Annotated in this window: 65 protein-coding genes, 1 tRNA gene and 2 pseudogenes (2 of these 68 only partly in view); 57 read left to right on the forward strand and 11 right to left on the reverse strand. The window is 41.0% G+C overall.

Translation table 11 applies throughout. The features are described from left to right. The 5 genes from JEU79_RS09770 to JEU79_RS09790 form a co-directional block, all read right to left on the reverse strand. On the reverse strand, positions 1-553 hold the 5' portion of the coding sequence (locus JEU79_RS09770) for an SDR family oxidoreductase (RefSeq protein WP_198263964.1). Its footprint begins 752 nt before the window's first position; the window shows 553 of its 1,305 coding nt (coding positions 1-553); its start codon is at positions 551-553; the stop codon falls past the left edge of the window. Positions 554-563: 10 nt separating this feature from the next. Further along, entirely contained in the window at positions 564-1,022 is a 459-nt protein-coding gene (locus tag JEU79_RS09775; protein ID WP_198263965.1) for a DUF2269 family protein, read from the reverse strand. A gap of 146 nt (positions 1,023-1,168) precedes the next feature. Beyond that, a complete protein-coding gene (locus JEU79_RS09780) occupies positions 1,169-2,182 on the reverse strand; it encodes an AraC family transcriptional regulator (protein ID WP_198263966.1) in 1,014 nt (337 codons plus the stop codon). 37 nt (positions 2,183-2,219) lie between these two features. Continuing rightward, positions 2,220-5,204: an RNA polymerase-associated protein RapA gene (gene rapA, locus JEU79_RS09785; protein WP_198263967.1), complete on the reverse strand. Its 2,985-nt coding sequence runs from the start codon at positions 5,202-5,204 to the stop codon at positions 2,220-2,222. A gap of 139 nt (positions 5,205-5,343) precedes the next feature. Then, positions 5,344-6,117 carry a hypothetical protein gene (locus tag JEU79_RS09790; protein ID WP_214660542.1) on the reverse strand — a complete coding sequence of 258 codons (774 nt, stop codon included), beginning with the start codon at positions 6,115-6,117 and terminating at the stop codon, positions 5,344-5,346. A gap of 232 nt (positions 6,118-6,349) precedes the next feature. On the opposite strand from JEU79_RS09790, the gene JEU79_RS09795 reads away from it, so the two are divergent. The 11 genes from JEU79_RS09795 (at position 6,350) to JEU79_RS09845 (ending at position 17,100) form a co-directional block, all read left to right on the forward strand. Next, on the forward strand, positions 6,350-7,150 hold the full coding sequence (locus JEU79_RS09795) for a hypothetical protein (RefSeq protein ID WP_198263969.1): 801 nt from the start codon (positions 6,350-6,352) through the stop codon (positions 7,148-7,150). Positions 7,151-7,229: 79 nt separating this feature from the next. Further along, a complete protein-coding gene (locus JEU79_RS09800) occupies positions 7,230-8,285 on the forward strand; it encodes a 6-phosphofructokinase (RefSeq protein ID WP_198263970.1) in 1,056 nt (351 codons plus the stop codon). Between the two features lie 494 nt (positions 8,286-8,779). After that, entirely contained in the window at positions 8,780-10,699 is a 1,920-nt protein-coding gene (thrS, locus tag JEU79_RS09805; protein WP_198263971.1) for a threonine--tRNA ligase, read from the forward strand. 181 nt (positions 10,700-10,880) lie between these two features. Beyond that, positions 10,881-11,429, forward strand: coding sequence for a translation initiation factor IF-3 (infC, locus tag JEU79_RS09810; RefSeq protein ID WP_198265946.1), 549 nt, complete (start codon positions 10,881-10,883; stop codon positions 11,427-11,429). A gap of 130 nt (positions 11,430-11,559) precedes the next feature. After that, complete coding sequence (gene rpmI, locus JEU79_RS09815) at positions 11,560-11,757, forward strand: 50S ribosomal protein L35 (RefSeq protein WP_198263972.1); 198 nt, start codon at positions 11,560-11,562, stop codon at positions 11,755-11,757. Between the two features lie 27 nt (positions 11,758-11,784). Next, on the forward strand, positions 11,785-12,144 hold the full coding sequence (rplT, locus tag JEU79_RS09820; protein WP_198263973.1) for a 50S ribosomal protein L20: 360 nt from the start codon (positions 11,785-11,787) through the stop codon (positions 12,142-12,144). Between the two features lie 134 nt (positions 12,145-12,278). Continuing rightward, a complete protein-coding gene (pheS, locus tag JEU79_RS09825; protein WP_198263974.1) occupies positions 12,279-13,295 on the forward strand; it encodes a phenylalanine--tRNA ligase subunit alpha in 1,017 nt (338 codons plus the stop codon). Between the two features lie 80 nt (positions 13,296-13,375). Continuing rightward, complete coding sequence (pheT, locus tag JEU79_RS09830; RefSeq protein WP_198263975.1) at positions 13,376-15,877, forward strand: phenylalanine--tRNA ligase subunit beta; 2,502 nt, start codon at positions 13,376-13,378, stop codon at positions 15,875-15,877. 61 nt (positions 15,878-15,938) lie between these two features. Beyond that, positions 15,939-16,238, forward strand: a complete 300-nt coding sequence (gene ihfA, locus JEU79_RS09835) for an integration host factor subunit alpha (RefSeq protein ID WP_198263976.1) — start codon at positions 15,939-15,941, stop codon at positions 16,236-16,238. Further along, complete coding sequence (locus tag JEU79_RS09840) at positions 16,219-16,575, forward strand: MerR family transcriptional regulator (protein ID WP_198263977.1); 357 nt, start codon at positions 16,219-16,221, stop codon at positions 16,573-16,575. The genes ihfA and JEU79_RS09840 overlap by 20 nt, the downstream gene beginning before the upstream one ends. A 192-nt stretch (positions 16,576-16,767) precedes the next feature. Then, positions 16,768-17,100, forward strand: coding sequence for a ribonuclease E inhibitor RraB (locus JEU79_RS09845; RefSeq protein WP_198263978.1), 333 nt, complete (start codon positions 16,768-16,770; stop codon positions 17,098-17,100). 45 nt (positions 17,101-17,145) lie between these two features. Here the strand turns inward: JEU79_RS09845 and JEU79_RS09850 are convergent, their stop codons facing one another. Next, the gene (locus tag JEU79_RS09850; protein WP_198263979.1) at positions 17,146-17,700 is read right to left on the reverse strand and encodes an FKBP-type peptidyl-prolyl cis-trans isomerase; all 555 of its coding nucleotides are present in this window, start codon (positions 17,698-17,700) and stop codon (positions 17,146-17,148) included. Positions 17,701-17,986: 286 nt separating this feature from the next. Between JEU79_RS09850 and htpX the strand changes: the two genes are divergently transcribed. Continuing rightward, positions 17,987-18,874, forward strand: a complete 888-nt coding sequence (gene htpX / locus JEU79_RS09855; RefSeq protein WP_198263980.1) for a protease HtpX — start codon at positions 17,987-17,989, stop codon at positions 18,872-18,874. Between the two features lie 53 nt (positions 18,875-18,927). Then, entirely contained in the window at positions 18,928-20,307 is a 1,380-nt protein-coding gene (locus JEU79_RS09860) for an L-serine ammonia-lyase (RefSeq protein ID WP_198263981.1), read from the forward strand. A gap of 73 nt (positions 20,308-20,380) precedes the next feature. Here the strand turns inward: JEU79_RS09860 and JEU79_RS27995 are convergent. Next, a pseudogene (locus tag JEU79_RS27995) lies at positions 20,381-20,647 on the reverse strand (TRAP transporter large permease subunit); the annotation flags it as partial. 274 nt (positions 20,648-20,921) lie between these two features. Between JEU79_RS27995 and JEU79_RS09875 the strand changes: the two are divergent. From JEU79_RS09875 to JEU79_RS09945, 16 genes are all read left to right on the forward strand, one after another. Beyond that, positions 20,922-21,176: a DUF6868 family protein gene (locus JEU79_RS09875; protein ID WP_198263982.1), complete on the forward strand. Its 255-nt coding sequence runs from the start codon at positions 20,922-20,924 to the stop codon at positions 21,174-21,176. A gap of 161 nt (positions 21,177-21,337) precedes the next feature. After that, a tRNA-Pro gene (locus tag JEU79_RS09880) sits at positions 21,338-21,414 on the forward strand. Positions 21,415-21,747: 333 nt separating this feature from the next. Beyond that, entirely contained in the window at positions 21,748-22,743 is a 996-nt protein-coding gene (locus JEU79_RS09885; protein WP_198263983.1) for a pentapeptide repeat-containing protein, read from the forward strand. Positions 22,744-22,822: 79 nt separating this feature from the next. After that, a complete protein-coding gene (locus JEU79_RS09890; RefSeq protein WP_198263984.1) occupies positions 22,823-23,827 on the forward strand; it encodes a C4-dicarboxylate TRAP transporter substrate-binding protein in 1,005 nt (334 codons plus the stop codon). A gap of 172 nt (positions 23,828-23,999) precedes the next feature. Then, positions 24,000-24,641, forward strand: a complete 642-nt coding sequence (locus tag JEU79_RS09895) for a TRAP transporter small permease subunit (RefSeq protein WP_198263985.1) — start codon at positions 24,000-24,002, stop codon at positions 24,639-24,641. Positions 24,642-24,676: 35 nt separating this feature from the next. Continuing rightward, the gene (locus tag JEU79_RS09900; RefSeq protein ID WP_198265947.1) at positions 24,677-26,056 is read left to right on the forward strand and encodes a TRAP transporter large permease; all 1,380 of its coding nucleotides are present in this window, start codon (positions 24,677-24,679) and stop codon (positions 26,054-26,056) included. Between the two features lie 246 nt (positions 26,057-26,302). Beyond that, positions 26,303-27,298, forward strand: a complete 996-nt coding sequence (locus tag JEU79_RS09905; protein ID WP_198263143.1) for an IS30 family transposase — start codon at positions 26,303-26,305, stop codon at positions 27,296-27,298. A gap of 69 nt (positions 27,299-27,367) precedes the next feature. Continuing rightward, positions 27,368-27,568, forward strand: a complete 201-nt coding sequence (locus JEU79_RS09910) for a hypothetical protein (protein WP_198263986.1) — start codon at positions 27,368-27,370, stop codon at positions 27,566-27,568. Positions 27,569-27,815: 247 nt separating this feature from the next. Further along, positions 27,816-28,001 (forward strand): hypothetical protein, encoded by a 186-nt coding sequence (locus tag JEU79_RS09915; RefSeq protein ID WP_198263987.1) that lies wholly within the window; start codon positions 27,816-27,818, stop codon positions 27,999-28,001. A 20-nt stretch (positions 28,002-28,021) separates the two neighbouring features. Next, positions 28,022-28,474, forward strand: a complete 453-nt coding sequence (locus tag JEU79_RS26290) for a hypothetical protein (protein ID WP_246540148.1) — start codon at positions 28,022-28,024, stop codon at positions 28,472-28,474. Beyond that, positions 28,468-29,433 (forward strand): IS66 family transposase, encoded by a 966-nt coding sequence (locus tag JEU79_RS09920; protein WP_198262524.1) that lies wholly within the window; start codon positions 28,468-28,470, stop codon positions 29,431-29,433. Before JEU79_RS26290 ends, JEU79_RS09920 begins: the two co-directional genes overlap by 7 nt. 260 nt (positions 29,434-29,693) lie before the next feature. After that, entirely contained in the window at positions 29,694-30,503 is an 810-nt protein-coding gene (locus tag JEU79_RS09925) for a flagellin N-terminal helical domain-containing protein (RefSeq protein WP_198263988.1), read from the forward strand. Between the two features lie 65 nt (positions 30,504-30,568). After that, a complete protein-coding gene (locus tag JEU79_RS09930; RefSeq protein WP_198263989.1) occupies positions 30,569-31,057 on the forward strand; it encodes a flagellar protein FlaG in 489 nt (162 codons plus the stop codon). 95 nt (positions 31,058-31,152) lie between these two features. Continuing rightward, complete coding sequence (fliD, locus tag JEU79_RS09935; RefSeq protein ID WP_198263990.1) at positions 31,153-32,490, forward strand: flagellar filament capping protein FliD; 1,338 nt, start codon at positions 31,153-31,155, stop codon at positions 32,488-32,490. A gap of 161 nt (positions 32,491-32,651) precedes the next feature. Continuing rightward, positions 32,652-33,110 (forward strand): flagellar export chaperone FliS, encoded by a 459-nt coding sequence (gene fliS, locus JEU79_RS09940; RefSeq protein WP_198263991.1) that lies wholly within the window; start codon positions 32,652-32,654, stop codon positions 33,108-33,110. Between the two features lie 25 nt (positions 33,111-33,135). Continuing rightward, positions 33,136-33,471 carry a flagellar protein FliT gene (locus JEU79_RS09945; protein WP_198263992.1) on the forward strand — a complete coding sequence of 112 codons (336 nt, stop codon included), beginning with the start codon at positions 33,136-33,138 and terminating at the stop codon, positions 33,469-33,471. Positions 33,472-33,507: 36 nt separating this feature from the next. Here the strand turns inward: JEU79_RS09945 and fliW are convergent, their stop codons facing one another. Next, complete coding sequence (fliW, locus tag JEU79_RS09950) at positions 33,508-33,990, reverse strand: flagellar assembly protein FliW (RefSeq protein WP_198263993.1); 483 nt, start codon at positions 33,988-33,990, stop codon at positions 33,508-33,510. A gap of 336 nt (positions 33,991-34,326) precedes the next feature. Between fliW and JEU79_RS09955 the strand changes: the two genes are divergently transcribed. Then, the gene (locus JEU79_RS09955) at positions 34,327-35,460 is read left to right on the forward strand and encodes a sigma-54 interaction domain-containing protein (RefSeq protein WP_343074959.1); all 1,134 of its coding nucleotides are present in this window, start codon (positions 34,327-34,329) and stop codon (positions 35,458-35,460) included. Between the two features lie 150 nt (positions 35,461-35,610). On the opposite strand, the gene JEU79_RS09960 is transcribed toward JEU79_RS09955, so the two are convergent. After that, positions 35,611-36,330 carry a PEP-CTERM sorting domain-containing protein gene (locus JEU79_RS09960; RefSeq protein ID WP_246540554.1) on the reverse strand — a complete coding sequence of 240 codons (720 nt, stop codon included), beginning with the start codon at positions 36,328-36,330 and terminating at the stop codon, positions 35,611-35,613. Positions 36,331-37,037: 707 nt separating this feature from the next. Here JEU79_RS09960 and JEU79_RS09965 point away from each other — a divergent pair. The 5 genes from JEU79_RS09965 to JEU79_RS26295 all read left to right on the forward strand — a co-directional run bounded on the left by JEU79_RS09965 (position 37,038) and on the right by JEU79_RS26295 (position 39,521). Next, positions 37,038-37,394: a PAS domain-containing protein gene (locus JEU79_RS09965; protein ID WP_198263995.1), complete on the forward strand. Its 357-nt coding sequence runs from the start codon at positions 37,038-37,040 to the stop codon at positions 37,392-37,394. 38 nt (positions 37,395-37,432) lie between these two features. Then, a complete protein-coding gene (locus JEU79_RS09970; RefSeq protein WP_198263996.1) occupies positions 37,433-38,182 on the forward strand; it encodes a sensor histidine kinase in 750 nt (249 codons plus the stop codon). Positions 38,183-38,469: 287 nt separating this feature from the next. Then, entirely contained in the window at positions 38,470-38,799 is a 330-nt protein-coding gene (gene tnpA / locus JEU79_RS09975) for an IS66 family insertion sequence element accessory protein TnpA (protein ID WP_198263342.1), read from the forward strand. Beyond that, on the forward strand, positions 38,796-39,161 hold the full coding sequence (gene tnpB, locus JEU79_RS09980) for an IS66 family insertion sequence element accessory protein TnpB (RefSeq protein ID WP_198263997.1): 366 nt from the start codon (positions 38,796-38,798) through the stop codon (positions 39,159-39,161). Before tnpA ends, tnpB begins: the two co-directional genes overlap by 4 nt. A gap of 105 nt (positions 39,162-39,266) precedes the next feature. Further along, positions 39,267-39,521: a transposase gene (locus JEU79_RS26295; RefSeq protein WP_246540149.1), complete on the forward strand. Its 255-nt coding sequence runs from the start codon at positions 39,267-39,269 to the stop codon at positions 39,519-39,521. A gap of 34 nt (positions 39,522-39,555) precedes the next feature. Here the strand turns inward: JEU79_RS26295 and JEU79_RS27410 are convergent, their stop codons facing one another. Beyond that, positions 39,556-39,684 (reverse strand): hypothetical protein, encoded by a 129-nt coding sequence (locus JEU79_RS27410; protein WP_281400858.1) that lies wholly within the window; start codon positions 39,682-39,684, stop codon positions 39,556-39,558. Here JEU79_RS27410 and JEU79_RS26300 point away from each other — a divergent pair. The 12 genes and pseudogenes from JEU79_RS26300 (at position 39,683) to JEU79_RS10025 (ending at position 48,097) form a co-directional block, all read left to right on the forward strand. Further along, entirely contained in the window at positions 39,683-40,027 is a 345-nt protein-coding gene (locus JEU79_RS26300) for an IS66 family transposase (RefSeq protein ID WP_246540150.1), read from the forward strand. The genes JEU79_RS27410 and JEU79_RS26300 overlap by 2 nt on opposite strands. Beyond that, positions 40,017-40,265, forward strand: a complete 249-nt coding sequence (locus tag JEU79_RS27415) for an IS66 family transposase (RefSeq protein ID WP_281400859.1) — start codon at positions 40,017-40,019, stop codon at positions 40,263-40,265. Before JEU79_RS26300 ends, JEU79_RS27415 begins: the two co-directional genes overlap by 11 nt. A gap of 50 nt (positions 40,266-40,315) precedes the next feature. Next, positions 40,316-40,561: pseudogene (locus JEU79_RS28475) on the forward strand (IS66 family transposase); the annotation flags it as partial. A 36-nt stretch (positions 40,562-40,597) separates the two neighbouring features. After that, entirely contained in the window at positions 40,598-40,756 is a 159-nt protein-coding gene (locus JEU79_RS28480) for a transposase domain-containing protein (RefSeq protein WP_425511170.1), read from the forward strand. An 11-nt stretch (positions 40,757-40,767) separates the two neighbouring features. Further along, positions 40,768-42,081 carry a sigma-54-dependent transcriptional regulator gene (locus JEU79_RS09990; protein ID WP_425511171.1) on the forward strand — a complete coding sequence of 438 codons (1,314 nt, stop codon included), beginning with the start codon at positions 40,768-40,770 and terminating at the stop codon, positions 42,079-42,081. A gap of 78 nt (positions 42,082-42,159) precedes the next feature. Continuing rightward, positions 42,160-42,528 (forward strand): flagellar hook-basal body complex protein FliE, encoded by a 369-nt coding sequence (gene fliE, locus JEU79_RS09995; protein WP_198263999.1) that lies wholly within the window; start codon positions 42,160-42,162, stop codon positions 42,526-42,528. A gap of 40 nt (positions 42,529-42,568) precedes the next feature. After that, positions 42,569-44,203 (forward strand): flagellar basal-body MS-ring/collar protein FliF, encoded by a 1,635-nt coding sequence (gene fliF, locus JEU79_RS10000; RefSeq protein ID WP_198264000.1) that lies wholly within the window; start codon positions 42,569-42,571, stop codon positions 44,201-44,203. Positions 44,204-44,260: 57 nt separating this feature from the next. Next, positions 44,261-45,295 carry a flagellar motor switch protein FliG gene (gene fliG / locus JEU79_RS10005; RefSeq protein ID WP_198264001.1) on the forward strand — a complete coding sequence of 345 codons (1,035 nt, stop codon included), beginning with the start codon at positions 44,261-44,263 and terminating at the stop codon, positions 45,293-45,295. Continuing rightward, positions 45,288-46,094: a flagellar assembly protein FliH gene (locus JEU79_RS10010; protein ID WP_198264002.1), complete on the forward strand. Its 807-nt coding sequence runs from the start codon at positions 45,288-45,290 to the stop codon at positions 46,092-46,094. The genes fliG and JEU79_RS10010 overlap by 8 nt, the downstream gene beginning before the upstream one ends. A gap of 40 nt (positions 46,095-46,134) precedes the next feature. Next, a complete protein-coding gene (gene fliI, locus JEU79_RS10015) occupies positions 46,135-47,616 on the forward strand; it encodes a flagellar protein export ATPase FliI (protein WP_198264003.1) in 1,482 nt (493 codons plus the stop codon). A 6-nt stretch (positions 47,617-47,622) separates the two neighbouring features. Continuing rightward, on the forward strand, positions 47,623-47,913 hold the full coding sequence (locus JEU79_RS10020) for a flagellar export protein FliJ (protein WP_198264004.1): 291 nt from the start codon (positions 47,623-47,625) through the stop codon (positions 47,911-47,913). After that, the gene (locus JEU79_RS10025; protein ID WP_198264005.1) at positions 47,906-48,097 is read left to right on the forward strand and encodes a flagellar export protein FliJ; all 192 of its coding nucleotides are present in this window, start codon (positions 47,906-47,908) and stop codon (positions 48,095-48,097) included. The genes JEU79_RS10020 and JEU79_RS10025 overlap by 8 nt, the downstream gene beginning before the upstream one ends. A 75-nt stretch (positions 48,098-48,172) precedes the next feature. On the opposite strand, the gene JEU79_RS10030 is transcribed toward JEU79_RS10025, so the two are convergent. After that, positions 48,173-48,694: a hypothetical protein gene (locus JEU79_RS10030; RefSeq protein WP_198264006.1), complete on the reverse strand. Its 522-nt coding sequence runs from the start codon at positions 48,692-48,694 to the stop codon at positions 48,173-48,175. 142 nt (positions 48,695-48,836) lie between these two features. On the opposite strand from JEU79_RS10030, the gene JEU79_RS10035 reads away from it, so the two are divergent. The 10 genes from JEU79_RS10035 to hemH form a co-directional block, all read left to right on the forward strand. Then, complete coding sequence (locus JEU79_RS10035) at positions 48,837-49,547, forward strand: response regulator (RefSeq protein ID WP_198264007.1); 711 nt, start codon at positions 48,837-48,839, stop codon at positions 49,545-49,547. Next, entirely contained in the window at positions 49,547-50,857 is a 1,311-nt protein-coding gene (locus JEU79_RS10040) for an ATP-binding protein (protein ID WP_198264008.1), read from the forward strand. Before JEU79_RS10035 ends, JEU79_RS10040 begins: the two co-directional genes overlap by 1 nt. Positions 50,858-51,043: 186 nt before the next feature. Next, entirely contained in the window at positions 51,044-52,618 is a 1,575-nt protein-coding gene (locus JEU79_RS10045; protein WP_198264009.1) for a flagellar hook-length control protein FliK, read from the forward strand. A gap of 12 nt (positions 52,619-52,630) precedes the next feature. Next, positions 52,631-53,494, forward strand: a complete 864-nt coding sequence (locus JEU79_RS10050; protein ID WP_198264010.1) for a flagellin N-terminal helical domain-containing protein — start codon at positions 52,631-52,633, stop codon at positions 53,492-53,494. Positions 53,495-53,519: 25 nt separating this feature from the next. Next, positions 53,520-54,080, forward strand: a complete 561-nt coding sequence (locus JEU79_RS10055) for a hypothetical protein (RefSeq protein WP_198264011.1) — start codon at positions 53,520-53,522, stop codon at positions 54,078-54,080. Positions 54,081-54,286: 206 nt separating this feature from the next. Continuing rightward, positions 54,287-54,913 carry a hypothetical protein gene (locus tag JEU79_RS10060; protein WP_198264012.1) on the forward strand — a complete coding sequence of 209 codons (627 nt, stop codon included), beginning with the start codon at positions 54,287-54,289 and terminating at the stop codon, positions 54,911-54,913. Between the two features lie 46 nt (positions 54,914-54,959). Next, entirely contained in the window at positions 54,960-55,697 is a 738-nt protein-coding gene (locus JEU79_RS10065; protein ID WP_198264013.1) for an oxygen-binding di-iron domain-containing protein, read from the forward strand. Positions 55,698-55,840: 143 nt separating this feature from the next. After that, complete coding sequence (locus JEU79_RS10070; RefSeq protein ID WP_198265949.1) at positions 55,841-56,149, forward strand: BolA/IbaG family iron-sulfur metabolism protein; 309 nt, start codon at positions 55,841-55,843, stop codon at positions 56,147-56,149. Positions 56,150-56,230: 81 nt separating this feature from the next. After that, a complete protein-coding gene (gene trxA / locus JEU79_RS10075; protein WP_198264014.1) occupies positions 56,231-56,611 on the forward strand; it encodes a thioredoxin in 381 nt (126 codons plus the stop codon). Beyond that, positions 56,611-57,476, forward strand: the 5' portion of a protein-coding gene (gene hemH, locus JEU79_RS10080; protein WP_198264015.1) for a ferrochelatase. 235 nt of this gene lie beyond the right edge of the window; the window shows 866 of its 1,101 coding nt (coding positions 1-866); the start codon lies at positions 56,611-56,613; its stop codon lies beyond the right edge, outside the window. Before trxA ends, hemH begins: the two co-directional genes overlap by 1 nt.

Here is a 57,476-nt window from a genome sequence, read left to right on the forward strand (position 1 = left end):
ATTGATAAATACTGATAAGAGGGATTTTTTCTTGTCGATCAAATACCAGTGGAATGATGTATAAGCTGGCAAGTAAGCTGAGTTGCTGTGTGGTTCTTCCTTGTTCGCCAAGCACAATACCGGGATATAAAACAATGTTGGGCAATTCATGTGAGAGTAAATATTGATCCGCATTGCGTTTGCTTTGTAAAAATTCGCTGACAGGGCTCTCTTGCTCTGCACCAATGGCAGAAATTTGAATGACTTTAATTTTACATTCTCTGCAAGCCTCGAAGAGTCGCTTGGGACCAAGATCATGGACTTGGGAAAAGCTATCTTTATTGGCTGGGTTCTGACTCACCTGCTGGTAAATCCCCACGGTGTTGATCACCAGATCGATATTCTGTAATTGCTGCAACCATACTGCTTGGCTTTGTTGGAAGCTAAATTGTTGCCAGTTTATGCCAGAGATTTTATGCCGACTACTGCCAATGAGATGGTGGCCTGATTGACGTAGAGCTTGATAGAGGTGTTGGCCAATAAAGCCACTTACACCAACGATTAATATATTCATTGTATTGCCCTTATAGGTTAAAAAATGGTTTATACACCATGAAGGCATAAAGAATAATGACGCTCGGAAATGCCATAATGCCTAATATCAGCCAAATTTTCATACGCAGTTTATACTGGGTATCGGGAGTTTTCAGTTGCAGGGCTCTATCTCGTAACCAAATTTGCAACCAGACCACAGGGAGCCAGCAAAGACCAACAAAAAGGTACAGTCCTAATACGGATAAACTCCAAGGGGAAGTCCATTCAATGCCTAAGGCATTTAATAAGTACAAGCCCGTGACTAATTGAATAATGACCGTGGGTGTCGTAAAGCAAAAATCTGCCAGTACAACAATACGGTTAGTTTCAGCCATAGCAATCATATTGCCACTTCGATAGGCCATAAACATGTAAAAGGCACTACCAAGGCCGGTGCCAAATAATAATGTTGCACTGATGATGTGAATTAATTTTATACTGAGGTACATGGGTTGACTCCTACACAGCTTCATAATTGAAATAATGTGAGTAGGATTAAAGCAAAATAGATGGGATAAGACTTTCTGATTGCCAAATCAGGAATATAAAAAAATAAGTTACTTTTATTTCAATGGCTTATGGTGTTGCACTATTATCATTTAGTATGTATTTGTCGTCGATACTGGCCTGGAGCAATGTGGTGAATCTCTTTAAAAGCAGAATAAAAGGCTGATTGTGAGCTAAATCCAACGCTCAATCCAATAGCTAGTACGGATACAGCGGGTTCATTTTTCAGTAATACTTCTGAGGCTTTAATGCGTTGTTGACGTAAATAGGCAGAAAAATTCATCGCTAGATGAATGTTGATTAATTCTGATAATTGATGAGGTTTAAGTGATAACATTTCGGCACAAGAGCTTAGTGATAGTTCGCTGTCCTGATAAGCCTGATCAATGGTCATTAGTTTTTCTAACTGAGATTTTTTTGTATCACAATCCACACTTACTAAGGTCGAAGTTTGATATTGTCGGCTGGCAATTTCTTCCAGTGAGCTCAATAGGTGTGGGTAATTAAGTTGAATGTGAATGGCTGCTGCAAGTAAAAATGCTAACATAATCGTTTGTACCGGTAGCAAAATATCAATAATCTGTGAGTTAAAAAGGCCTAATAAGACCACAGCAATTGTCCAAGATAAAAATAGGGCTGTGAACAAAAATTCCATTTTAAATAAGCTTCGTTTTGCTCGAAGTAAATATAAAGACCAGGCTAGACGGCTCATGTAAATGCCACCGAGTAAAAACATTAAGGCATAGAGTTGATTAAAATGTTCGGGAAATAATAGTACGACTAGCGAACCAGCGATGACGGGTAAAAAATGCCGGTATTCCTTTAGTGTCCACTCTTCACTACTTTGAATGATGTGCTGACTATAGAGATAGAATAAGGGACCAACTAAGCCTAAGGATAGTAAATAAACTAAAGCATTGATGCGATCAAAGGACAGATAATCACCGATATACAGCGCTTGCAATAATTGAATAATAATTAAAACACCGAGTAATATTTGGGCAAGTTTTTTTGCAGTTTGAGTTTCGGTGCGTTTTTGAAATAGAAGTAAAATTGAGGCGATAATGGAAAATCCTGCCATAGCAATTGATATCTGGTTCATCTAGTGACTTCCTATTCTTTTCTCAAGTAACATTATTTCAGGTGATGATAATTACCCGTAAAGCATCCAAACGTGGTTTGAGTGTGCTGAAAATGCTTTTTAGAGAGGTTAATTGTTGTTGGTAAAACTCAATTTCTTCCTGGCGGATATTGGGATTCACTTGTGCTAAAGCACTGAGTCGTTTAACTTCATCGAGCAAGGTTTGTTGGCTAGCTGTTTTTGCGCTAGCAATGAGTTCGGGGACTTGTTGCTGGCATTGTGCTTCGGCCTGAGTAATCATTTGTCTTAACTCAGGATCTTTGGCTTTAATGATTTGCTGGGCAATTTGTTTTTTGATTTTATCGGTCATAATGATGTCATCATGCTTGATTAAGTGAGCGATATTTTGACCACGTTCATCCAATAATATCCGTATGCTGCTCGATGGTAAATAGCGATCAGCCTGCAAGCTTTTATGTGCTGTTGTGGCTAAAATAAAGATACATTCTAAGATCATACTGCCCGGTGTTATATTAACCCTAAGCAGTTGACTGTCCAATGTAGTGATTGCCGTGTTACCCATCTCACTGCTATTGATCATATCCATTGCGGTTTTAACCATGGGGTGCTCCCAGGTGAAGAAATGAATGTCTTCGTTGGCGAGTGCTGTCGCGCGATCATAAGTGAGGGTCATGCCATCTTCAGGCAAACCGGGGAAAGGGTGTAACATGTGTTCGCCCGGGGCAATGATATAACAATGTTCACTGTGATCACTATGTTCGATACCTAAGGTGTCAAAGAGTGCTTCCATATAGAGGCGTAAAGCATCATTGTGATCAGCCTGCTCGGCCAAAGTGGTGAGTTGGTTTGCCTGTGGCTGGCGACAGGAGTTGTATTCTAATAGGCGATCACGACCATTATGTAATGACTCATTGAGTGCTTGATGTAAGGATTGGGTTTTTTCAATGATCGAGAGTTGCTCGCTAAAAATGTCTTCATTGAGACTGGCTGCAATCAAATCTGTTTTCAATTGTTGTTGTACTTGCTCAAATACATTATGTCCGGCAGGGCAGGTTTGTTCAAAGGCATTCAAACCTTCGTTAAACCAATGAAAGAGATTCTCCTGGGCGCTGTGTTCAAGATAAGGCACATGAATTTGAATATTTTGGCTTTGCCCAATACGATCCAGCCGTCCGATGCGTTGCTCTAATAAATCAGGATTAAGAGGCAGATCGAATAGTACCATCTTATGAGCAAATTGAAAGTTTCGACCTTCACTGCCGATTTCAGAACAAATAAGTACCGGACTACCATTTTCAGCATCAGCAAAAAATGCCGCAGCCTTATCTCTTTCGATAAGACTCATGCCCTCATGAAAAACGGCGGCATAGAGACCAAAGCGTTGTTTTAAAGTATTGGCAAGCGCAATCGCTGTGGTGGCATTGGCTGCAATGACTAGGGTTTTATTATCATATACTGGTAAATTATTGCTGAAGTTTTCCTGTTTGAGATCCAATAACCAATCACCTAACCATTGAACGCGTGGGTCGATGTGCGTCCAGTCGTCTGGTGTGGCAGATTCTTTGTCTTGTAATTGATAAAGCAATTCGGGAAAAAGTAATAAATTTGAAAAACTTTCCTCTATTGAGTCGGGAGCCTGTGCTACCATTTGTTGGCAAAATATTTGTAAACTTTGTTCATATTTTTTGGGCATCACTTGCGGATGAGCAATGACTTGTCGCTGAGGAAAGCCTTTTACTGTAGCACGGGTGTTACGAAACAAAACGCGTCCGGTGCCGTGTCTATCTAACATCTGTGTAATTGCAGCTTGTCGATGGGCATCGCTTTCTGCTTCATCCTGCGCTTTATTTTTATCTAAAACATCGCTAATGATAGCCTGAGAGTCGGAATCAAGGGTATTAAATAAGCTTGGGTCAATAGGCTCACCGGAGATTAAGGCCGACATGACTTGTGCAACGGGCTGATAACTTTCTTCTTCGGCAATAAATGATTGCAGATCAGGGAAACGATCAGGGTCAAGTAGGCGCAAGCGAGCAAAGTGGCTTGCAACACCGAGTTGTTCGGGCGTTGCAGTGAGCAATAATATGCCGCGAATTTTTTCTGCCAGTTGTTCAATGATCTGGTATTCGTGGCTGGATTTTTCCGGTGTCCATTGTAAATGATGGGCTTCATCGACAACAATTAAATCCCATTCACCTGCTAATGCATCGTTGAGTGAGGTTTCATTATTGGCCAAAAATTCTAAGCTACAAAGCACTAATTGCTCACTGAGAAAAGGATTGCTGACAGACTCATCTTCAGATTCATTTTGCATGGCCTGAATACGTTGTGTATCAAAAATGCTAAACATTAAGTTAAAACGGCGCAACATTTCCACCAGCCATTGATGCACGAGGCTTTCAGGCACGATGATCAACACTCTTTGTGCCCGTTCATTGAGCAATTGATGATGCAGAATCAATCCCGCTTCAATGGTTTTACCCAGGCCCACTTCATCGGCTAATAACACGCGAGGGGCATATCGATTGGCAACCTCATGAGCAATATATAATTGGTGAGCAATTAAACTTGTACGCACACCAGTGAGGCCGGATAATTGTGAATGAGCCAATTGGTTATTATGCTTTAAGGTTTGATAACGTAAATTAAACCAGTTGTTTTTATCTATTTGCCCAGTGAATAAACGCTCGGCAGGGCGGTTCAGTTGAATAAAGTGATCCAAGTCTGCTTCAGGCAAAGCCAATGCCTCACCCTGATCATTAATGCCGACATAGGTGATAAGACCGTTATCATTAGAAATTGACTGAATGTTGAGGCTGTCACCAGCAACTGATTTAACCTGTTCACCCTTATCATAAATAACCCGTGTAAGCGGCGCATTTTGTTTGGCATAAGTGCGGGTTTCATCGCTGGCTTTAAAGACAATGGTAACGGTTCGGTGTTCTGTTGCGACAATGGTACCAAGACCAAGTTGTAATTCTGCGTGGCTGATCCAACGCTGACCTGAGATAAATTCTTCCACAAAAAACCTTTCAAATAGTGACTAAAATAAGTGAGCTATTATAATGGAATTTTGCTGAAATTTCTTGTGAATTTAATGCTGAAAAGGTGGGCAGTGCCCGGCCTACATAAAGAGGTACTATGTAGGCTAGAGGGTGTGTTTAATCGCTATAGACGCGGATTAGACTCGGTACTTCTTTACTGGCTTTTTCTAGTTGGTCTTCAAGATCAACCGGATTTGGCACGCTGATGGAGGGGACATTCCAGCCGCCGGGCATTGTGCCAATATCATCCGGCGCCGCAATTAAATCGTCCCACATGATGGCCATGCCTTCTTTAGGATCGCCGGGTTGGAACCAGTCAGTTGGGTTTTGAGTTTTAAAAGGCATTTCTTTACGGTTCCAGAAGCTATCACGTGCGCCAAAGGGCCAGCTTTCCCAAGGTGCTGAATTGCCACCAAAAGGGCTACCACCGAAGGGGGTATTTTGTGATGGGCCATAAGGTCCACGATTATAGGGATTGCCATAAGGACCCTGTGCATAAGGATTGCCGTTATAGGGTCTGTTATAAGGATTATTGTTGTACGGATTACCACGATATGGGCCTTGGTTCGGCATGCCATAAGGGCGAGGTGCGCCATAATTAGGTGCCATATTAGGGTATCTATTTTGTGGCATTGGTCTTTGTTGTATCGCACCTTGTGCAGGGTAAGGCCTTGGGAATCTGGGCGCTTGATTGTTTGGCCTAGCCATTGGTTGCGCATTGGCAACAGGTCTGGTAACTTGGTTATGAGCTGGTGCTTGTTTTCTTTGTTGCAAAACATCTGCAGGAGGAAAACGGTATTGCTGTTGCTTGTTATTGCTGTCTTGACCGCGAATGATGACATTGCTTTCTTCAGCGCTGACGGATCCCCCAAGGATAGAACTAGCAATCACAAAAGAGGTGATAGCGATTATATTTGTTGTTTTATTTAGAAAGAGCATTAGGTTCTCCTGCGTCTGCTCATTTATAATGATTGACATAGTATAGTCTGATTTTGAAAATTCATCCATCATTAAATGCTAATATAGTAAAGTGTAGGGAAAATACCTAGTAATCTAGGTGGTTATTTTGTCGGGTAAGGGATTACACCGAATAGTTAAATAAATTGAATATAAGAGGTTTTTTGTGTTTTTTGATTTTTTAAAATCGACGCCTGTTCTTGATGAAGAATCAGTGCAATGGCAATTTGAGCTTTATGAATGGGCATTAATAAATTTTGATGCTGAAGTTTTTTTTTCGAAAACAGTTTTAGTTGAGCCATCGAATCAGTTTTTCCCGGGGCATGCTGATAATATTGACGAAATGGCACAATTAATCTTCAATAAAGTTAAACATTATGCCTCACTCTCACATTGGCCTTGTCGCCTGACCACAGAACAAAGTTGTGCCTTACCAAGCAAGCAGGTAAGAATTCCCGGTAGCTTGCGTGATGTGAGTGCTACAGAATCCATAAAGCTGGCTGAAGAAGAACAGCTACCTATATTGTATGATCCACGTCAGGTGCGTAATCCCGAAGCTATTATTGCCTCTTTTGCTCATACTCTCGCACACTATCTTGGCACAATGGCCAAGGATATGCCGCCCGGGGGCGAAGAAAACTGGCCTCAAGTGACAGAAGTGCTGGCCGTCTTTATGGGCTTTGGCTTAATGTTTGCCAATAGTGCTTTTGTCTATCGAAATGTCACCTGTGGCAGCTGTCAGCCAACAACAGTCAATCGCACCGCTTATTTATCTCAATATGATATTACTTATTCCTTAGCTATTTTTTGTGTGCTTAAAGATATTCCGGCTAAAGATGCTCTGAAAAATATCAAAAAAACACTCCGCTCATACTTTAAAAAAGCCTATAAAGATGTCAAAAAAAGGCCGGCAGAACTTGCAAGATTAACGGCTTTAAGACAGGATAAGTCTATAGCTTCTACATAAAAGATGCATAAGCTGGCAAATATATTTTTCTAATCTCAAAATAACTTCTAATCACCAAAAAAGAGTGAAAGATAAAACTATGACGAACGGTTCAAAATCAATTGGTATTTTAACGGCAGGTGGCGATTGTCAGGGCTTGAATGCAGCCATTCGCGGGGTGGCGAAAACGGCAATTAATCAATATGGTATGCAAGTCATTGGTTTTCTTGATGGTTTTAGAGGCTTGGCAGAAAATCGTTATGAACGTCTGGATGGTGAAAAATTATCCGGTATCTTAACGCTGGGTGGGACTATTTTAGGTACCAGTCGTGATAAGCCTCATAAAATAGCCATTGGTGATAAATTCATTGATGCTATTTCTCAGGCGGAAGAAAATTATCATAAGTTGCATTTAGATGCCTTAGTTTGTATCGGTGGTGGTGGCACCCAGAAAAATGCCCTGCGCTTGCTGAAAAAAACTGATATGAACATTATCACCCTGCCAAAAACCATTGATAATGATGTTTGGGGAACGGATCTTTGTTTTGGTTATGATACTGCTGTTGAAATTGCTACAGAAGCCATTGACCGCCTGCATTCAACTGCCTCAAGTCATCACCGTGTCATGGTCGTGGAAATTATGGGGCACAATACAGGCTGGTTAACGGCAGCATCGGGATTAGCCGGTGGAGCTGATGTCGTGGTGATTCCAGAAATCCCCTATGATATTGAGGTCATAAAAAATGCCCTTATTGAGCGCAATCGAAAAGGTAAACGTTTTTCAATTGTTGCCGTGGCAGAGGGCGCTCGCCCCAAAGATGAAAATGAAATCCCCAATGATTTTGAAGACAGTACTGCCGTACATTTAACTCATAGGCTAGCTGAATTGACGGGTTTGGAAACTCGTTTAACCAGTTTAGGTCATGTGATGAGAGGCGGTAGCCCAACGGCGGCGGATAGAATTCTGGCAACCAAATTAGGCACTAAGGCGGCTCAATTGATTGCCGAAGGACAGTCAGGTGTTATGGTTGCAGAGCGGGCAGGTTATGCGGTTCCAGTTCCTTTAGAAGAAATAGCGGGGAATCGCCGCATTATCGAAGACGATCATCCCTTACTAGAGAGTCTAAGGAATTTAGGTATTTGTTTAGGTGTTTAGTGCAACGTCTTCTATCGCTTGAGCTTAAAGCTATAAGATTATTGGGGCATGAGATTCTTATAGCCAAAATTCATTTTTTTCATTTTTTTTCTTTTGGCTAGAATAAACATGCGATATTGGCGCACAGCAAAATCTTCCTGATTTCCGTTGAGCGCCATCATTTTGTCTATTTCGAGTTCTAATTGTATTATTTCATGCAGTAGTCTATCTGACCTCTGCTCCGTGCTATCCATGTCTCACCCGTGAGTCTAATTTGTATCCATCCGATTCAAGATTGTGTGGGCTACCAGTATAATTACTCATTCATCAGATAAATGTAGGAATATTCTTAAATTTGTGTAGGACTTGCAATTTTTTTGCTTGAATCGACTGTTTTGACTGCTAGTGCATTAGAATTGAGTAAATTAACCATTATGGGGACTTTAAGCCAGTAATTTAGTAGGTTATAATAATCGGATTTTTCACTCATTTTAAAACTTATTGGTTCAAATATAATGCCTGTAGTCACTTTACCTGACGGTTCTTCTCGACAATTTGATTCTGCTGTTACTATTTATGATGTGGCAGCTGATATTGGTCCCGGTTTAGCCAAAGCGGCTTTAGCGGGAAAAATCAACGGTGAATTAGTTGATACCTCTTATCTCATTGATGAAGACGTAGAGTTAGCGATTGTGACCGAACGGGATGCCGAAGGCCTAGAAGTTATCCGCCATTCGACTGCTCACTTGCTGGCTCAGGCCGTTAAAACGTTGTTTCCTAAAGCACAAGTGACTATCGGGCCAATCATCGAAGATGGTTTTTACTATGACTTTTCCTATGAAGAAAGCTTTACTCCGGAAGATCTACTGGCAATAGAGAAAAAAATGGCAGAGTTGGTTAAGGCCAATCATCAAATTTCTCGTTCTGTGAAAACCCGTGATGAAGCGGTGAAATTCTTCCGTGATATGGGCGAAGAGTATAAAGCCGAAATCATCGAAAGTATTCCAGCCAATGAAGAACTATCGCTTTACCAACAGGGTGATTTTATTGATTTATGCCGAGGCCCTCATGTACCGTCTACCGGAAAAATCAAAGCCTTCAAACTAATGAAGCTGGCAGGTGCATACTGGCGTGGTGATTCAAACAAAGAAATGCTGCAACGTATTTATGGTACGGCATGGACCAATAAGAAAGATCTGAAGGCCTATCTACATCGTTTAGCAGAAGCAGAAAAACGTGATCACCGTAAATTAGGCAAAAAATTAAATTTATTCCACATGCAAGAAGAAGCGCCGGGTATGGTTTTCTGGCACGAAAAAGGCTGGATCATCTATCAGGAAGTGGAACAATATATTCGCAATGTGTTAGTGAAACACAATTATCAGGAAGTGCGTACCCCTCAAGTGGTGGATCGCAGCCTATGGGAAAAATCCGGCCACTGGGATAAATTCAGTGAGATGATGTTTACCACATCATCAGAAAATCGTGACTATGCAATCAAGCCAATGAACTGCCCCTGTCATATTCAAATTTTTAATACCGGACTAAAGTCCTATCGTGATTTGCCCTTACGTATGGCGGAATTTGGATCGTGCCATCGTAATGAGCCATCGGGTACCTTGCATGGCTTGATGCGGGTGAGAAACTTTGTCCAGGATGATGCACATATTTTCTGTACCGAAGATCAAATTCAGAGTGAGATTTCTGCCTTTATTGATTTATTGTTTGCTGTTTATAAAGACTTTGGTTTTACCGAAGTCATAGTTAAACTGTCAACACGTCCAGAAGAGCGCGTGGGTGCCGATGAAGTCTGGGATAAAGCAGAAGCGGCTTTAGAAGCATCGCTCAATAGCAAAAATCTGGATTGGGAACTACAACCGGGTGAAGGGGCATTTTATGGCCCTAAGATTGAATTCTCATTAAAAGACTGTTTAGGTCGAGTCTGGCAATGTGGCACAGCACAGGTTGATTTCTCCATGCCGGGGCGTTTAGATGCGCACTTTATTGATGAGCAAGGTGAAAAAGTCGTGCCGGTGATGATTCACCGTGCCATATTAGGTTCGCTCGAGCGTTTCATTGGCATTCTGATAGAAGAACATGCGGGCAAAATGCCCTTATGGTTATCGCCGGTTCAGGCTGTAGTGATGGGTATTACCGACAAGCAAGCCGATTATGTCACTGCCTTCGTACAAAAACTCAAAGACGCTGGTCTGAGAGCTAATGCAGACTTACGCAATGAAAAAATTGGCTTTAAGATCCGTGAGCATACATTAGCACGTGCACCGTATATTCTGGTCGCAGGCGACAGAGAAATAGAGCAGGATGCGATTGCCGTACGGACGATGGCGGGTGAAGATCTGGGGACGATGAGCAGTGATGAACTGATTGCCAGAATGAAAGCCGAAATTAAAAACTATGGTATTGAAGACAAATAATTTATCTAACAGTGATAAATAACGCTTTATTAAAAATTAATGTGGCTTTTCACAATAAAGTCTAATAAAATATCGCGTTCAGTGAATTACAGTTATTATTGCTCAAAAAATAAGCAATAAACGATTGAAGTAAAAATTAAGCAGTACAAATTACAGTGGTCAAATTCAGGAGAAATAACCCATCGCAGCCCCAAGAAGACAGTTTGATAAATCCAAATCAAACAAAACCCGTATAAACGACGATATTATAGCTAAAGAACTTCGAGTCATTGGCGCAGACGGGGAGCAAGCAGGGATTATGGGCCTTGCCGATGCCAAGCGATTGGCCGCTGATAGTGAAATGGACCTAGTGGAGATTGCGCCAACGGCCAATCCTCCTGTGTGTCGGGTCATGGATCACGGTAAATTTATTTTTGAGCAAAAGAAGAAAAAGGCTCAGGAAAAGAAAAAACAGAAACAAACCCAGGTCAAAGAGGTTAAGCTCCGACCCGGAACTGAAGAAGGCGATTATCAGGTCAAATTACGCAACCTGACACGCTTTCTTGAAAACGGTGATAAAACCAAAGTCACTATTCGTTTTCGTGGTCGAGAAATGGCTCATCGTGAGCTAGGAATGGACGTACTGAATCGAGTAGCTAAAGATCTTGAAGAACTGGCCAATGTTGAACAACGTGCCAAGCTTGAAGGTCGTCAGATGACGATGGTGTTAGCGCCAAAAAGCAAGAAGTAGCAACCACTCACTAAGAGACCTACCTCAGGCCATCTTTCTGAGTCATTAAGTGTTGTTGTTTTACTAAACATAATAGGCAAAATAATTTTTCTATTATGAATCAATGCGTAGTTGTATATAGAGGTGTATTATGCCAAAAATGAAATCTAAACGTGGCGCTTCAAAGCGTTTTCGCGTAACTGGTTCTGGCCGTATTAAACGCGGCAATGCCAACCGTAGTCACATCCTGACTAAAATGACCACCAAGCGTAAGCGTCATTTACGTGGCCCTGACTCTGTTGATGCGTCAGATGCTCCAGCAATTAAACGTATGTTACGTTTAGTTTAACTCTTTAAATAGGAAGGAGCAGATAAAATGGCAAGAGTAAAACGTGGTGTTCAGGCACATGCTAAACACAAGAAAATTATTAAACTGGCGAAAGGTTATTCCGGTCGTCGTAAAAATGTCTTCCGTGCAGCGGTACAAGCTGTTACTAAGGCCGGTCAATATCAGTATCGTGACCGTCGTCAACGCAAGCGTCAATTCCGTCAGTTATGGATTGCACGTATCAATGCGGGCGCACGTGAAAACGGTTTGAGCTATAGCCGTATGATCAATGGCCTGAAAAAAGCTAATATCGAAATCGACCGTAAAGTCCTTTCTGATATGGCAATTGCTGATAAAGGTGCATTTGCTGCGATTGCTGAACAAGCAAAAGCTGCACTTTCTGCATAGTCTATCGTTCAGAGTTGTAAAACTTTGTACATGACAAAAAAGGGGGAAGGCGAAAGTCTTCCCCCTTTTTATTGATTGGCAATAGAGTAAAAGATTAATCGTAAAGAATCAGCGAAATAAATAGAGGCTACACGGTGGAAAACCTGGACAAACTAGTTGCAGAAGCACAACAAGCGATTGAAGTTGCAGATAAAATTGATGCTTTGGAACAAATTCGAGTTAATTACCTAGGTAAAAAAGGTGAAATAACGTCGCTAATGAAAGGCTTGGGCAAGTTGTCTGCGGAAGAGCGCCCTAAGGCTGGTCAAGTGATTAATAAAGCCAAACAAGCAGTACAGGCCTTAATTTCGGATAAGAAAACAAACTTACAAGAAGCGGCTTTGGCGGAACAATTGCGTTCTGAAACCATTGATGTGACTTTACCCGGACGTGGTGAACAGATTGGTGGCCTGCATCCGATTAGTCGTACTTTGCAGCGCATCGAATCTTTATTTGCTGAAATGGGCTTTGAAGTGAAGACCGGGCCGGAAATTGAAGATGACTATCATAATTTTGAAGCACTCAACATTCCTGAGTCTCACCCAGCACGTGCCATGCATGACACCTTTTATTTTGATCCGCATACGGTGCTAAGAACCCATACTTCGCCGGTGCAAATTCGCACCATGGAAAATCAGGCACCCCCTTTGCGAGTGATCGCGCCCGGTCGTGTTTATCGCTGTGATTCCGATGTCACCCATACGCCAATGTTTCACCAGGTTGAAGGCCTAATGGTAGACGAAGAGGTCAGTTTTACCGATCTTAAAGGTATTTTGGATGATTTTCTTAAACAATTCTTTGAAAAAGACCTCAAAGTGCGTTTCAGACCTTCCTATTTTCCGTTTACTGAACCCTCGGCAGAAGCGGATATCGAATGTGTCATGTGCGGTGGCAAAGGCTGTCGTGTCTGTAGTCATACCGGTTGGTTAGAAGTCTTAGGCTGTGGCATGGTACATCCTGAAGTGTTCCGTCATGCTGGTATTGATAGTGAAAAATACCGTGGCTTTGCCTTTGGCATGGGCGTTGAACGTCTGAGCATGCTCCGCTATGGGGTCAATGACCTGCGTCTTTTCTTTGAAAATGACCTGCGGTTTTTACGCCAGTTTGCGTAGCTTGAAAGCTCCTTACAATAAGAGCGCTTCCCCCCTTAATCAGCATAAGATAAGTACCAGAAGTCCAGGAAATAAAAAATATGAAATTCAGTGAACAATGGCTAAGAGAATGGGTTAATCCAGACCTGAGCACTAGCGTATTGGGACATCAGCTCACCATGGCCGGCCTAGAAGTCGATGCCATTGAACCCGTCGCACCAGAGCATACTGGTGTTGTTATCGGTAAAATCCTCAGTGCAGAAAAGCATCCTGATGCCGATAAACTGCAAGTATGTCTTGTGGATGTCGGTGAACTCTCCGAACAACCCTTGCAAATTGTTTGTGGTGCTAAAAATGCCCGTCCCGGTTTGATTGTTGCCTGTGCAATGATCAAAGCCGTCTTGCCGGGCAATTTTAAAATCAAAAAATCCAAATTACGTGGCGTTGTATCCATGGGGATGCTCTGCTCAGAAAAAGAAATCGGCCTGGCTGATAATGCTGAAGGCATTATGGAATTACCTCTAGATGCACCGATAGGGACGACCATTAATGACTATTTGCAACTCAATGATGTCAGTATCGAATTAGGCTTGACGCCCAATCGCGGTGATTGTTTCTCAATTGCGGGCATTGCCCGGGAAACTGGCGTCATGACACGCAATGATGTGACTCCGGTCAGCATTACAGAACAAACGGTCACTATTGATGACACCATGGACATTAATGTTGATGCTCAGGAAGCTTGTCCACGTTACGTGGGTCGTATCATCAAAAACGTCAACATCAAGGCTGAAACGCCTATGTGGATGCAGGAAAAATTACGTCGTTGTGGCAACCGCTCTATCAGCCCCTTAGTTGATATCACCAATTTTGTGATGATTGAGCTAGGTCAGCCCATGCATGCCTTCGATCTGGATAAGATTCAGGGAAAAATTAATGTCCGTATGGCACAACAGGATGAGAAACTGAGTTTGTTAGATGGTCAGGAGATCAGCTTAAACAGTGATAACCTGGTCATTGCTGATGACAATCAGGCCTTGGCCTTGGCAGGTATTATGGGTGGCGAAAGCTCAGCCGTGGGTGATAACACCCAACATATCTTATTAGAAAGTGCCTTCTTTAATCCAGAAAAGATTATCGGTAAAGCCCGTGCACACGGCCTGCATACTGACTCATCCCATCGTTTTGAACGGGGCGTGTCGCCTGAGTTGCAAGTTCAGGCCATTGAACGTGCCACCGAGTTGATTTTGCAAATTGCCGGTGGCGAAGTTGGGCCGATTGCCGAACAGCGTTTTGCTGCTCATATTCCACAAGCCAAAGCCGTTTTCTTGCGTAAAGAAAAAATTCTTAAGGTGCTTGGCGTTGAGATAGATGATAAAACTGTGAAGGATGTCCTGCAGCGTTTAGAAATGGACGTGGTAGACTGTGATGATGGTTGGCAAGTAACGGCCCCGGCATTTCGTTTTGATATCGAATATGATGTTGATTTAATAGAAGAAATAGGGCGTATTTATGGCTATGATAATTTGCCATTTACCTTGCCTCATGGCTCGATTGAAATGTCTGCCTGCCCTGAAGACACCATTAATGAACTGAAAGTGAAGCAATTGATGGTTGATCTGGGTTATCAGGAAGCCATTTGTTATAGCTTTGTTGAACCCAAGGCACAGAATTTAATTACCCCGGATAATCCCGGTATTAAGCTGACCAATCCAATTTCTGAAGAACTGTCAGTGATGCGCACCAGCTTATGGACAGGTTTAATTGGCGCTTTAGTGTACAATCAAAATCGCCAGCAGAATCGCATTCGGATGTTTGAAGTGGGCTCGCGTTTTGTGCCTGGTGCAGATTCTGCTTCTAATTCTAATGAGGCGAGTACTGATGCTAATAATGCTTCGAGTAAAGATGGCCTTTTACAAGAGGTGATGATTGCTGGTATTATCAACGGTACAGCTTTTCCGGAGCAATGGGGTGAGAAAGCCCGAGCAGTTGATTTCTTTGATCTAAAGGCCGATGTTGAGGCACTTTTGAGTTTGGGCGGTGATTTAGCAAGTTATCACTTTGCAGCGGAACAAAATCCAGCACTGCATCCTGGACAATCAGCAAGAATTTATAAAGATAATCATCCAGTTGGCTGGATGGGTACCTTGCATCCCAATGTTGCCAAGGCAATGGATGTAAAGAGCACAAGTATACTTTTTGAACTGGAATTTGCGGCTATTTCGGGCGCAAAAGTACCTAATTTCAAAATTATGTCGAAATTTCCTGCAATTCGCAGAGATATTGCTATTATTGTAGATGACGAAACGAATTCATCTGCTATAATTAATACTATTCGACAGACAGCAAAGACGACTTTGGCTCAAAATAAGGCTGCTGAACAGGAAACTGGTCAAAATAGCAGTGAAAGTGAGAGCAATGTAAGGGTGGAACTGTTTGACGTCTATGTTGGTGACGGTGTTGATGCGGGTAAAAAGAGCCTGGCGGTTAGCCTGAGCTTGCAAGAACAATCTCGGACATTAAAAGATGACGAAATTGATACTCTGATTCAAGCAGTACTGAGTGACCTTGAGCAACAACACGGAGCTAAACTAAGAGATTAACTCTTAAAATCCAGTGATTCTTTAAGTATCACTGGAAATAGTTAAGAAAAAAGAGAAAAAGATGGCGCTAACCAAAGCCGATATGGCAGAACGATTATTTGATGAATTAGGTCTAAACAAACGCGAAGCAAAAGAGTTTGTTGAAGCTTTTTATGAAGAGTTGCGAATTGCTCTTGAAACAGGTGGACAGATAAAACTATCTGGATTTGGGAATTTTGATATCAGGGATAAAAGCGAGCGCCCTGGTCGCAACCCTAAAACCGGCGAAGAGATCCCTATCTCTGCACGTCGGGTGGTTACATTTAAACCAGGACAAAAACTAAAGGCTCGGGTAGAAGCATATGCTGGAAGCGTCGAATAATAATGAACTTCCCGTTATACCGGGGAAGCGCTATTTTACCATTGGAGAGGTCAGTGAACTCTGTGACGTAAAACCTCACGTACTTCGCTATTGGGAACAGGAATTTCCCAAACTAAAGCCGGTCAAACGCCGTGGTAATCGTCGTTATTACCAGCGCCAAGACGTTATTATGATCCGTCAAATTCGTAGTTTACTCTATGAACACGGTTATACCATTGGTGGTGCGAGACAAAAACTCGAAGGTGAAGAATCCAAAGAAGATGTCACCCGTAGTCATCAGATCATTTCTCAATTAAGAACTGAACTGGAAGAAGTGTTGGATATCTTAAAAGCCTGATATGACATTGCAACAAACATAAAAAGCAACAAACATAAAAAAACCGACTCATGAGTCGGTTTTTTTATGCCTAATAGAACAGTAGGAAGTAGGATGCTGCTGAGGAACGAAGCGCATCACAAATAATACAAACTGAACAATCCCATTAATTATTATCCGGGACTCAGGTTATTTACAGAATTCAGGTTAATTATGATTAACAAAGATGAACTAGAGCAACTCTTCAAAAAAATGCGCAAGGCAGGCTGGAATATGGAGCAAGCACTGTCATGGGGCTATTTTTTTAAACACCAAAGCAAAGAACCCTTGCAACAACTTGCCAATGAGTTTCAGCAACAGGGGTATGACATATTAGAGATCAATCAGTCCTATCCCGATAATATGTATTGGCTACAACTGGAAAAGATCGAGCAACACAGCATTGACAGCCTGCATGCTAGAAATCAACAATTGCATGAACTTGCTCAGCAATACCACATCCATGCCTATGATGGTATGGATGTTTCGCCGATTGATATTGAGTGATGCTTTTTAGAAACAGTATTTAGCAATAGACTTTAGCGACAGGGGTTAGTGACAGCAACCACCATCCTTCTTATCTGATTCACCGCCACCACAGCAACCACTGCCTTCTTCATGATGATGATGATGATGGTGCTGGTTTTCAGCCGCAACACCCATGGTCAGTTCGTCTTCACTGGCATCACGGATATCCTTAATCGTCACAGAGAAGCTGACATCTTTGCCGGCCATAGGGTGATTATGATCCATTATCACCTTGTCGTCAGTGATTTCTTTGACAACCACCATCACTGGTTCGCCACCATCTCCCTGACCTTGTAATACCAGCCCTTCATGTAGATCTAAATGAGCCAGATGCTCTTTAGGCACGGTTTGCACTGCTTCAGGATCATAGGCGCCATAAGCTTCGGCAGAAGGGATGTCTAAATCAGCAGAGTCACCCACATTCATATCAGCGATACGGCTTTCCAAGCCTGGCATCATTTGCCCACGACCATACATGAAAAAAAGTGGCTCTGCTGCATCCATATTATTATCAATGGTTTCATCTTCAACGCTTGCGCTGTATTGAATTGCAACAATTTGATCTTGTTTAATCGCCATGGGGATTTTCTACCTTTGTAATGTGAGACGCTACTGATTAATATAAAAAGATACTTATATCTTATTTTTTTGCTGGGTGCAATTGTCGTGCGGTATTTAATCCACGGTTTTTATTGTATGAAATAGGATGAATGTTCGAAAAATACGAACTAAGTGTTGTAGATATTCGAATTATATTGTTGTTATGTTTACGCTATCATCCCATTGAATTCTTACCGCATTGGCTTCATTAAGTAAGTAAGCAGTTATTATTTTATCATTATTTATTGTTTAAACAGGTAACAAAATGAAACGCATTCTATTATTTATCGCCACGAATATCGCTATTATGTTTGTGTTGAGTATCACCCTGAGGATTTTGGGTGTTGATAGCATACTCGCGGCTAATGGCTCCGATCTTAATATACAAGCACTGGTTATTCTTTCTGGTGTGATTGGCTTTGGTGGCTCGTTCATTTCTTTGCTAATTTCCAAATGGATGGCAAAACGCATGACCGGTGCGGTGGTTATCACTCAACCAGCCAATAATATGGAACAATGGTTAGTCGATATTGTCGAAAAACAGGCCAAAATTGTCGGCATAAAAATGCCTGAAGTGGCTATTTTTCCATCGCCCGCAATGAATGCCTTTGCCACCGGCGCGAGCAAAAACAATGCCCTAATGGCTGTTTCCCAAGGTTTATTGGATTCAATGAGCCAAGGCGAAATTGAAGCCGTTGTCGGGCATGAAATGAGTCATATTGCCAATGGTGATATGGTGACTTTAGCTTTAATACAAGGTGTGGTGAATACCTTTGTGGTATTTTTGTCGCGTATAGTGGGTCATGTGGTTGATCGTGTTATTTTGAAAAATGAGCAGGGACATGGTATCGGTTATTTTATAACCGTCATGATTGCCCAGGTGGTATTATCAATTCTGGCATCCACTATCGTGATGTATTTTTCCAGAAAACGAGAGTTTATTGCTGATACCGGCGGTGCAGATTTAGCCGGTCATCAAAATATGATTAATGCTCTGAAACGTCTGGGACAAGTAGAGCCGGAAGCCTTACCAGAACAAATGGCAGCCTTCGGCATTAATGACAAAGGTGGGTTTATGGCGCTCTTTTCATCCCATCCACCGATTGAAGCAAGAATTGCGGCACTTGAAGCACGTGCCCTACAAGGTGCTTAATGTGCTACTCTCTAATGTATGTTTTGGTTAAAAAAATATTAAAGAGATAGTCTATGTACATTAGTGTTCTTGAGCTTTTTAAAGTGGGTATCGGCCCCTCTAGTTCCCATACGATGGGGCCGATGCTAGCTGCCTATGAATTTACTCGCCTTATTAAACAATACTTATCAACCCACCCCAATGAGCAAAAACTTTCTATTCAATGTGTCCTTAAAGGCTCTTTGTCTTTAACCGGCAAAGGGCATGCGACCGATCGTGCTGTGGCCTTAGGGCTACAGGGATACACGCCCATAGAAGTTGCCGATGAAGACTTGGACTCCATAGTGCAACGTATTTGGCAAGATAAAAATATTAAGATAGATGAGCAGTGTCATGTTAGTTTTTCACCGGCTGAAGATATTATCTTTGATCAAGGCGAGGCACTGCCTGAGCACCCCAATGGACTGATTTTAAATCTGCTTGACGCTGCGGGTGAGGTGCTGCTTTCAGAAACCTATTTCTCTATTGGTGGTGGCTTTATTAATACCCATGCGGAAATTAAGCAATTGGTTGCGCCATTGAAAATGGCAAAGACTGATGCATTACCCTATGGCTTTAACTCAGCACGTTCTATGTTGGAGATGGCAACGCTGAGCGGTCTGACGATTACTGCAATGAAACGCCTCAATGAGCTTGAGTATATGTCAGAAGAGGCGTTGAATCATGGTTTGGACACGATTTGGAATGCCATGCAAGGCTGTATCCACAATGGTTTGAAGACTGAGGGCATTATTCCCGGTGGTCTGGAATTAGCGAGAAGGGCGAAACAATTATACCAACAATATCAACAGCATCCTGATGATGTTGAAATTAATGATTGGCTGTGTGCCTATGCAATGGCAGTGAATGAAGAAAATGCAGCAGGTCACATGGTTGTTACAGCGCCGACCAACGGTGCTGCTGGGGTTATACCCGCTGTACTTTATTACTTTATGCAGCATAAAAAAGGTACTTTAGAACAGGCGAGATCGTTCTTATTAACGGCGAGCGCCATCGGCGGCATTATAAAGCACCGTAGTTCTATCTCGGGTGCTGAAGTGGGATGTCAGGGTGAAGTTGGTGTTGCGGCAGCGATGGCGGCGGCTGGTCTTTGTGCGGTGCGTGGCGGCAGTCATCAACAAGTTGAAAATGCTGCAGAAATTGCCCTTGAGCACCATCTGGGTATGACTTGTGATCCAGTACATGGACTGGTGCAAGTGCCTTGTATTGAACGCAATGGTTTCGGTGCCATCAAGGCCTATACAGCGGCATCACTTGCGCTCAGAGGCGATGGTGAGCATTTTATGCCCTTAGATAATTGCATTGCGGCTATGAAACAAACCGGCGAGGAAATGTCGCATATTTTCAAAGAAACATCATTGGGTGGGCTGGCGGTTAATGTGACGGAATGCTAAAAGGATAATGGTATATATGAGGGGTGGATGCAAGCGCATTCACCCCCCGCCCCAAAAAAAAGCACTTATTCGCTTATCCGTAAACGAGATTAGGCAACCAGGTAACAAGGCCGGGTAGCATAATACATAGCATTAAGGCTATAGCTTGCATGGCAAGAAAAGCCAGTGCGGATTTAAAAATAGTCGCCATCGTAATTTCAGGTGGACAAACCCCCTTGATATAAAAAAGTGCATAGCCAAAGGGTGGGCTTAGGAAAGACATTTGCATATTCACCAGATACAAAACACCAAACCAAAGCACCACATCATCACCGGGTAGACTGACCGTTGAAACGCCGAACTTTTGGAATACTTCTGCCACCATACCCAGAGCATAAAAGAGGGTATCCCACTGGTGTGGTTGATCGGGGTCACCGGGATAAGAGGAGAGAAAGACCGAAGCCGGTATCTTGCCTGACCAGTAGAGTGTAAAGGGATTCATCCCCTGTAGAATACCATTGCGCACCGCATCAAAGAGTGAATTGTTGTCTGCGGCAACGAATTTAGCGGCAAAGGCTTTAAAGGTAAGTTGGTTCCTCTCCGCTTTTAGAATGAAATTAAACAGGTTTTAAAGTATGTTTGAAATAAACGCTTTCGTTAGTTTTTTGGGTTATTGTTCTATTATTAATATCAGTGTATTTGTAGCTTCTATTATTGTTTTGAAACTCTTTAGTCGTCCCATTTTATCCCTTCATAGTCAATTGTTCGGAGTAAAGCAAACGGATTTACCCGTGCTTTATATGCAGTATCTGGGTAATTATAAAATTGCTATATTGATATTTAACCTCGTGCCCTATCTTGCCTTGAAAGCGATGAGCTATTTTTCATAAAAATCGACATGAGGGCTAGACCTCTGATAATTGGAGGCAGTTCTAAGCATTATGGCTATAGTGGCCATGTTTAGGGAGAAAACTGCTTGATATAGGTTTTATCTGTGTTTATAATGTGCGCCACAAAACAGAATATCTGATCCCAGATATTTTTCTTGTTTCGGGGCATAGCGCAGCCTGGTAGCGCACCAGCATGGGGTGCTGGTGGTCGTAGGTTCAAATCCTACTGTCCCGACCAATTAAATCAGTTTCAGTTGTTAGTCTCTCTAATTTCAGCATCATATCCATAATGAAGCATTATCTTTTGCGTCGTATTGAACGCCAGTCTGGATCTGTTAGCACTGGAGAAAGCGGGTGATATTCGAATCCCGGCAAGTTTTTCTATCCAAAAATTAAAGATATTTATACCACTAGTATTGATTTTGAAGCTTTTTAAAGTGTACTGCTGAGGATCGAAGCACATCATCAATGGCATAAACAAAACAACAAAATATACCACCTACATTGAAAAAATACGATTTTTAAACTACAAATTAATAATCAAGCATTTTGCTCGTAAAGGAGAAATACTTTGACCCATGAGCAAGAATCCGATCACCATTGTTACTACACCTCACCTGAAGGTCTGCAATGCCAACAACTGCCATTAAAAAATTCAGATTATTGTTATTGGCACAATCAACAAGCAATAAAAACAGCACCGAATCTGAGCGAAAAATTACAACAGCAAGCCCAGTCGGGTGTGTCTTTATCCGGCTATTCTTTAAAAAGAGCCGATTTAACAGAAATTAATCTGGTCAATTATAATTCTAAACAGGGCTATGATTTCTCCTACGCAGATTTGTATCATGCCAAGCTCAGTGGCGCGCATCTTTTCCACATTGATTTACACGGTGCTTCTTTAATGAAAGCCGATTTACGAAATGCCAATTTACATTGTGCCAACCTGGAAGATTGTAATTTACTCGGGGTAAACCTAACAAATGCCCGGATAGAAAATGTCACTTGGGGCAAGCAAATCTTACAGGAAAAAAATGCCCACAAGGCCGATCGTCAGGGAAATAGAACAGCAATGTTGGATTGTCTGGAGCAAGCTGAAGAGATTTATCGAAACCTGAGAAAAGCGGCTGAAAATCAGGGCTTGTTTGAAACTTCTGGTTACTTTTTCTACAAAGAAATGGTCATGCGTCGCTACCAATTACCTAAGTTTTCCTTTCAGCGCATGGTGTCAAAAACCGTTGACTGGTTTTGTGGTTATGGCGAGCGACCATTGAACGTGGTGTTGTTTTCTTTATTGTTGATTGGTGCTTGCAGCATTTTATATTTTTTTATGGGCATTGAAGGCAATGGTCAGCCTGTTCAAATTGATTTGTCTGCTTCTCTCTATACTAATTTTATTAGTTTTTTAGAGTGCCTCTATTTTAGTGTGGTGACATTTACAACCCTGGGCTATGGTGATTTAGTGCCTGTTGCTGCGGCACGACCGATTGCAGCACTGGAAGCGTTCACCGGCAATTTTACCATTGCACTTTTTGTCGTCGTTTTTGTGAAAAAAATGACCCGCTAAACTATACTGTGCTTCTTTTCATTATGTGATAGTATTCTTGGGATATTTTTTAATTCCCTGATGTTTATTGGAGCATAATATGCCAGTTTGCTTTAAGCCGATAATTTTAGCCACCATGATCAGTAGTTTTTTTGCCGGAGAGGTATTAGCTGCGACTGAATGGAATGTGTCTCTTTGGGGGAAAAGACGTGCCTTTACTGAACATGTAGAAAAAATTGCAGAACTGGTTGAGGCGAAAACCAAGGGGGATTTCAAACTGAAAATTTCTTATGGCGGTTTATCTAAATCGCGTGAGAATTTAGATGGTATTTCATTTGGTGCTTTTGAAATGGCACAGTTTTGTTCCTTTTATCATAAGAAAAAGAACCCGACCATTACCGTCACTGAACTACCATTTTCGCAAAATTTATCTTTAAGCCGTATCGCAAAAATTTACCAAGCGGTTTATGAAAACCCGATTGTCAGTAAAGATCTGGCGCGTTGGAATGCCACCTTGTTAATGCCAACCCCTTTACCTCAGTATAATATTATTAGTAAATCCGATGCTCTGAATAGTTTGGCTGATTTTAAAGGCCTTCGGGTGCGTGGCCCCGGCGGTATTATGGGCGTTTTAGAGCAATTAGGTGCGGTTAAAACCAGTGTGCCTTTTTCTGAAGTCCGTCAGTCTATGGATTCGGGTGTTATTGATGCCGCTTCGTTTGCTCCCCATGCTCCTCTTGCCACTAAAACTTATAAAGTCGGCAAGTGGGCAACCACCAATTTAAATCTTGGCTCGGCGAACTGCCCAGTGGTTGTTAACACCGATGCTTTGAACTCGCTTAAACCAGCACACAAAGAAGCCTTGCTGGGCTCGGTTGATGAAGCGATGGCATATTATGTGAAAAACTATAATGACAAGACCACCGCTAAATATGAAGCGGCAATAAAAGAGCAGGGCTTAACTCAAGTAACTTTTTCAGCGGAACAAACCAAAAAACTCAATGCCTTGTCTGAATCAGTCCGTAAGGATTGGATAAAAAGTAATAGTAAAAACTTTGATGCACAAAGTTTGTATGATTTTACTGAAACATTATTCAGTAAATAAGAGCTTAGTAAGCAAACAATAAGGAGCAGGGTCAAATGGCATTAGATTTTATTTTGTTATAAATATTATAATTTTAAGCCATTTGCTCCGACCCCACTGGTAATGAATACAAAATAGTAGGGTGGGCAGATAAAGCCGTGCCCACCCTACGTTCTCCAAGGAATGACACAGCATGTCAAATCACTCACCAGTATTGAGCGATCAATCAACGTTAAGTTGGCTGGACAGGACTTTTTTTAAACTTGAGTCAGGGTTAAATTTACTCGGTGGAATAGTGATATTTCTCTTGGTATTTTTAGCCACAGCTAATGTCCTAGGTCGCTGGTTGTTCAATATGCCAGTCAGTGGCTATATTGACTGGGTTGAACAAGCAATGGCCTTTATGGCTTTTCTAGGTATTGCCTATACCATGCGTCAGGGTGGTCATATTCGTATGGATATTATCGTCAGTCATCTTCATGGACGCAGACTTTGGCTGGTTGAAATTCTCTCATCTATTCTCATGTTGTTGATGACCTTAGTGCTCATCTATGGTTCTTATTTACACTTTTTACGTGCTTACTCTCTGGGTGATTCATCTCTGGATATTGATCTGCCAACCTGGCCAGCAAAATTAGTGGTACCTGTGGCATTAAGCGTCCTAGCTTTACGTTTATTACTACAAATATGGGGCTATGCCAGAGCCTTACGCAGTAACACAACAACGCCAGTGGTAGTGCCATTAATTGAAGACGCAGCGACAGTAGCGGCTCAGGAAGCGGAGTCATTGAGTGGTTCTGAGACTGGCTCTGTGACAGATAGGGATGGCCGATGAGTGCATTTGAAAGCTTGTTTCAAACCATGGGGGATATGGACTCTATCAGTATCGGCCTATGGGTGACGGCTTCGATGATGCTCTTTGTTATTATCGGTGTGCGTGTCGCCTTTGCTGCTGCGATGGCCGGTTTTATTGGCCTAGTGTGGATTTTCTCAGCTAAGTTAGGCTTTGAAAAAGGCTTTATTGTCGCGGTAAAAATGGCGGGTACGATTCCCCATTCAAAAGTATCAACCCTGGCTTTATCATTGATTCCCACGTTTATTCTGATTGGCTTTTTAGCCTACCATGCTGGACTCACGCGGGCTTTGTTTGAAGCCGCTAAACGCTGGTTAGGCTGGTTGCCAGGTGGCATGGGTGTGGCGACGGTTTTCTCAACGGCGGGTTTTGCCGCAGTATCCGGTGCTTCGGTTGCCACTTCGGCTGTTTTTGCCCGTATTGCAATTCCAGAAATGTTAAAACTGGGCTATGACAAACGCTTTGCTGCCGGGGTAGTCGCCGCCGGTGGCACTTTAGCTTCCTTGATTCCACCCTCGGCTATCCTGGTTATCTATGCCATTATTGTTGAACAGGACGTGGGTGTTTTATTAATGGCGGGTTTTTTACCTGGCGCAGTATCCGCTTTGATTTATGGTGGTTTGGTGGTTTTTCTGGCCTCGGTGCGCAAAGATGTCGGCCCTCCCGTCACCGGTTTTAGTTGGAAACAACGATTTGAAAGCTTACCGGGTGCGTTACCTATTTTTCTGGTGGTTGCGAATATTATGATCTGCATCTATGGTGGCGTTGGTACTCCCACCGAGGCAGGGTCATTAGGTGCATTTATTATTCTTTGCCTGGCCTTATTTAAAGGCATGCGCTGGAAAGAGTTGAAAGATTCCCTGATGGAAACCGCCAAGCTCACTGCGATGATTTTCACCATCATCTGGGGCGTATTGCTCTATGTGCGGTTTTTAGGTTTTGCCGATTTACCCGGTGCTTTTTCAGAATGGATCAGTGCTTTGGATTATAGCCCGATGCTGATTTTAATCATGATCCTATTAGCCTATGCTGTTCTGGGCATGTTTATGGATGCCATTGGCATGTTATTACTGACATTACCCGTTGTTTACCCTGCGGTCATTGCCTTAAATGGTGGTGAAACTGTCAGTGCCGCAGACTCTGCCTTTGGTGTCTCAGGTGTTGGTTGTGCTATTTGGTTTGGTATCATTGTGGTGAAGATGGCCGAAATTTGTTTAATAACACCACCTATTGGCCTCAACTGTTTTGTCGTGGCAGGTGTCAGACCGGAATGCTCAGTACAAGATGTGTTTCGTGGCGTTACCCCATTCTTTATTGCTGATGTGATTACCATAGCCGTACTCATTACCTTTCCTGCCATTGTGCTATGGATACCACAAATGATGGGTTATAATTAGTAGCTTAGATTCAACTCATAAGTGCAACACTATTTGGTTGTATTTGTGATATTTGCTGGTTTATCGCTGGCTCATGAAATTCCCGGGGTGGCCGAGCGTAGCGATGGCCACCCCGGGAATTTCATGAGCCAGCGACGCGCCTGACGGCGCTACTAAAAAAATCATAAGTACAGCAATGATTTGCTCGAAAAAATGGCCAATTGCTTGTAAAATCGGCCATTTTCTCCTGCAAGAGTAAAGTGACTTATGAGAACTTACAAGCAATTGACACAAGAACAAAGATACTACATTTCGACTGAGATTAAAAATGGCATTTCCCAGTCTAAAATTGCTCAGGCGATTGAGGTGAGTAAATCTACTATATGCCGTGAAATTAAACGCAACGCTGGTTTACGTGGCTATCGATTTAAGCAAGCTCAAGAAAAAGCCGTTAAGCGTCGCTACAATGCTTCTAAAGCAATTAAAATGACGGATGACATGATTGCCCTTATTGATGAAAAGCTTTCACAGCACCAGTGGAGTCCTGAACAGATATCAGGTTGGTTACTGAATGACAAAATGCTACTTCTTAGCCATGAACGTATTTATCAACACATATGGGATGATAAGAAGCAAGGTGGTGATTTACATCAGTATTTAAGGCGTCAGGGAAAGAAATACCAAAAGCGTGGTAGTAACGGTAAAAGCAGTCGAGGACAAATAATTAATCGAATTTCCATTGATGACCGTCCTAAGATTGTTGATGATAAACGTCGTGTTGGTGACTGGGAAATTGATACAGTGATCGGTAAAGGACACAGTGGTGCTCTGGTCACGATTGTAGAAAGAAAAACGCTTTACACATTAGTAGCAAGAGTGAATGGCAAACAGGCTGATTGGGTGACACAAGCAACAATACAATTGCTTAAACCCTTTAAAGACAGGCTTCATAGTATTACCGCAGACAATGGCAAAGAGTTTGCTTATCATGAGCAGGTAAGCAAAGCTCTTGATACAGCATTTTATTTTGCCCACCCTTATTCTTCATGGGAGCGAGGGTTAAATGAAAATACTAATGGACTGATTAGACAATATTTTCCTAAAGATACAGACTTTAAAGAAGTGACTGATAAAGAGGTTTACAACATGATGGAAAAACTTAATAATAGACCTAGAAAGGCACTCGGCTTTCAAACACCATTCCAGGCAATGAAAAAATCATTTGCAAGAACTGGAATTTCCTGCGTTGCACTTCAGAGTTGAATCCGCGATTCAAGGTTAAAAGTTGCTTATGATTTAGGAACACTTCAGTTGTTTTATGAGCATTATAAAATGAATATTAAAATAATTGAGGGTGTTAGTTCTGAATTGATTTTTCCATCTGAAACAGTTGTTAAATTATCAATAAAGTATTCAAAAGCCTCAAATGAGCTGAAAAACTACTTAGAAAGTACAATTGGTGATACGCCTTTTGATTTAATAAAAACCATTAAAATAAGTAACTTATCTAGAACGAAAGTAACTTCTCAATAAGTCTGTGCAAAACTTGAAATAAAAACAAAAAAAGTCTTGACAGCATTTTAGAGGACAAAAATTGCATTTTCACTGCCCCATGTAATTTATCCCTATAAATGATCCTGTCGATCTGTCTCAGATCGAAATAGAATATTTTTGAATATTATCTTAACTGAGAGGGAGTTTGATCAACACAGGGCAAACTAAAGAGCCTTAAAAAGCCATGATACAATTGTTTTATTGAAAACAACCTGTATTGATTATAGTGAAAAAATTACCTCCAATTCCAGAGATACCTGAAGAAGAAAAGACACCGGTAGTCCGATTACTCCTTGCTTTCATGGAGCAACAACAGGAAATCATTCAAAACCAACAGGTTGAAATCGATGCCCTTAAAACAGAAGTTGCTAAGCTTAAAAGCTACCTCCAAAGCCTAAATAAGAGCCAGTAAATTGCCAAAGGATGATGACAATGATAATCCGACAGGTCATTCAGGAAGCAAGAAAAAACAACTCAGGAAATGGGACTAGTAAAAGTCGTAAACGAAAGAAGAAATTGGCTATTCATAAAACCACCGTTATCAAACCAGATAACCTGCCAGAACATTCACGTTTTTTAGGGTATCAGGATTATTTTGTTCAGGAGCTGCTGATTAAGCCTTTCAATACTCGTTATCGATTGGCTCGCTATAAAACACCCGATGGTGATACCTGTATAGGAAAATTGAGCTTTGATACACATATAGGACATTTTGGCCATACATTACAGAGTTATATCGTTTATCAATATTATCACCAGAGAGTGACTCAGCCATTGATAATACAACAATTAACAGAATTAGGTTTTGATATTTCAACGGGTCAGATCAATGAGATTTTAATCCATGACAAAGACCATTTTCATACTGAAAAAATACATTGCTAACTGCCGGTATCAACAATAGTACTTATATCCATGTTGATGATACGGGTAGTCGTCATGATGGAAAGAATGGTTATTGTACTCACGTTGGCAATGAAACCTTTGCCTGGTTTTCAAGTACTCGATATAAGAGCCGGATTAATTTTCTACAATTGTTACGAGGTGCTGCTGTTGATTATACGCTCAACGATGCAGCACTTGATTATATGAGAGCAGAAAAATTACCTCACAAGCCATTGAGCGTTATTGAACAAAGTCATCAGACTTGCTTTGATAATGAAGAAGCCTGGAAATACTATCTGCAGAACAATAGTATCATAACACAACGGCATGTTCGCATTGCCACAGAAGGCGCTTTACTGGGGGCATTAATTAACAGTGGCTTTCCAAGTGATTTGGTGATTGTGAGTGATGATGCAGGACAATTTGATATTTTGTTGCACGCATTATGTTGGATACATGCAGACAGAGTGTTTCAGCGGATACTACCACTCAATGAGCGACATGATAAAGAACTGAACTGGGTACATACTCAGATTTGGGAACTATTTTATGATCTCAAACAATATAAACTTGAGCCAGATGATCCGTTGAAGTCAGCGATTGCTGAACATTTTGATGAATTGTGCCGGACTAAAACAAGCTTTGAAACGTTGAATCAGGCACTGAAACGATTGGCAAGAAATAAAACAGAATTACTGCTGGTATTGGAACGGCCTGATATTCCTCTTCATAATAATTTGAGTGAAAATGATATTCGAGAATATGTTATTAAGCGTAAAATTAGTGGTAGTACACGCTCAAAGGATGGGCAACTTTGCAGAGATACCTTTGTCAGTTTAAAGAAAACTTGTTTGAAACAAGGAATTTCATTCTGGGATTTTATTAATGACCGGATCAGCAAGAGAAATTTGATCCCATATCTGCCTGAGTTGCTGAAAGGTAAAGTTTGTGCTGTTTAAATGCACAGACTTATTGAGAAGTTACTCTATTGGTTCTTTAAATTGTTTTATTTAAAATAAATTGAATATATTTCTAAAGAAAACACATCTCCCGACGCTAATTATGTTCAAGAGGCGGTGAATATTCCACTTTCTAGAATAAATAGGAAGACGAGAGTATATCCGCATAGTAAATTTCTCCACAATTCGTTTTTGTAAAATACACAAGATTGTATCAAAACAATACGGGATCAGTGGGGCATATCACAGGAGATGTCGTCATGGCACAAGTAATTAACACTAATGTTCCTTCATTAAGCGCGCAAAGTAGTTTAAATCGTACTAATACTGGTCTAACTCAGGCACTGGAAAGATTGTCAACCGGTAAACGTATTAATAGTGCGAAAGATGATGCGGCTGGTATCGCGATTGCTTCACGTTTTACTGCACAAATTCGTGGTTATAATCAGGGTACTCGTAACGCGGCAGATGCAATTTCTCTAGCACAAACTGCTGAAGGTGCATATGATGAGATGTCTAGTAATATGCAGCGCATTCGTGAATTGGCTGTTCAATCAGCGAATGCAACCAATAGTAGTACTGATAGAGCTGCACTCAATACAGAAGTATCACAGCTTAAAGCTGAAATCTTACGTGTTCAACAAACAGAATTTAATGGTGTAGCTGTTATTGGTGCTAGTGCTCAAGCTTTTGCTTTCCAGGTGGGTCCTGATGCGGGTGGTAATAATGTTATTACCGTGACTACACAATCAGTTGATGCAACACTGACGGGTGGTGTGGGTACCGTTGCAGAAGCATCTGCGATGATTGCGACTGTTGATGCGGCTTTAACTGCTATTAACACCGAAAGGGCGACTTTGGGTGCCGTTCAAAATCGTTTTGATTCAGTTATACGTAATGGTGAAAATGCATCTGAAAACCTCAGCGCTGCACGTAGTCGTATTGAAGATGCTGATTTTGCTGCAGAAACGGCTAATTTAACCAAATTCCAAATCTTACAGCAAGCGGGCACCTCGGTGTTGTCACAGGCTAACGCTTTACCACAAAGTGTGCTAGGCTTATTAGGGTAAAGGTGAATGACTGAGCACTCAAATTGATTGTTTAATGTGAGTGCTGAGTCTTTTAGGAGAAAATTATGGCCGATTTTAATATGAATACCAAATTGCCGGATTTGAATGCAATTAATGGTTTCGTACGTGAAAATTTGGTTCAGCCTTTGCAAAATAGCCAAAAAGCAGATACTAAAGGTGCAGTCAAAAGCGATCAAAGTGGCCAGGCACGGCAAGAAATTGCCTCTTCCACTGAAGATACGAAAGCTGAAGCATCTAAAGATGTACGTGAAGAAGAACTGGATAAGACAATTACTCAGTTAAATAATGCTTTACAGAATGTTCAACGTAATCTTGAGTTTAGTGTTGATAAAGATGTCGGAAAAATTATTATCAATGTTAAAGATAAAGAAACCGATGAGGTTCTCAGGCAAATTCCCTCAGAAGAAATTCTTCAGTTGGCAAGAAATTTGCAGAATATAAGTGCAGGACTGAATCAAAGTGTTAATGAGCGTAAAGATTCCTATAGCTCTCAAACGGCAGCTGAAGGAGTGTTTTTAAAAACAAGTGTTTAAATATGATACTTGTACTAAGTGGTTTTAACGTTTAAGGCTGCTTAGTTTCTTTTATGAAAGTAATAAAATAAAAATAGTATAGTGGAGTCGATATTATGGCTGGTTTGTCTCTAGGAGGTGTTAACCTTGATGTAAGAGGACTGGTTGATCAATTGATGCAAGTTGAAAGTCGCCCTCTAATACGTCTGCAACAAAAAGAAAGTAATTATCAATCTCAACTCAGTGCTTTTGGTCGCTTAAAAAGTGCGATGTCATCTTTTCAAACATCAATGGGTAATTTAGGCTCGCTTGATAAGTTTGAAACTTATAAAGTTTCTACATCAGAAGCTTCTACCGATCAAAGTTTTACGGCAACCGTGGATAGCAACGCTGCACCCGGTACATTTTCTATTGACGTGCAAAACTTAGCCCGGTCCAATAAGTTTGGTTCGACGGCTGCCTTTGCTGATACCACTAGTGCTATTACTACGGATGCTAATTTAGATATTAGTGATGGCACAGATTCCTTTTCAATTGATATTAATGGTAAATCATTGGCAGAAATTCGTGATGCCATTAATGCTGCCGCCGAATCCGGAAATGTCGGTGTTTCAGCCTCTATTGTTCAGGAAAGTGGTAGTGCATTTCAATTAGTGTTGACCGCATCAGACACCGGCGTTGCTAATGCAATTACAGTGAGTTCAACGGGCAATGCTGTGACTCAATTGGACTTAACTGAAAAACAAACAGCTTTGGATGCTACTGTACTGGTTGATAATGCCTATACCATCACCAGTGCTTCTAATTCAATCAAAGATGCTATTTCAGGAATATCGCTTAATTTACTTAAACCCAGTACCAGTGTGGCTGATTTAACCATTCAAAGAGATACAGAAGCGGTCAAAACAAGTATTGGTACATTTGTCAGTGCCTTTAACACCTTTCTCAGTACCGCCAATGCGTTAAAGAAAAGTGGTTTGGAAGGGGATAGTATTACCAATAGTATTTTATCTAATATTCGCGGTGAATTTAATACTAGTGCTGGACTTGGCGGTGCATTTAACTTCCTATCAGAAATGGGCATCACTAGTAATGCTAAGACGGGAGAGCTGGAATTGGATAGTAGTAAGTTGGATGCTGCTATTGCTAAGGATTATGAAGGTATCTCGCAGTTATTTGCCAATGATAACAAAGGCATTGCCTTTCGCTTAGAAGCTCAAATGGATGAATATTTGAGCTTTGATGGCTTGCTTAAAAGTCGTGAAAATGCGCTTAATACCCGGATTAAGGATAATGAGGGACGGCAATTAACCATGGAATATCGTTTAGGAAAAATTGAAGAACGTTTATTAAAACAATTTGGTAATTTAGACAACATTATTTCGCAATCAAACTCAACCAGTAGCTACTTAGCACAACAATTAGCTAATTTACCAGGTTTTACGCGCAAATAATGAGAATAAATTAAATTTATTCTTTCTATCAATCATACCTATAGAAAATTGAATGCTGGCCGATAATCTTAGTAAGACCGATTCAATACTAATTAAGCTTTAACTTCAGCTTATTAGACAGTTTATCAGACCGTTTATCAGACAACCTACTTGGATACTTTATGAATTACACACATAATCAAGCTGCAATGAACAAATATGCTCAAGTGGGCAATCAAAGCACGGCAGCTTTTGCAAACCCTCATCGTTTGATACAAATGCTGATGGAAGGTGCATTGGAAAAAATATCCAAGGCCAAGGGCTTTATGAAAAATGGGGACATTGCCAAGAAAGGTGAGCATATCTCTTGGGCTATTTCAATTATTGAAGGCTTAAGGGTTAGTTTAGATCATACTCAGGGCGGTAAAATTTCTGAGAATCTTGAATCATTATACATCTATATGAATAGTCGTTTAACTCAGGCAAATCTGAATAACTCCTTAGAAATGCTGGATGAAGTAACGACCTTACTTGTTGATATAAAATCAGGTTGGGATGCGATTCCACAAGATGTTATTGATGAACATGCGAAAAGTGATGCAGGAAAAAGACCTGCGTCATTAGCGAAAGCAAGAATATAGAATTGACGTATAGGACTATAATAATATGCAACAGTCGCTTGAATTAGCTCAATTTTTAAACATCAGCCAAAGTATGTTGAGTGCAGCAGAAGCGGGTGACTGGGCGTGTTTGCCAGAACGGGAGGTTGAACGAAAAAAAGTGATGCAGCAATACTTTTCATCGGAAAGTTTTAATCAAGCAGTATCATTGCAAGGTGGTATTGAAGAGAGTGATGGAATTTCACAAGTGATTAACCAAGTATTAGAAATTAATACGCAAATTGAAACACTTGCTGAGCAGGGAAAATTAGCAATTAATCTACAACTGCAAGGAATGAAAAAAAAGCAGAGTGTTCATTCAGCTTATTTACAAAACGAATAATTTAACTCGAAACGGTTGGCTTCTAAAGCCTTTGAATCAACTCTTTGAATCAACAACAGGCACATTCAAGAAAATATCATAATCCAAATCTTTAATTGAACGTTGCAAACCTTTTTGGGAATGTAGGTTAAGAAAGAGTGGTTCAGTGATATTCGCGTTCACCAGCGTTAAACCTTCTTTTTTTACCCCACTATCCGCATTACTATCCTTAACAATAACCATCATTGCTATTTCACTAGAACCTTCGGAATCAAGCAATTTGTAATCTTCATCAGGCAATGATACTTCATAATAAAAATTGGCAAGTGATGGATCAAAAATAGAAAAAGCCGTATCGGGTTGTTCGATAGATTGAAGCCAAAAAACAACAGGCGCCCCCTCTTTATCTTGAGCATCATCTTCTTTATGAAAAAGTTTAAAATTCTTTAGTTCAGCGTTGCTTAATAGTCCATTAGGAAAATGGATAATGCTCTCTTGTGTAACTTCCTGTGAGCCAAAGCGAGTGGTTTCAATTTTCATTATCGACCTTTATCAAATTTATTGTTATTTTTTTTGCCAGTGAAGTAAGCTATTTAACTTTTTCCAATAAAAAATCAAGATAAGCTTGATAAGTTATTATTTTATAAAAACTATTATTACTGATAACTATCAATCTGTCAAAAAAAGCCAGTAGAACAATTGGAGTGACATTTTTTTGACTAAATAAGCTTTATTTTGACTTATTAACAAAGTTTTGACTTTACATATCTCAAAAATCCGCTATATTTTCATTGCTAGGATAATATTTTCTATTTCTGCATTTTTTATTGTCAATTTTTTGATAGCTGACAATAAATTGACAATTTGAGGTTTTCAGTGGTTCAAAATTCAGAAACAATCAACTCAGGCTCATTTTTAGACGAAGCATTTGTTGGTGATAGTGTTGTGATTCGCCAGGTAAAAAAATTAATCAATCAGGTGGCAAAAAGTAATGCCAGTGTCCTGATACTCGGTGAATCAGGCACGGGTAAAGAAGTGGTGGCAAATTGCCTGCATAAACTGTCCAAACGTACTAAAAAGCCCTATGTGCCCGTCAATTGTGGTGCAATCCCCAGAGACTTATTAGAGAGTGAATTGTTTGGTCATGAAAAGGGGGCTTTTACCGGCGCGTTAACACAACGCAAAGGACGCTTTGAAATGGCTCAGGAAGGCACACTCTTCTTAGATGAAATTGGCGATATGCCTCTTGCCATGCAAGTGAAAATTTTACGTGTCCTGCAAGAACGTATCTTTGAACGCGTTGGGGGCAATAAAAGTCTCCATGCTGATGTGCGGGTCATTGCCGCAACCCATAGAGATTTAGAAGACGAAGTCAAAGCGGGTCGCTTTAGAGAAGATTTATTTTATCGTCTTAATGTATTCCCCATCGAAATTCCGGCTTTAAGAGAGCGTGTAGAAGACATTCCACTGTTATTCCAAGTGCTCAATCAACGTATGCAGGAGATCAGTGAAAGTTCTGTAGCACTTAGCCCTGAAGCCATGGCATCTATTATGCAACATGCCTGGCCAGGCAATGTGCGTGAATTATCTAATTTAGTGGAACGCTTGGGTATTATGTTCCCCGAAGAACCGGTTAGTTGGGATGATTTGCCAGAAAAATATCAATACGATATTTCTCATATTGAAGAATTACCTGATATCAATAATATTGGTGTTTCAAATGAGAACGATACTGAAGATAAAACTTTAGCCACTGAAAATATAGCAACGCAGAATGAAGCAACACCTTTGCTGGATGATGGTTCAAACTTAGACGCTTTATCCAGTCAATTACCACAAGGTGGTTTTGATTTAAAAGATCACATGGCCAACCTTGAATATTCTCTTATACAACAAGCCCTCAAAGAGTCTGATGGTGTGGTTGCTCACGCGGCCAAACGCTTGAATATGCGCAGAACTACTCTGGTGGAGAAAATGAAAAAATATGAAGTGATGTTTCAAAGTAATTGAGTGATTTTGGATGGTAGGACTATACGTAGCTGTAGAGTCGATGGGTAGAGCGATAAACAAATGACATAATTATTTCACGGTATCTTCATAACACGGCTTTAAACAAAAAAACCAACTTTATAAGTTGGCTTTTTTGTTCTAAATAACTAATTAATTAGCTTGTTTTTTTCTACGAGAAAAACCCATTCCTACAAGTCCAAGACCAAAAAGAGCCAAAGATGCGGGTTCTGGAATACTAGGTAAGCTTCCCTGATTGAGCAAGGCATAACGTACTTGTCCACCCGCTACAAGCACTTCACCAATGCCATTGCCCCAGAAAGACACTTTGGTAAAATCCCCCGTATCATCAAAAGCCGCAACAAAGATTTCAAATACACTTCTACTGGGATCGGTTTGTGATGGGAATTGGCCATCAGCTCTTGCATTGGCACTTGCGACTTTGATAGGTGTACCATCATCAAAAGACATAAATAATTCAGTCAAAGGATCAAAACAACAAGTTGCCCAATCACCTACCTCAAAACCAACCGCATTAACGGGAGTATCAAAAGTAAAGCTAATCCCACTCGCAAAATAATCCATAGGATCAGTACGTGGATTAGAACCACCTGTAGCAGAAGTAAAAGGATTGATCCTAATGGTTTCTCCTGACATTGAACCATAAGACCTTACAGAGGCTGAACCACCATCATTTTGAGTGATGACATAGTCGCCTCGGTCAATACTAACCCCACCGCTCATAGTTGACCAAACATCAACTGATTCAGTACCACCCGCACCGGCAACAGTTGAGCTAAAGCTACTGACACCTGCGCTAATGCCATCAAAAACAGTAGCAATTGTTGCATTAGCTGTTGTGCTCACAAGCATTACTGCCGCTACTGTAAGCATTCTAAATTCATGTATCATAATAAAACTCCTAGTTTAACTTAAGGATAAAATGTGTTTGTAATACATGTTAAGCATAAAATGTTCCATGAGTGTTAACTAATTGTTTTTTTACATAAAATTATTATGTTTGTTTAAATGGAATATAAAAAATAGTAGGTTTGTAAAAAAAACTGACACTAAAAAACGGAGTGTAGAATAAGTTACAGTGCAATAGTATTTGAATAACTATCAGTGAAAAGAAAATTTCGAATTATTAATATTTTGTTTCAAGTGTTATTCAAGGTGTTGTTTAATAACATTATATAATGGATGTTGGGCTTTAAAGTTGCGTGTGGTTATAAATTTAACTAATTACTATCTTCTTTTTTGTGGTATCTATAAGTGAACTAAAAATAAGCATTATTAATTTATAGAATAAAAAATATTGTAAAAAAAGTTGACAGTATAATCATTAGGGTGACTCATAGAGACGGGCATAACTAAACCCTGAATTTTTTCAATCTGTGTTGCTAAAAATTACTTGATAATTATCATTAAAAATTAAGTCAAAAAAATGTCATGTATCTACTTTAATTAAATGGCATGTGTCGTAACCTACTGTAATTTAATGTCTAATTATTAATTGGTTTGCTTTTTGCAGCAAACCCGTAGAAAACTTCAATAAAAAAGAGACGCTGGAGTAAATTATGGGTGTAGCGGCATTTTTCGATACAGAATTAACAGAAGCAAGTTCAATGACATTGCTCAAAGAGCAGAGTGTTGAGGTTAATTCTATACAACAAAGTAAGCCTTCACTGCAAGAATCAATTACGGAAAACCGCTTAAAAGCACTGCTTAAGGCTTTGCCCGCAGGTGTGATCGTATTGGATGGTAAAGGTTTAGTGCAAGAGTGTAATCCGGCCGCTATCGAATTGTTAGATGAGCCTTTGATAGGTGTGGCCTGGTATTCTGTCATTAATCGTGCCTTTGATCACAGCCGAACTTCCGGGCAAGATTCTATGACTAAAAAGGCCAGATTGTTAGTATCTCGACCTGTCCTCTAGGTGAGGGCGTTCCCGGTCAAATTATTCTTCTACAAGATGTGACCGAGAAACGTCAGCTACAAGCTAAATATGATCAGCAAAACCGTTTGGCATCCATGGGGCAAATGGCTGCGCAATTAGCCCATCAAATTAGAACGCCCATTTCAGCCGCCTTACTCTATGCTTCACATTTAAAATCACCCAATTTAGATAATGACAAACGCCTGCGTTTTGCAGACAAAATATTGACTCGTATTCAAAGTCTGGAACAATTGATCAATGATATGTTGCTCTTTTCTCGCAACGGTATGGAACATCGTGAAAGCATTTCAGTGCAGCAACTGCTCAATGAATTACAGCAAAATATTGTTTTACCTGAAAGCAATCAAGCCATTAATTTATCCTTTAATTATAAGCCTGAAAATACATTTTTTATTTCCGGTAATCGCAGTCTTCTCATTAGCGGGTTGGTGAATCTAGTTAATAATGCCTTACATGCAGTTAAAACTAATAATGACAGAGCAGCAAAGGTAACAATTAACGTCTCACAACCCATTCATGGCGCAATTGATTTCACGATTATAGACAATGGTGTAGGTATTTCATCTGAAGACGAAACAAAGATATTTGAACCCTTTTACACCACCAAAAATAATGGTACAGGCTTAGGGTTGGCGGTAGTAAAAGCCATTGCCAATGCTCATGATGGTGAGCTTTGGTTAGAAAGTTCCTCAACAAAAGCTGAAGCATCAGGGAGTGTGTTTAGAATGCGTATTCCCACACAAATTCAAAACTTGCACAAAAAATAGCAAACCATCATTCGGAGACCTTAGCATGATGAATACTAAAAAACGAATCCTCAAAGCCCTTTAATTCTAGTAGTTGAAGATGATGAGGCTCTGCGTGAAGCCTTAGTTGATACATTACAGATGGGTGGTTATAACACGCTGGAAGCGGATAATGGTCGTGCGGCATTAGAACATCTTGCACAGGATGAAATGTCAGAAATAGAGTAAGCGCTTAACCATCTAGCGTTATTCAAAAAATATCTCCCCTGCCTCATAATCAATCCATCGATTAATTATGAGACATATCAATGAAACCAGAAACCCAAGCCAACTCAAAACAATTTTGGCAAGACCACGTTAATCAATGGAATGAAAACAGTATCAGCCAGGCATCCTATTGTCAGGAACATGGGCTATCCATCAAACGTTTTGGCTATTACAAGCGTAAGTTGCTGGGTGCAACAACGCAAACCAGTGCGATGACAAAGGGGAATGGTTTTATTCAACTATCCTCCCCGAAACACTATTCAGCCCGCACCTCAGCATTAATTGTAGAATTACCCAATCAGCTACGCATTGAAGGAGTGACTGCCGATAATGTACAGCTGGTAAAACAATTAGCAGGACTGTTCCAATGAAGTCAGCCATACGTCCATCACTCAGCCTGCCACAGGTGTATCTCTATCTGAAGCCTGTTGATTTTCGTAAAAGTTTTATTGGCCTCAGTGCCATTGTTGAATGTGAATTAGGTCATAATCCTTTTGCAGGCCATCTGTATGCCTTTACCAATCGTCAGCGTAATAAAATTAAATGCCTCTTCTGGGATAATACCGGTTTTGTATTCTATTACAAAAGTCTCTCAGAAGAAAAGTTCAAATGGCCAAAGGGTGAAGATGACCTGATGAATATCACCGGACAACAAATCAACTGGCTATTAGACGGCTATGATATCAGTGTCATGAAACCGCATAAGAAATTGCATTATGAGTCTGTATTTTAAGTACTTTTAGTCTATTTTTTGTTATAATAAAGCCATGCAAAACAAGGCTGAATCCACAAAAACGACTCTATATTTTCCGCTTTTTCACACGCGGACAAGAATGAATTGTTGAGTGTCATTGAACAGAAAAACCACCGTATAAAAATACTGGAAGAAGCCCTTCGTCTGGCTCGTAGTAAACGCTTTGCACCCAGCAGTGAAAAAAGTGATGGTCAGGAACGCTTATTTGATGAAGCTGAGCAGGCGGCTGACGATGAGGGGCTCCCTGAACCTAAAACCACTTCGCCTAAGAAGAAAGAAAAAACAGGCAGGAAGCCTTTCTCAAAGATATTCCAAGAGTCCCTGTCTTCATCGATCTGACAGATGAAGAAAAAGCCGGTGCCATTGAGGTTTTTTACACTAAAGTCAGAGAAGAGCTGGATATCATTCCAGCTAAAGTCCAAATACTGGAATACTTCCAGGAAAAAGCCGTCTTTGCAGGCACCAATGACACAGACAGTCGTTCAATGAAAGCTGCGGTCATGCCAAAACATCCATTACCTAAATCAATGGGCAGTATTCACCTGATGGCACACATCATTATCTCAAAATATGCCGATGGTTTGCCTCTGTATCGAATGGAAGGCATATTATCACGCTATGGCGGCGATATAACCCGAGCCACCATGGCCAATTGGGCTATTAAACTGGCTCATCAGTTCCAGCCGCTCATCAACCTCATGCGAGAACATCAACTGTCGGGTGACATCATCCAAATGGATGAAACGGTGCTCAAAGTATTAAAAGAGCCGGGACTCAGTGCTCATTCGAACAAATACATGTGGGTCACGTGGCGGGCCACCTGGACAACCCAGTGTGCTGTTTGAATACGATCCTTCTCGTAAGAAGGAAGTACCACTGCGCCTGCTTGATGGCTTTAGCGGCTATCTGCAAACCGATGGCTATGCCGGTTACAATGCCGTGTGTGCACAAAATAATGCCACATCGGTCGGCTGCTGGGATCACACTCGCCGTAAATTCAAAGATTCTCAGACGGCACAACCAAAGAAAAAGAGAGCAATCAAAAGCCTACAAAGCCGATGTGGCACTGGCCCATATCAATAAGCTGTATTTAATTGAGCGTGAGATAAAAAGAAGCCAGTGTTAATGAAAAATTTAAGGTTCGTCAGAAACAGAGCCTGCCGCTTCTTGAGAAAATAAGAACATGGGTCGATAACACCCTGGGCAAAGTGCCGAACGACAGCTTGACAGGAAAAGCACTCACCTATATTAATAATCAATGGCCTAAGCTGACTGTTTATTGTGAAGATGGTCGGTTGAATATCAGTAATGTGCTGGCAGAAAATGCTATCCGTCCATTCTGCGTGGGTAGAAAGGCCTGGTTATTTTCAGATACGCCAAAGGGTGCACATGCCAGTGCAGTTCATTATAGTTTTATTGAAACCGCTAAGGCCAATGATATTGAGCCATATACGTATATGGTCTATGTATTAACCCAATTACCTTATGCGGATACGGTTGAAAAGCTGGAAGCATTGCTTCCCTGGAATTTTAAAAAATCAGAATTGGAAAAGGTAAAGAACGCTGTTCGTTAAGCGCTTACGAAATAGACATTGTGATCAGTGATGTGCAAATGCCTAAAATGGATGGTCATCAAATGCTCAAGCAAATTAAACGCCACTATGATGTGCCGGTGTTATTGATGACAGCTTATGGCACCATCAGCAAGGCCATTGAGGCCATGAAAGATGGGGCGGTTGATTATCTGGTCAAACCCTTTGAGGCCGAAGTCCTTGTGTCAGTAGTGAGTCGTTATGTGGGCAAGAGCATTGAAGATCATCAAATGATTGCAGAATCTGTGAGTATGAAACAAATTACCCAACTTTCAAAACGCGTGGCCGCCAGTGATGCCACGGTCATGATTGGTGGTTCAAGTGGTACGGGTAAAGAGGTCTTAGCCCGTTTCATTCATAATAATTCCAGTCGTGCAGATAAACCCTTTGTTGCCATTAACTGTGCCGCTATTCCAGAGAACATGCTTGAAGCAACCTTGTTTGGCTATGAAAAGGGGGCTTTTACCGGCGCTTATAAAGCCTCATCCGGTAAATTTGAGCAAGCTCAGGGTGGCACTTTATTACTGGATGAAATTTCAGAAATGGATTTAGGCCTGCAGGCAAAGCTTTTACGTGTCCTGCAAGAAAAAGAAGTTGAACGTCTGGGAGGGCAGGAATTGATACCTCTTAATGTGCGTGTTTTGGCAACGTCTAACCGTAATATGCAGCAGCAGGTTAAAGATAATCGTTTTAGAGAAGATTTATTTTATCGTCTCAATGTATTCCCTTTAAGTATTCCTGATTTAAAAGATCGTAAGGAAGATATTATTCCTTTAGCGGAACATATTATTAATAAAATGGCCAAACAAAATGGTTGTCAAATCCCTCAATTATCTGATGAGGCGAAACAAAAACTGATCAGTCATAACTGGCCGGGCAATATTCGTGAAATGGATAATGTTATTCAACGGGCTTTTATTTTACACATTGATAATATTATTACACCAGAAGACATGCCGATGGAAATGTTCTCCGAAACCGGTGTTGAAGCTGAGTTAAATTCTGTTGATAGAGTCTCTGCCAAAGTAGCGGATTCAATAGTAACTGAACAAATGAATAGTACTCAGGCGAATAGCTCTAATGTGATGAGTATGCTGGCTGAGAGTAAAACTTCATCAAATTTAAATGATGAGTTGCGTGGTCGAGAATTTGACAAAATTCTGGAAATTCTTCACACCACAATGGGCAATAGAAAAATGGCGGCAGAACAATTAGGTATTAGCCAAAGGACGCTGAGATACAAGTTAGCCAAGATGCGTGATGGCGGTATTGTTGTGCCGGGCGGTTTTGGCGCGAAAACTGCTTAAATAATGCTTAAGTATATAAAACAATATAAATAACACTTATTTTTTGACACTTGTGCAGAAAATATCAAGGACACTGAGATGATTAACGATATTAATAGCTCCAGTATGATGCTGCAAATGCGCTCTATGGCTGATATGGCTAAGACTAAAAACACCGCCTTGGACATTAATAATGACGGGCTTCCGGGTACTGCGTCGGTGAATAAAATGGCAGAAACGGAATCTGTTGATTTTGGTAGCTTATTAAAATCAGCAGTGCAACAGGTGAATTCAATGCAGCAAGTTTCCGGCGATTTAAAGAAAGATTTTATTTCTGGTAAAGAAGGTGTGGACTTGGCTCAAGTGATGATTGCTACGGAAAAATCCAGCGTTGCTTTTGGTGCAATGCTTGAAGTAAGAAATAAATTGCTCAAAGCTTATGAAGAAGTTAAACGTATTCGTGTGTAATTCGGCTAAATACTACTAGTGATGTGTGGAGAAATAACTAATGGCTGAAGAAACAGCAAACAAAAATTCGATGGTGATGTTACAAAACATTAGTGAATATCCGCTATTAAGGCAATTAGGCCTAATGGTGGGACTTGCTGCGAGTGTTGCTTTAGGCGTTGCTATTGTCTTTTGGTCGCAATCACCCGACTACACAACGCTTTATGCAGAATTACCTGACAATGAACTTTCGCAAGTCGCAGATGCTTTAAAGCAAAGCAAAATAAAGTACAAAATAAGTGCTGGTAATATCATGGTGCCAGCCAATGAAATTGACACAGCACGTATGCAATTAGCTGCCCAGGGCTTACCGAATGTGAGACCTGAGGGTTTTGATATTCTCAGTGAAGACCAATCTTTTGGTACTAGTCAATTTATTCAGGCCGCTCGCTATCAACATGCCCTTGAAGAAGAGCTGTCTCGCTCTATTTCCGCACTAAGAAATGTTAAGTCTGCTCGGGTACATTTAGCACTCCCCAAAGAGTCTGTTTTTGTCAGAAATCGCAAAAAAGCCAGCGCTTCAGTGATTGCCAATATTTATTCAGGCCATCGTATGACGCTTGATCAAATTAATGCCATTACTTATATGGTGGCTTCCAGTGTGCCTAATTTACAAGTTGAAGAAGTGACCGTGGTTGATCAAATGGGGCGTTTGCTGACTAATACTGAAAATAAACAACAGGTATTAAACTCAAAGCAACTTGAGTATACTAATAAAGTAGAACAAAACTATATTGAGCGAGTGAGCAATATACTCTCGCCCTTTTTAGGGGCTACAGGCTTTAAAGCACAAGTGAATGCTGATATTGATTTTACTCGAATCGAAAAAACTTCAGAAACCTTTAACCCTGATGCTGCGGCAACGCGTAGTAAGCAGCAATTAATTGAAAGAATGTCTGCTTCTGATGAGGGAGGCATTCCTGGTGCATTATCTAATCAACCCCCCGGTGGTTCAATTGCACCAGAAAATGCGGGTGGTGTAGAAGGAGAAGCTGGCGGCGGTGGTTTTAAAAATAAAGAAACACTGACGCAAAACTTTGAATTGGATAAGACGATTAGTCACACCCGTTTGTCTACGGGTAATGTGAAGCGTATTTCGATTGCAGTGGTCATTGATGATAAAAAGGTGGTTGCAGAAGATGGCACGGTGACAGCGACACCCAGAACAGAAGATGAATTGAAACGTATTACAAACTTGGTGAAAGAAGCCGTGGGCTTTAATGCTCAGCGCGGAGATAGTGTCAATATTATTAATGCCGGCTTTGTTTCTCCGACTGAACTTGAAGCCTTACCTGATGTGCCAGTCTGGGAACAAGCCTGGTTTGCCCCCTTGGTCAAACAAGTCTTGGCAGCTCTGGTGGTTCTCTATATAATCTTTGGAGTGATAAAACCAGCGTTCAAAAGCTTGTCCAAACCACATAAAGAACTGGTTGGTATTGAAGGTGAAGGTGTCGACGGGGCATCAGCACAAGCCGCTCTGGCTGCCGGTGGTGCGGATGGCATGGGGGGTGAAGAAGCCGATGCCTTACCTAAGCCACCGGATGACTATGAACTACAACTTGATATGGCACGTAAATTAGTCGTAGAAGATCCTAAAATTGCTGCTCAAGTGGTAAAAAACTGGCTAGCGGCTTAAACAAAGCAATAATACACGACCAATTTAACTCATAATTGTAATAAAAGAGAAGTAAGCATGGCGGATGAAGATAAAAAACAAGCGGGAGGGGCTGGTGGGGGACTAGACGGTATCCAGCAAGCCGCTGTTTTTCTTATGTCAGTAGGCGAAGAAGAAGCTTCAGGTATACTGAAACATCTAGGCCCTAAAGAAGTGCAAAGTCTTGGTGAAGCCATGGCCACCATGAGTAATGTTGACAAAGGTAAAGCCAAAGATGTGCTAGCAAATTTTAATACCATTGTGGGTGGCCAAACAGCCTTAGGCATGGGCTCAGAAGATTATCTTCGTAACGTCTTAAATAAGGCGCTTGGAAAAGATAAGGCTGGTGGGGTCATTGACCGTATTCTTCTTGGCCGTCAGTCAAAAGGTCTGGAAGCTCTTAAGTGGATGGAACCACGTTCTATTGCCGAAGTCATTCGTTTAGAACATCCACAAATTATTGCCATTGTTTTATCTTATCTCGAAGCCGATCAAGCTGGTTTAGTGCTATCTAATTTACCCGAAAATACCCGCGCTGATATCATGATGCGTATTGCCAGTCTGGATGCCATTCAGCCTGCAGCTTTGTTTGAGCTGGATGAAATTTTAGAAAAACAATTCGCCGGTCAGGAAAGTAGTATCCGTTCATCCAGTGTGGGCGGCATTAAAACCGCAGCCGACATTCTTAACTTTGTTGATGGCACATCAGAAGCTGCCATTATGGAAGGCATCAAAAATGTCGATGAAGATTTGGGGCAGGAAATTGAAGACAGTATGTTTGTTTTTGACAATTTGTCCGGTGTCGATGACCGAGGTATTCAGGCACTCCTAAGAGAAGTTTCCTCTGATATCTTAATTGTTGCTCTCAAAGGTGCCGATGACGATGTGAAAGAAAAAATCCTGAAAAACATGTCTAAACGTGCGGCGGAAATGTTGCGTGATGATCTTGAAGCCAGTGGGCCGGTGAAACTCAGTGAAGTGGAAGATGCCCAGCGTGAAATTCTCAGTGTGGCACGACGTATGGCTGAGTCGGGCGATATCGCTTTGAGTGCGGGCGGCGATGAATATGTCTGATTCGGATAAGGAGACTAAGCTTAGCAAGGTCATTTCCGCTGATTCGCAAATAAAATATCAACGTTTGTTTGTGCCCAGTGGTAAAAGCAAAGCGCAAAGAGAAAAAGAGCAGTCAGGTTTAATGACTGCTCGAAAATTGGAAGCGCTGCAAAAGCAAGCTTATGACGAAAGCTTTCAACAAGGTAAAGATGAAGGCTATCAGGCTGGATTGGAAGAAGGTCGTAAAGAAGGGCTAGTCAAAGGCCAGGAAGAAGTGGCTCAAATTGTTAAACATTTTGAGCAAATGATTCAGTTTATAGCCACTCCCATCGAAGCAGTTAACGAGACCGTTGAAGAAGAGTTAGTGAGCTTAGCCATTGCGACGGCCAAGCAAATCATTCGCCGTGAGATCAGCGTTGATCCGGGACAAATTATAGCGGTTATCAAAGAAGCACTCTTCGTTCTACCTTCCAGTGCAAAAAAAATCAAAGTGTATTTACATCCTGCTGATGCAGCTATCGCCAGAGAACATTTATCAAGCACAAAAAATGACTCAGACAGCTATCAGGAAGATGAATCATGGGCTATCATTGATGAACCTAATATTACGCGTGGTGGCTGTGAAATTAAATCAGCCACCTCACAAGTGGATGCTAAAATTGAAACCCGAATCGCTGAAATTGCAGTACGTATCCTTGGTAGTGAAAGAGCGGGCAGTGAAAGAGCCGGCAATGAGCGAGAGGAAAGTGAAAGTGTTGCAAAAGATGATACGCTTGATGATGAAGTCGATGAAACGGCTGGTGTTACCAGCAAAACCTAAAATAATGCAGCTGAAACTGCATTTAATCTGTGGATAAACTATGAGTTCTGACTCGCCTCCTACTGAGAATCCTGCTAAGCAAAGGCTTGATATCCCTTTGCTATCAAATAGTGTCACACAATGGACAAAATTACTGGCAGAAGGACGTGAAAACATAGAAAACAAACCATTTACTTTGCAGGTAGAAGGTAAATTGACACGTATGGTGGGCATGACTTTGGAAGCAGAAGGTTGTGAGTCTGCTATCGGTAGTCGTTGCTTGGTTGAAGGCGTGGATAAGCAGTGTATTGAGACAGAAGTGGTTGGTTTTTCTGGCGATAAACTCTATCTAATGCCAACTGAAGGACTGCATGGCATCTTACCGAATGCTCGCGTGATTCCGACTTCAGACTCATATCGCGTACCCGTTGGCATTGAGTTATTAGGTCGGGTTATTGATGGTGCAGGGAATCCACTGGACGATAAAGGGCCATTAGAAAATACTCGACAAGCCCCACTAACGGGCAAGATTATGAACCCATTATCCAGAGAACCCATTACGACTCATCTTGATGTGGGCGTTCGTGCAATCAATGCCATGCTGACTGTAGGACGTGGTCAGCGCATGGGCTTATTTGCCGGTAGTGGTGTGGGTAAAAGTGTACTCCTGGGGATGATGACCAAATTTACCGATGCCGATGTTATCGTTGTGGGCTTGATTGGTGAACGAGGACGTGAGGTTAAAGAGTTTATTGAAAATATTCTCGGCGATGAAGGCATGGCACGTTCGGTCGTCGTTGCTGTTCCCGCTGATCAATCACCTGTCATGCGTCTTCATGGGGCACAGGTGGCCACCAGTATCGCTGAAGATTTTCGTGATCAGGGTAAACATGTTTTATTATTAATGGACTCATTGACACGTTTTGCTCAGGCACAACGTGAGATAGCACTCGCTATTGGTGAGCCGCCAGCGACAAAAGGCTATCCACCTTCTGTTTTTGCCAAGTTACCGGGTTTAGTAGAACGGGCAGGCAATGGCGTGAGTGGCGGTGGCTCGATTACGGCCTTTTATACGGTATTGACAGAAGGTGATGATCAGCAAGATCCAATTGCGGATGCCGCCCGTGCCATTCTTGACGGTCATGTGGTGTTATCAAGAGAGTTGGCTGAAAAAGGTCATTATCCCGCCATTGACATTGAAGCTTCAATTAGTCGTGTTATGACTGAAGTGGTTGATGAATCGCATATTGAATTAGCCCAGCGTTTCAAACAAATTTACTCTGTTTATCAGCAAAACCGTGATTTAATTAATGTCGGTGCCTATACTTATGGTACAGAGCCTGCCATTGATGAAGCCATTGAACTACAGCCTTCCTTAATGAGTTTTTTACAACAGGGCATGAATGAAGCAATGAGTTTTGAGGGGTGTTTACATGATCTGGAAATGGTTATGACACAGCCCACGCAATCTCAGCAAGTAATCAATACTCAGCAACCCGCTGTAACGCCAGGAATGGCGTCAGCCAATGTTTATAAGCAGTAAACCCGTATGCCAAAGTCTAAGTCCAAACGCATGAAACCTGTTAACCAGTTGGCAGAAAAAAAACAGCAGCAATCGGCTGTTGTTTACTCTGAAACAACGACACAACTCAGGGCGATGGAAAATCAATTAGAAAAACTCTATAGTTATCGAGCGGGCTATAATCAACAAATGATCGAACTCTCGCAAAGTGGTGTGGGGACTCATCGCTTACAAGATACCTTGATGTTTATGAATAATTTAAATCAAAGTATCGAAGGTCTGTCATTGCAGATCCAAGAACAAAAAAAAAGTGTGTGAGGCTAAAAAACAACTCTGGTTAGCAACGCGTAATAAAACAAAAATTTATTTAAAAGTGACTGAGAAGTATATTGTAGAAGAAAAACTCGTGCTACAAAAAAATGAGCAGAAACTGGCTGATGAATTCAACCAGTCTCTGTTTTATCGTAGAATGAGCAAAGCCGATCATAACTCCAACTCTTAAACCTAGAAACCTCAGTTGAATCGCTCGCAGTAGGTTCAACTGAGGTTTCTAGGTTAAATCCTATCTTTATGTGTTTTAACGACCGCCGCCATAACGTCGGTCACCACCACCACCACCGCCATACTGGCTATTAGAACCACCACCATATCCATATTGGTTATTGTTGCCACTGCCAGAATCGTTGCCTTGTCCATAACGATATTGATTGCCGCTACCAGAAGTATTACCTTGACCATAACGGTGTTGCTTGCCACCACCACTGCCACCATTCTGTGAGTTTTGACCGCCTCCGCCTCCACCTCCACCTCCGCCCTTGCCGCGCCCATTACCACGACCGCTTCCCATCTGATCCATATTGCGTTTGCCACTGGCACCCATATTGGCGAAGCGAGAATCACGCTCAGATTGATCCATACTTCCCATACGGCTTTGGCGTTCTGAACGATAAGCGTCTTTAGCGCTATTATCCATGCTTCTCACCTGATCTCTCATGCCAAATAAATCATCGTTTGAATAGCTGCTGAAATCTTCGCTATAACTTAAACTGGAAAAAGTCATGGCAGTCATGAGCATCATGCCTGATAAATTGCTTTTCATAATATTATCCTCTTGTTTTGTTGTCTGTGAATGAGTTAATGATAAAAAATGAATGTTGTCATAAAATTTCAAAATGACACTAAATTGTTTCAAAATGTTTCACATCAAGTTCAGTTTGAAGTACAGATGCTATAATTAAGTTATGAATACACAGCAAATTAAAATTTTAATTATTGATGATGATCCGAAACTGGGCGATTTATTGGCGCGTTATTTAAGTGAACAGCAAATATCTGCCCAAGTTGTTTATGATGGTAAACAAATGGATGATGTGCTGGCTGTTGATAGTTTTGACCTCATCATTCTTGATATTATGTTGCCAGGTGAGGATGGTTTAAGCATTGCCCGGCGTTTGCGAAAAGATTCATCTATACCCATTATAATCCTTTCTGCCCGAGGTGAAGATGTAGAAAAAATTATTGGCCTAGAAGTAGGGGCGGATGATTATTTGGCCAAGCCTTTTAACCCAAGAGAATTACTGGCCAGAATACGGGCTGTGTTAAGGCGGCCGGTAGAAAATGCTTCAATACCTGAAAAAATAAACAAGTCAATTCGACCTTTTGGCCCGTTTAAGTTGAATTTAAACAATCATGTTTTATTGGAGTCCAATAAGCCCGTCGAACTGACCAGTGGTGAATATGATTTACTTGAGGCTTTTGTAAAAAATGCCAATCAGGTATTGAGTCGTGATCAACTGATTGATCACTTAAAAGGTTATGAACGCTCTCCCTTTGACCGTAGCATTGATGTGCGCGTCACTCGATTAAGAAAAAAATTAGGTAATAATGATTACATTCGTACCATACGAGGCATTGGCTATATGTTTATTACTGATCCCCTGGCTGATCAGTAATGCGTAAACCCAGTTCTTTATATTTCAGAACCAGTTTGACGATTTTCGTTGCACTGTTTATTTTCCTTGCCTTTGCTGCTGTCGTTGTTTATCAGAATCTCATGCAGCCTATTGCTCGTCAAGCAGCAGGTGACATGGCAGCATTGATGGTATTGTCATCACAAACATGGGTAGAATTATCACCTGAAGCACGCTCGCGGTTTACGATTGAATTAAAAAGTTATCATCATATTCTTATTACAGACCAGCAAAAAAATCTGAGTCCTATCGTCCATCGACATCCATTTTTACATTTTTTAAAAGAAGCTTTGGAAAAACGTCTGCAACAAAACATCGTATTATTAGAAGATGATAAAAATGTCTGGCTTGATATTCGTCTCTCTGAACAGGTTGTGCGTATTGGTTTTCCTTACAAGCATATCGGTCCCAATCCACCTATTGTTATCTTTTTATTGCTATTCGGAGCGGCAACGCTCATTTTTCTCACCAGTAGCTTTTTAGTCAGACGTTTAATTAAACCTTTAGAAAAATTATCTCAGGCTACCATGCAGATGGGAACCGGCAGTAAAGTCCCGCCATTGGATGAATCCGGTGCAAAGGAATTATGCCAGTTGACCCGCAGTTTTAATCAAATGAATCAACGAGTACAGCAATTACTGGATAATCGTAATACCTTACTCGCGGGTATTTCACATGACTTACGTACGCCAATTGCTCGAATACATTTAGGCTTAGAGCTATTAGACAAGCAAAATGATCAAGCCTTGATTGATGATATTCGTGCCGATCTGGATGAAATGAATCACTTAATCGGGCAAACGCTGGAGTTAGCTATCAGTCGTGAAAAAGCGTTGGATAATCTGAAACGTGTTGAAATTAATGAACTCATAGCACAAGAAGTCGATAAGTTTCATCATCAATATGCGTTAATAGAATGGCAAGCATCAACAGCTTGTTATGCTCTCATCTCCCAAACTGCCCTACAGCGTATTATTCAAAACTTGCTACAAAATGCAATTCGTTATGGCGATAATACAAAAATTAAAGTCACCCTTAGCTCATCTGCTGAAAAAATTGTTTTATGTGTTTGTGATCAGGGGCCGGGTATTCCTGATGAATATAAAAATAAAATTTTTGAACCTTTTTTCCGTCTGGAAAAATCACGCAATGTTAGTACTGGCGGTACAGGCTTAGGATTGGCCATCGTCAGTCAGTTGTGTGAGCTTTATGGTTGGACTATTGAATTAAAAAATAATCCTCATAAAGGTAGTACTTTCTGCCTAAATATTCCTATTCCCTCTTCTCTTTAGCAGCCTTTTTTATCCTTAGCATCCTCAAAAAAATATTCCCTTAAAGTCATTTCTATAAAGTAAGTTCTCAGAACACTCTCTAATTCTTTAATTAATAAGAATTTTTTAAAATTAAAAAGTTGGTACGGGAGTTGCATTCTCATACAGTAAGAGCATAAAAAGTTAATTTATTGACGAATTGAGAAAATGAATACAGCAAACTTATTAAATATCAAAGCAACGGCTAATAATAGCGCTAATGCCTTAACTGGGCAGGTGCTAGCAATGGTTTCGGCAGATAAAAATGATGGCATTGCTTTTAAATCTGAATTTAAAAATCAAATTGCAAAGAAAAAAGACCTTGTCCGTGCGGAAAAAGACTTGCCACAAAACGGCAATGACTTGCCAAAGAAAAAAATGGCCAATGAAAAAGATGATAAGGATATAGTGCGTAAAAATAATAATGACGTGGCTGAAAAAGCAAAACCACAAGTGGCGACGGCATCTTCAAATGACAATAATGTTGAGAAAGCTAATAAGTCAGAGCAAGTTGATAAGCCTCAGCAAAGCACTAAGACTGAAGCTGAAAACAAGTCAGAACAACAAAACAATACAGGACAGGAAAATAATTCAGAACAACAAAACAATACAGGGCAGGAAAATAATTCAGAACAAAATGCATCGATAGCCAAGCAAGAAAATCTGGAATCAGACAAGCAAATTAATAATCGTATTGAAGACAGTGACTCTGTTGAAATACCAGCCTTAGTCATCAGTGAATTTGGTGGGGATGCTACTGAAACGAATGTTTTAGCATTGCAACAACAAACAACAGGACTAAGTCCATTAACTCAGCCTTCTTTACTTGCTGCTGAGGTTTCAAATACCTTGGGCAATGCAAGTGGCATAGCTCAAGCGACTGGCTTAGATAAGAAACCCACCATAGACGCCACTAAAGTACCATTTTCTCTGGCTCAGGTGCCATCCAATAGTGCCAACTCATCTACTATCAGCACGTCTGGTGAAGGAAAAAATGAATCAGCACTGAGTAAAAGTGTGGCTGATTTTCAGCAGTACATTGATATGTCGAAGAAAATATCCATGTCAGGTGAGGCTATCGCCAGTGTCAAATCATTTGAAAATAATATGAAAAATGCGCAAGCAAGCGCACAGATTAATGCTCAGTTTTTAGCCAGTGATCTTAAAGCGACAACTGCACAAACAAGCACTCAGACTGCTCCGGTGAGTGGTGTTTTAGCACTGGACAAAATGACTGCTTCGCTGCATAGCGCATCACAATCTTTAACAAAAACGACCCCGTCATTGGATGTCAAAACTGGGGTTGGCAAGTCAGGCTGGAATCAGAGTTTTTCCAATCAAATTCTCGTCATGGCAAATAATGGCATACAACATGCAAAAATAAAATTAAATCCTTTAAGTCTTGGTCCGGTTGAAGCAATGGTCAGACTTTCGGGTGAAACGGCGGTAGTGAATTTATCGGCGGTTAATTTAACCACCAAAGATGCTCTGGAAAATGCTTTACCGCGTTTAAAAGAAATGCTGAATGAGAATGGATTTTCACAAGTTGATGTGAATGTATCTCATCAGGATAAAAAACAACAGCAGGAAGCTGCTTTAGATTCAAAAACAGGTTCTAACAATGAGCATGGTAATTCCACTATGCCAGGTGACGAGCAATTATCAGATGATGATCCAGATTCTGAGGCCAATATAACGGCTTTAGATGAAAATGGTCTCAAGATTGTTGATTACTATGCTTAAAGGAGAATAACAATGGCACAAGTAATAAATACGAATATCTATTCATTAAATGCGCAGAGAAATCTGAACAATACTTCGACGCAATTGGCTACCGCATTACAGCGACTATCGTCGGGTTTGCGTATTAATAGCGCCAAAGATGATGCTGCAGGTCTTGCTATTGCATCGCGTTTTACCGCTCAGATTAGAGGTTATAATCAGGGTGTCAGAAATGCGGCAGATGCAATTTCGCTTGCTCAGACCGCTGAGGGTGCTTATGATGAATTAAGTAATAATTTACAACGTATTCGTGAGTTAGCGGTTCAGGCTGCTAATGCGACGAATAGTTCAACCGATAGACAAGCAATTCAGACAGAAATCTCTGATCTAAAAGCTGAAATTAATCGTGTGACCTTTACACAGTTTAATGGTGTTGAAGTCATTTGTGCTGATGCGGGGTCATTTTATTTTCAGGTTGGACCCAATGGTGTTGCCTCCATTGATGGTATTACGATTAATACCGTTAATGTGCGAGCGAATAATGGCTTTTTAGCAATGCAGGGTACATCAGCAACTGTTTACACCGCTAATGCGGGGGCGGTGGCCAATACGGGAGCAGCACTCAGTTTAATTGGTCGAGTGGATAACCTATTACAAGTTATCAATACTCAACGGGCGATTCTAGGTGCGACACAAAATCGTTTTGAATCGGTTATCCGAAATGGTGAAAACATCGCTGAACAGTTATCAGCTTCACGTTCACGCATTCAGGATGCTGATTTTGCTAAGGAAACAGCGGCTCTAACTAAGGCTCAGATCTTGCAGCAGGCGGGTACGACAGTACTGTCTCAAGCAAATGCAGTACCGCAGAGTGTTCTATCGCTACTACAGGGTTAAATAGTTCTTTAGTGAGGCAGGCATAATGACTGAAGTTCTTCAAAACGCACTTGCCGGTCGTCATTCGGTTGATGAAACATCAAATCATACCAGTGACAGAGGGCAAAATGGCGTTCGAGATAGGCAAGCGTTAAATGAGGGAACTCAGGATTCGATTCTGGGTACGGTTAATATTTCATTTAATGCACAAATGCGTCTGCAAGCTTATCAAGAACAAAAGAATCAGCTTGTTATGGGTGATGTGCAGCCGTTGAGTAAGGAACCGCTTCAAGCATTAGAACAAAAGCCTTCACAATTATTAAATAAACCATTGGCAAGTGAGCTTTCAAGCAAAATTACCAACATGTTAACGGAAGTTGAAAATAATATTGTGCAATCATCTGAACCTGGTTATCGCTACTTGGTCAATATGCTGAACAATTATGGAACCAAGCTAGAAGATCCTGGCCAACTGCAGGAAGTGATGCGTAAAGAAGAATTTTACCTGAATCGGCGCAAGGCCTTTATGGATAGTTCAGAGTATCAAAGTTATAGTCAGGTGCTGAATCAATTTTCCAATATTATTGGGCGGCAACAATATGCCTAATATGCACGTTTATAATACTCTTTCTTAAAATCGATAAAATCATTTTCCTAGGCAAATCACCCTATTTACAAGCATATTCGCTATTTTTGTCCTATACCTTTAATTGTATTCCTGAATTTAAGAAATACTGCACATTTATATTAAAGCTTTTTTGCTTTTAGCCGAATCATTATTTATACGCTTTTATTTTTATTTGGGAAAGAATCATGTCGATAAATAACAAGTCAATGGATGCCAGTGCCAGGCAATTTTTAGCCGTTGCTTCTGTTCAGGCAGAATTGTTTGCCGTTAAACAGATATCCAAACGCATTTCACTCAGTGCCAAAAATGCCAAAGCCATTGCTGCCCGTGCGGGTAGTCAGGCGATGGGGTTTCATCCGATTACTGATTTCATTGATGATGTGGCAATTAATATTACCCAACTAGTCGAAAAAATTAATGCTGAAGCCTTAAAATTATCCAGTTTCGCCATTTCTAATCGCAATCGCAGTAAGACTATCGAGCAAATGATGGCAGCCAGAGAAGATATGCTGAAATATGCGGATCATAATGGCATTAAAAAGCGCTTAGATGAATTAGAAAAAATGAAAAAACAATTTCTAATTGATTATGGTCGGAAAAATGGGGATCTTTTAGAGCTTTTAGCTGAAATTAGAAATCAATTACAGGCCGCTGAAATGATTTGTACGACTTCACGTACCGAAGCAACCAGGGCCGGGGATTTTCAATCAAATTTAGAAGTAGTGGCCGATGAAGTGTCCATTGCCGTTAATAATATTAAAGATACCTTACAAAGTAGTAAGTACCATTTATCGCAATTGTCATTACGCTAACAAGCGTGACATTAAGTAATAATTAAATTGATTAGAGAACAGAATAATGATTACACAAACAATATATGATGGCAGTTATCAATGGATTATCATGGGTAGGGATCCGGACAAACCAGGGAAAATAATTGATACCAACCAATATATTATTAAAGATGGTAATAGGACACTATTACTTGATCCCGGTGGTATGGAGATTTTTTCATCGGTACTGGCTGCGACATTGAGTGTTTCAAAATTGGAAAATATTACCGATATTTTTGCTTCTCATCAGGATCCAGACATTATTTCTTCCCTGGGTCTATGGCATGAGATGTTACCGGATATACGTTTACATGCATCGGTTCTTTGGGAAGGTTTTATTCGTCATTTTAGTAGTGGTGATGTGACTTACGTTCCCATTGACGATAAAGGCGGTAGTATTCGTCTGGAATCGGTCGAATTGCAATTTATTCCGGCGCATTACTTACACTCTTCTGCTAACTTTAATGTCTATGATCCGAATGCAAAAATATTGATGAGCGGTGATATTGGTGCGGCTTTGGAAGCACCGGGTTCGCCCATGTTTGTCGATGATTTTGATAGTCATAAAGAGAAAATGCGTTTTTTCCATAAACGCTGGATGCCTTCTAATGAAGCCAAGCGTGATTGGGTGCGTCGAGTGAGAGAGCTGGATATTGATATTATGGCACCGCAGCATGGTCGCATGTTCAGAGGGGATGATGTAAAGCGCTTTTTGGACTGGTTTGAAGCCTTAGATGTGGGTGTGGCGATTCATGGTGGTTAATTGAGTGGCTTATTTTTCATGAACAGTTAAAAACCTGCCTTGCAGGTTTTTTTTATGTGCCTTGAAAATAGCACGAAAAAACCCAATATTACGCTTATAACGAGTTAATAATTGAATATAAGTAATGGTTGATATACTATATGATTGTCCAGACATTAATTGAAAAAAAATTACAGCAAGCTTTTACACCGACTTATTTATTGGTTGAAAATGAAAGCCATACGCACAATGTACCAGCAGGTTCAGAAAGTCACTTTAAAGTACAAATTGTATCAGATGAATTTGATGGCCAGATGCTGATAAAACGCCATCGTGCAGTCAATAAGGTACTAGCGGAAGAATTAGCAGGCACAATTCATGCCTTGTCGATGCATACTTTTACTCAGGATGAATGGCAGCAGCGCAATGGTCAGGTACAAGAGTCACCGCCCTGTCATGGTGGTGGTAAGTAATGGTGGTGGTAAATAAAAGTGCTAGTAAGTAGAGCTGGAAAACGACAACATTTTCTAAAAAGATAAAACTGAGGAGTTATCATGGCGACAATAGAAGTAACAGCAGAAAATTTCAATGATATTATCACTAACAACGAATTTGTCATTGTTGACTTTTGGGCGCCATGGTGTGGTCCTTGTAAAGGTTTTGCACCGGTTTATGAGGAGCTTTCAGAAAAATATCCTGATCTTGTCTTTGCCAAAGTGAATACGGAAAATGAGCAGCAATTAGCCGGTGAATTTCAGATCCGCTCAATTCCAACACTGATGATTTTCCGTGAACAAATTATTCTGTTTTCACAGCCAGGTGCGCTACAAGGTGCTCAACTGGAACAGGTGATTGATCAGGCTAAAGGTCTGGATATGGAAGAAGTGAAGATGGATATTGAAAAACAACAGGCCGAGCAAGCGACAAAACAATAATGAAGTTTCATGCCGAAGCGTTTAAGCATGATCAGGCTGAAAAAATTGGTATTCTACTGGTTAATCTGGGCTCACCGGATGCCCCAGATGCCCGTTCGATCCGTCGATTTTTACGCGAGTTTTTATCGGATCAGCGGGTTATTGAGATCCCGAGAATTCTCTGGTTATTGATTCTTAATCTCTTTATCTTACCTTTTCGTCCCCGAAAGTTAGTTCCTCTCTATCAATCTATTTGGACTAAAGATGGCTCACCACTAGTTTCTATTGCTGAAAAACAGAAAGTTAAGCTGGCGGCCTTCTTTAAAGAAAAGCGCAATAAAGAAAAAAAGAGTAATGATGTCAGCTTCGCCTTGGCAATGCGTTATGGCAAACCGGATATTCGTACCGCACTGCGTCAACTGGCCAAAGACAATGCTCATAAAATTCTAATTTTACCCACCTATGCCCAGTACTCAGGTACGACAACCGCTTCAATATTCGATGCCATCAGCAATGAGTTGCAACAATGGCGTTGGATACCTGAATTACGCTTCATCAATAATTATCATGACCAAGTTGAGCATATTCAGGCACTGGCTGATTCGGTGCAAAGCTATTGGCAGCAGCACAAACAAGGTCAAAAATTGCTCATGTCATTTCATGGCTTGCCACAACGCAATTTACGCTTGGGTGACCCCTATTATTGCCAATGTCATAAAACGGCACGTTTATTAGCGAACAAATTGGGTTTAAATGATGACCAATGGCTGATCACATTCCAGTCACGTTTTGGTAAAGCGGAATGGCTCAAGCCTTATACCAGTACCTCATTGGCGTCACTGGCAAAAGAAGGGCTTGAGTCGGTCGATGTGATTTGCCCGGGCTT

Origin of the sequence: sulfur-oxidizing endosymbiont of Gigantopelta aegis (assembly GCF_016097415.1) — a bacterium.
Classification (GTDB): Bacteria; Pseudomonadota; Gammaproteobacteria; order GRL18; family GRL18; genus GRL18.

Excerpts from the sequence above, each read along its gene's own strand:
- JEU79_RS09775 (WP_198263965.1), bottom strand. The coding sequence starts at position 1,022 with ATGTACCTCAGTATAAAATTAATTCACATCATCAGTGCAACATTATTA.
- JEU79_RS09780 (WP_198263966.1), bottom strand. The coding sequence starts at position 2,182 with ATGAACCAGATATCAATTGCTATGGCAGGATTTTCCATTATCGCCTCA.
- JEU79_RS09800 (WP_198263970.1), top strand. The coding sequence starts at position 7,230 with ATGACGAACGGTTCAAAATCAATTGGTATTTTAACGGCAGGTGGCGAT.
- thrS (WP_198263971.1), top strand. The coding sequence starts at position 8,780 with ATGCCTGTAGTCACTTTACCTGACGGTTCTTCTCGACAATTTGATTCT.
- rpmI (WP_198263972.1), top strand. The coding sequence starts at position 11,560 with ATGCCAAAAATGAAATCTAAACGTGGCGCTTCAAAGCGTTTTCGCGTA.
- rplT (WP_198263973.1), top strand. The coding sequence starts at position 11,785 with ATGGCAAGAGTAAAACGTGGTGTTCAGGCACATGCTAAACACAAGAAA.
- pheT (WP_198263975.1), top strand. The coding sequence starts at position 13,376 with ATGAAATTCAGTGAACAATGGCTAAGAGAATGGGTTAATCCAGACCTG.
- ihfA (WP_198263976.1), top strand. The coding sequence starts at position 15,939 with ATGGCGCTAACCAAAGCCGATATGGCAGAACGATTATTTGATGAATTA.
- JEU79_RS09840 (WP_198263977.1), top strand. The coding sequence starts at position 16,219 with ATGCTGGAAGCGTCGAATAATAATGAACTTCCCGTTATACCGGGGAAG.
- JEU79_RS09845 (WP_198263978.1), top strand. The coding sequence starts at position 16,768 with ATGATTAACAAAGATGAACTAGAGCAACTCTTCAAAAAAATGCGCAAG.
- JEU79_RS09850 (WP_198263979.1), bottom strand. The coding sequence starts at position 17,700 with ATGGCGATTAAACAAGATCAAATTGTTGCAATTCAATACAGCGCAAGC.
- htpX (WP_198263980.1), top strand. The coding sequence starts at position 17,987 with ATGAAACGCATTCTATTATTTATCGCCACGAATATCGCTATTATGTTT.
- JEU79_RS09860 (WP_198263981.1), top strand. The coding sequence starts at position 18,928 with ATGTACATTAGTGTTCTTGAGCTTTTTAAAGTGGGTATCGGCCCCTCT.
- JEU79_RS09875 (WP_198263982.1), top strand. The coding sequence starts at position 20,922 with ATGTTTGAAATAAACGCTTTCGTTAGTTTTTTGGGTTATTGTTCTATT.
- JEU79_RS09890 (WP_198263984.1), top strand. The coding sequence starts at position 22,823 with ATGCCAGTTTGCTTTAAGCCGATAATTTTAGCCACCATGATCAGTAGT.
- JEU79_RS09895 (WP_198263985.1), top strand. The coding sequence starts at position 24,000 with ATGTCAAATCACTCACCAGTATTGAGCGATCAATCAACGTTAAGTTGG.
- JEU79_RS09900 (WP_198265947.1), top strand. The coding sequence starts at position 24,677 with ATGGACTCTATCAGTATCGGCCTATGGGTGACGGCTTCGATGATGCTC.
- JEU79_RS09905 (WP_198263143.1), top strand. The coding sequence starts at position 26,303 with ATGAGAACTTACAAGCAATTGACACAAGAACAAAGATACTACATTTCG.
- JEU79_RS09910 (WP_198263986.1), top strand. The coding sequence starts at position 27,368 with ATGAATATTAAAATAATTGAGGGTGTTAGTTCTGAATTGATTTTTCCA.
- JEU79_RS26290 (WP_246540148.1), top strand. The coding sequence starts at position 28,022 with ATGATAATCCGACAGGTCATTCAGGAAGCAAGAAAAAACAACTCAGGA.
- JEU79_RS09925 (WP_198263988.1), top strand. The coding sequence starts at position 29,694 with ATGGCACAAGTAATTAACACTAATGTTCCTTCATTAAGCGCGCAAAGT.
- JEU79_RS09930 (WP_198263989.1), top strand. The coding sequence starts at position 30,569 with ATGGCCGATTTTAATATGAATACCAAATTGCCGGATTTGAATGCAATT.
- fliD (WP_198263990.1), top strand. The coding sequence starts at position 31,153 with ATGGCTGGTTTGTCTCTAGGAGGTGTTAACCTTGATGTAAGAGGACTG.
- fliS (WP_198263991.1), top strand. The coding sequence starts at position 32,652 with ATGAATTACACACATAATCAAGCTGCAATGAACAAATATGCTCAAGTG.
- JEU79_RS09945 (WP_198263992.1), top strand. The coding sequence starts at position 33,136 with ATGCAACAGTCGCTTGAATTAGCTCAATTTTTAAACATCAGCCAAAGT.
- fliW (WP_198263993.1), bottom strand. The coding sequence starts at position 33,990 with ATGAAAATTGAAACCACTCGCTTTGGCTCACAGGAAGTTACACAAGAG.
- JEU79_RS09960 (WP_246540554.1), bottom strand. The coding sequence starts at position 36,330 with ATGCTTGTGAGCACAACAGCTAATGCAACAATTGCTACTGTTTTTGAT.
- JEU79_RS09965 (WP_198263995.1), top strand. The coding sequence starts at position 37,038 with ATGGGTGTAGCGGCATTTTTCGATACAGAATTAACAGAAGCAAGTTCA.
- tnpA (WP_198263342.1), top strand. The coding sequence starts at position 38,470 with ATGAAACCAGAAACCCAAGCCAACTCAAAACAATTTTGGCAAGACCAC.
- tnpB (WP_198263997.1), top strand. The coding sequence starts at position 38,796 with ATGAAGTCAGCCATACGTCCATCACTCAGCCTGCCACAGGTGTATCTC.
- JEU79_RS26300 (WP_246540150.1), top strand. The coding sequence starts at position 39,683 with ATGCCAAAACATCCATTACCTAAATCAATGGGCAGTATTCACCTGATG.
- JEU79_RS27410 (WP_281400858.1), bottom strand. The coding sequence starts at position 39,684 with ATGACCGCAGCTTTCATTGAACGACTGTCTGTGTCATTGGTGCCTGCA.
- fliE (WP_198263999.1), top strand. The coding sequence starts at position 42,160 with ATGATTAACGATATTAATAGCTCCAGTATGATGCTGCAAATGCGCTCT.
- fliF (WP_198264000.1), top strand. The coding sequence starts at position 42,569 with ATGGCTGAAGAAACAGCAAACAAAAATTCGATGGTGATGTTACAAAAC.
- fliG (WP_198264001.1), top strand. The coding sequence starts at position 44,261 with ATGGCGGATGAAGATAAAAAACAAGCGGGAGGGGCTGGTGGGGGACTA.
- JEU79_RS10010 (WP_198264002.1), top strand. The coding sequence starts at position 45,288 with ATGTCTGATTCGGATAAGGAGACTAAGCTTAGCAAGGTCATTTCCGCT.
- fliI (WP_198264003.1), top strand. The coding sequence starts at position 46,135 with ATGAGTTCTGACTCGCCTCCTACTGAGAATCCTGCTAAGCAAAGGCTT.
- JEU79_RS10020 (WP_198264004.1), top strand. The coding sequence starts at position 47,623 with ATGCCAAAGTCTAAGTCCAAACGCATGAAACCTGTTAACCAGTTGGCA.
- JEU79_RS10030 (WP_198264006.1), bottom strand. The coding sequence starts at position 48,694 with ATGAAAAGCAATTTATCAGGCATGATGCTCATGACTGCCATGACTTTT.
- JEU79_RS10035 (WP_198264007.1), top strand. The coding sequence starts at position 48,837 with ATGAATACACAGCAAATTAAAATTTTAATTATTGATGATGATCCGAAA.
- JEU79_RS10040 (WP_198264008.1), top strand. The coding sequence starts at position 49,547 with ATGCGTAAACCCAGTTCTTTATATTTCAGAACCAGTTTGACGATTTTC.
- JEU79_RS10045 (WP_198264009.1), top strand. The coding sequence starts at position 51,044 with ATGAATACAGCAAACTTATTAAATATCAAAGCAACGGCTAATAATAGC.
- JEU79_RS10050 (WP_198264010.1), top strand. The coding sequence starts at position 52,631 with ATGGCACAAGTAATAAATACGAATATCTATTCATTAAATGCGCAGAGA.
- JEU79_RS10055 (WP_198264011.1), top strand. The coding sequence starts at position 53,520 with ATGACTGAAGTTCTTCAAAACGCACTTGCCGGTCGTCATTCGGTTGAT.
- JEU79_RS10060 (WP_198264012.1), top strand. The coding sequence starts at position 54,287 with ATGTCGATAAATAACAAGTCAATGGATGCCAGTGCCAGGCAATTTTTA.
- JEU79_RS10065 (WP_198264013.1), top strand. The coding sequence starts at position 54,960 with ATGATTACACAAACAATATATGATGGCAGTTATCAATGGATTATCATG.
- trxA (WP_198264014.1), top strand. The coding sequence starts at position 56,231 with ATGGCGACAATAGAAGTAACAGCAGAAAATTTCAATGATATTATCACT.